The organism is Brevibacterium metallidurans (assembly GCF_037101285.1).
In the GTDB taxonomy this organism is placed as follows: domain Bacteria; phylum Actinomycetota; class Actinomycetes; order Actinomycetales; family Brevibacteriaceae; genus Brevibacterium; species Brevibacterium metallidurans.
This window is the reverse complement of the sequence record NZ_BAAAAF010000004.1, coordinates 1-44,154: the sequence shown is the minus strand read 5'-3', so window position 1 is coordinate 44,154 and position 44,154 is coordinate 1. Positions and strand designations below refer to the sequence as shown.

37 protein-coding genes and 1 tRNA gene are annotated in these 44,154 nt (G+C 68.1%); 22 read left to right on the top strand and 16 right to left on the bottom strand.

What is annotated here, in order from left to right; all coding sequences use genetic code 11:
• Nucleotides 1-216: 216 nt before the first annotated feature.
• Nucleotides 217-1,638: an MFS transporter gene (locus AACX88_RS06705; protein WP_339392269.1), complete on the bottom strand. Its 1,422-nt coding sequence runs from the start codon at nucleotides 1,636-1,638 to the stop codon at nucleotides 217-219.
• Nucleotides 1,639-1,781: 143 nt separating this feature from the next.
• On the opposite strand from AACX88_RS06705, the gene AACX88_RS06700 reads away from it, so the two are divergent.
• Both AACX88_RS06700 and groL read left to right on the top strand, forming a co-directional pair.
• Nucleotides 1,782-2,192, top strand: a complete 411-nt coding sequence (locus tag AACX88_RS06700; RefSeq protein WP_339392268.1) for a winged helix-turn-helix transcriptional regulator — start codon at nucleotides 1,782-1,784, stop codon at nucleotides 2,190-2,192.
• Between the two features lie 281 nt (nucleotides 2,193-2,473).
• Entirely contained in the window at nucleotides 2,474-4,111 is a 1,638-nt protein-coding gene (gene groL, locus AACX88_RS06695; protein WP_339392267.1) for a chaperonin GroEL, read from the top strand.
• A gap of 158 nt (nucleotides 4,112-4,269) precedes the next feature.
• On the opposite strand, the gene AACX88_RS06690 is transcribed toward groL, so the two are convergent.
• A complete protein-coding gene (locus AACX88_RS06690) occupies nucleotides 4,270-5,037 on the bottom strand; it encodes a DUF1707 SHOCT-like domain-containing protein (RefSeq protein ID WP_339392266.1) in 768 nt (255 codons plus the stop codon).
• 137 nt (nucleotides 5,038-5,174) lie between these two features.
• Here AACX88_RS06690 and AACX88_RS06685 point away from each other — a divergent pair, with 137 nt between their 5' ends.
• The 3 genes from AACX88_RS06685 to AACX88_RS06675 all read left to right on the top strand — a co-directional run bounded on the left by AACX88_RS06685 (nucleotide 5,175) and on the right by AACX88_RS06675 (nucleotide 7,117).
• Entirely contained in the window at nucleotides 5,175-5,924 is a 750-nt protein-coding gene (locus AACX88_RS06685) for a TSUP family transporter (protein WP_339392265.1), read from the top strand.
• Nucleotides 5,925-6,059: 135 nt separating this feature from the next.
• Nucleotides 6,060-6,899 (top strand): OadG family protein, encoded by an 840-nt coding sequence (locus AACX88_RS06680; protein WP_339392264.1) that lies wholly within the window; start codon nucleotides 6,060-6,062, stop codon nucleotides 6,897-6,899.
• Nucleotides 6,899-7,117 carry an RNA-binding S4 domain-containing protein gene (locus AACX88_RS06675; protein WP_339392263.1) on the top strand — a complete coding sequence of 73 codons (219 nt, stop codon included), beginning with the start codon at nucleotides 6,899-6,901 and terminating at the stop codon, nucleotides 7,115-7,117. The genes AACX88_RS06680 and AACX88_RS06675 overlap by 1 nt, the downstream gene beginning before the upstream one ends.
• Before the next feature lie 209 nt (nucleotides 7,118-7,326).
• Here the strand turns inward: AACX88_RS06675 and pspAB are convergent, their stop codons facing one another.
• The 9 genes from pspAB to AACX88_RS06630 all read right to left on the bottom strand — a co-directional run bounded on the left by pspAB (nucleotide 7,327) and on the right by AACX88_RS06630 (nucleotide 16,322).
• Nucleotides 7,327-7,923: a PspA-associated protein PspAB gene (pspAB, locus tag AACX88_RS06670; RefSeq protein WP_339392262.1), complete on the bottom strand. Its 597-nt coding sequence runs from the start codon at nucleotides 7,921-7,923 to the stop codon at nucleotides 7,327-7,329.
• A 7-nt stretch (nucleotides 7,924-7,930) separates the two neighbouring features.
• Nucleotides 7,931-8,842 carry a zinc metalloprotease HtpX gene (gene htpX, locus AACX88_RS06665; RefSeq protein ID WP_339392261.1) on the bottom strand — a complete coding sequence of 304 codons (912 nt, stop codon included), beginning with the start codon at nucleotides 8,840-8,842 and terminating at the stop codon, nucleotides 7,931-7,933.
• Nucleotides 8,843-8,975: 133 nt separating this feature from the next.
• Nucleotides 8,976-9,260, bottom strand: a complete 285-nt coding sequence (gene pspAA, locus AACX88_RS06660) for a PspA-associated protein PspAA (RefSeq protein WP_422614414.1) — start codon at nucleotides 9,258-9,260, stop codon at nucleotides 8,976-8,978.
• Nucleotides 9,260-10,003, bottom strand: coding sequence for a PspA/IM30 family protein (locus AACX88_RS06655; RefSeq protein ID WP_339392259.1), 744 nt, complete (start codon nucleotides 10,001-10,003; stop codon nucleotides 9,260-9,262). Before AACX88_RS06655 ends, pspAA begins: the two co-directional genes overlap by 1 nt.
• Before the next feature lie 203 nt (nucleotides 10,004-10,206).
• A complete protein-coding gene (locus tag AACX88_RS06650) occupies nucleotides 10,207-10,494 on the bottom strand; it encodes a WXG100 family type VII secretion target (RefSeq protein WP_339392258.1) in 288 nt (95 codons plus the stop codon).
• Nucleotides 10,495-10,719: 225 nt separating this feature from the next.
• Nucleotides 10,720-12,819, bottom strand: coding sequence for a trypsin-like peptidase domain-containing protein (locus AACX88_RS06645; RefSeq protein WP_339392257.1), 2,100 nt, complete (start codon nucleotides 12,817-12,819; stop codon nucleotides 10,720-10,722).
• Nucleotides 12,816-14,606 carry a sensor histidine kinase gene (locus AACX88_RS06640; RefSeq protein WP_422614413.1) on the bottom strand — a complete coding sequence of 597 codons (1,791 nt, stop codon included), beginning with the start codon at nucleotides 14,604-14,606 and terminating at the stop codon, nucleotides 12,816-12,818. Before AACX88_RS06640 ends, AACX88_RS06645 begins: the two co-directional genes overlap by 4 nt.
• A gap of 30 nt (nucleotides 14,607-14,636) precedes the next feature.
• Nucleotides 14,637-15,392 (bottom strand): response regulator transcription factor, encoded by a 756-nt coding sequence (locus AACX88_RS06635; protein ID WP_339392256.1) that lies wholly within the window; start codon nucleotides 15,390-15,392, stop codon nucleotides 14,637-14,639.
• 309 nt (nucleotides 15,393-15,701) lie between these two features.
• On the bottom strand, nucleotides 15,702-16,322 hold the full coding sequence (locus AACX88_RS06630; RefSeq protein WP_339392255.1) for a CGNR zinc finger domain-containing protein: 621 nt from the start codon (nucleotides 16,320-16,322) through the stop codon (nucleotides 15,702-15,704).
• Between the two features lie 197 nt (nucleotides 16,323-16,519).
• Between AACX88_RS06630 and AACX88_RS06625 the strand changes: the two genes are divergently transcribed.
• The 3 genes from AACX88_RS06625 to AACX88_RS06615 all read left to right on the top strand — a co-directional run bounded on the left by AACX88_RS06625 (nucleotide 16,520) and on the right by AACX88_RS06615 (nucleotide 20,583).
• Nucleotides 16,520-17,479: an EamA family transporter gene (locus AACX88_RS06625; RefSeq protein ID WP_339392254.1), complete on the top strand. Its 960-nt coding sequence runs from the start codon at nucleotides 16,520-16,522 to the stop codon at nucleotides 17,477-17,479.
• A gap of 35 nt (nucleotides 17,480-17,514) precedes the next feature.
• Nucleotides 17,515-19,194, top strand: a complete 1,680-nt coding sequence (locus tag AACX88_RS06620) for an ABC-F family ATP-binding cassette domain-containing protein (protein WP_339392253.1) — start codon at nucleotides 17,515-17,517, stop codon at nucleotides 19,192-19,194.
• 321 nt (nucleotides 19,195-19,515) lie between these two features.
• Nucleotides 19,516-20,583: an IS110 family RNA-guided transposase gene (locus AACX88_RS06615; RefSeq protein ID WP_339392252.1), complete on the top strand. Its 1,068-nt coding sequence runs from the start codon at nucleotides 19,516-19,518 to the stop codon at nucleotides 20,581-20,583.
• An 82-nt stretch (nucleotides 20,584-20,665) separates the two neighbouring features.
• On the opposite strand, the gene AACX88_RS06610 is transcribed toward AACX88_RS06615, so the two are convergent.
• Together AACX88_RS06610 and AACX88_RS06605 are read right to left on the bottom strand one after the other, a co-directional pair.
• The gene (locus tag AACX88_RS06610; RefSeq protein WP_339392251.1) at nucleotides 20,666-22,300 is read right to left on the bottom strand and encodes a DNA repair helicase XPB; all 1,635 of its coding nucleotides are present in this window, start codon (nucleotides 22,298-22,300) and stop codon (nucleotides 20,666-20,668) included.
• 31 nt (nucleotides 22,301-22,331) lie between these two features.
• Nucleotides 22,332-24,437, bottom strand: coding sequence for a helicase-associated domain-containing protein (locus tag AACX88_RS06605; protein ID WP_339392250.1), 2,106 nt, complete (start codon nucleotides 24,435-24,437; stop codon nucleotides 22,332-22,334).
• A gap of 68 nt (nucleotides 24,438-24,505) precedes the next feature.
• On the opposite strand from AACX88_RS06605, the gene AACX88_RS06600 reads away from it, so the two are divergent.
• From AACX88_RS06600 to AACX88_RS06580, 5 genes are all read left to right on the top strand, one after another.
• On the top strand, nucleotides 24,506-24,736 hold the full coding sequence (locus tag AACX88_RS06600; protein WP_339392249.1) for a hypothetical protein: 231 nt from the start codon (nucleotides 24,506-24,508) through the stop codon (nucleotides 24,734-24,736).
• Between the two features lie 313 nt (nucleotides 24,737-25,049).
• On the top strand, nucleotides 25,050-25,430 hold the full coding sequence (locus AACX88_RS06595; protein WP_339392248.1) for a cold-shock protein: 381 nt from the start codon (nucleotides 25,050-25,052) through the stop codon (nucleotides 25,428-25,430).
• Entirely contained in the window at nucleotides 25,430-26,365 is a 936-nt protein-coding gene (locus tag AACX88_RS06590) for a DUF3027 domain-containing protein (RefSeq protein WP_339392247.1), read from the top strand. The genes AACX88_RS06595 and AACX88_RS06590 overlap by 1 nt, the downstream gene beginning before the upstream one ends.
• Before the next feature lie 8 nt (nucleotides 26,366-26,373).
• Nucleotides 26,374-27,633, top strand: a complete 1,260-nt coding sequence (locus tag AACX88_RS06585) for an MFS transporter (RefSeq protein WP_339392246.1) — start codon at nucleotides 26,374-26,376, stop codon at nucleotides 27,631-27,633.
• Nucleotides 27,634-27,822: 189 nt separating this feature from the next.
• Entirely contained in the window at nucleotides 27,823-28,317 is a 495-nt protein-coding gene (locus AACX88_RS06580; RefSeq protein WP_339392245.1) for a DUF456 domain-containing protein, read from the top strand.
• A gap of 368 nt (nucleotides 28,318-28,685) precedes the next feature.
• Here the strand turns inward: AACX88_RS06580 and serC are convergent, their stop codons facing one another.
• Entirely contained in the window at nucleotides 28,686-29,846 is a 1,161-nt protein-coding gene (gene serC / locus AACX88_RS06575; RefSeq protein WP_339392244.1) for a phosphoserine transaminase, read from the bottom strand.
• Nucleotides 29,847-30,020: 174 nt separating this feature from the next.
• Between serC and pdxH the strand changes: the two genes are divergently transcribed.
• From pdxH to AACX88_RS06540, 7 genes are all read left to right on the top strand, one after another.
• The gene (gene pdxH / locus AACX88_RS06570; protein WP_339392243.1) at nucleotides 30,021-30,692 is read left to right on the top strand and encodes a pyridoxamine 5'-phosphate oxidase; all 672 of its coding nucleotides are present in this window, start codon (nucleotides 30,021-30,023) and stop codon (nucleotides 30,690-30,692) included.
• Between the two features lie 250 nt (nucleotides 30,693-30,942).
• Complete coding sequence (locus AACX88_RS06565) at nucleotides 30,943-32,415, top strand: aldehyde dehydrogenase family protein (protein ID WP_339392242.1); 1,473 nt, start codon at nucleotides 30,943-30,945, stop codon at nucleotides 32,413-32,415.
• A 154-nt stretch (nucleotides 32,416-32,569) separates the two neighbouring features.
• A complete protein-coding gene (locus tag AACX88_RS06560; RefSeq protein WP_167559867.1) occupies nucleotides 32,570-33,256 on the top strand; it encodes an iron-dependent transcriptional repressor DtxR in 687 nt (228 codons plus the stop codon).
• Between the two features lie 364 nt (nucleotides 33,257-33,620).
• Complete coding sequence (locus AACX88_RS06555; RefSeq protein ID WP_339392241.1) at nucleotides 33,621-34,433, top strand: C40 family peptidase; 813 nt, start codon at nucleotides 33,621-33,623, stop codon at nucleotides 34,431-34,433.
• A gap of 451 nt (nucleotides 34,434-34,884) precedes the next feature.
• A complete protein-coding gene (locus AACX88_RS06550) occupies nucleotides 34,885-35,385 on the top strand; it encodes an HNH endonuclease (RefSeq protein WP_167559871.1) in 501 nt (166 codons plus the stop codon).
• A gap of 219 nt (nucleotides 35,386-35,604) precedes the next feature.
• Nucleotides 35,605-36,669, top strand: coding sequence for a universal stress protein (locus tag AACX88_RS06545; RefSeq protein ID WP_339392240.1), 1,065 nt, complete (start codon nucleotides 35,605-35,607; stop codon nucleotides 36,667-36,669).
• A gap of 87 nt (nucleotides 36,670-36,756) precedes the next feature.
• Nucleotides 36,757-37,782, top strand: a complete 1,026-nt coding sequence (locus AACX88_RS06540) for a permease (RefSeq protein WP_339392239.1) — start codon at nucleotides 36,757-36,759, stop codon at nucleotides 37,780-37,782.
• Between the two features lie 104 nt (nucleotides 37,783-37,886).
• Here the strand turns inward: AACX88_RS06540 and AACX88_RS06535 are convergent.
• Nucleotides 37,887-37,962 (bottom strand) — tRNA-Arg (locus AACX88_RS06535).
• Nucleotides 37,963-38,069: 107 nt separating this feature from the next.
• Here AACX88_RS06535 and AACX88_RS06530 point away from each other — a divergent pair.
• Both AACX88_RS06530 and AACX88_RS06525 read left to right on the top strand, forming a co-directional pair.
• Nucleotides 38,070-43,118 carry a DUF4011 domain-containing protein gene (locus tag AACX88_RS06530; RefSeq protein ID WP_339392238.1) on the top strand — a complete coding sequence of 1,683 codons (5,049 nt, stop codon included), beginning with the start codon at nucleotides 38,070-38,072 and terminating at the stop codon, nucleotides 43,116-43,118.
• Complete coding sequence (locus AACX88_RS06525) at nucleotides 43,105-43,422, top strand: hypothetical protein (RefSeq protein ID WP_339392237.1); 318 nt, start codon at nucleotides 43,105-43,107, stop codon at nucleotides 43,420-43,422. Before AACX88_RS06530 ends, AACX88_RS06525 begins: the two co-directional genes overlap by 14 nt.
• 142 nt (nucleotides 43,423-43,564) lie before the next feature.
• On the opposite strand, the gene mscL is transcribed toward AACX88_RS06525, so the two are convergent.
• Nucleotides 43,565-44,005 carry a large conductance mechanosensitive channel protein MscL gene (gene mscL / locus AACX88_RS06520; RefSeq protein ID WP_422614417.1) on the bottom strand — a complete coding sequence of 147 codons (441 nt, stop codon included), beginning with the start codon at nucleotides 44,003-44,005 and terminating at the stop codon, nucleotides 43,565-43,567.
• Between the last annotated feature and the right edge of the window lie 149 nt (nucleotides 44,006-44,154).

Here is a 44,154-nt window from a genome sequence, read left to right as displayed (position 1 = left end):
ACATCGCCGGCGTGATGCCGGCACGGCTGTGGCCCTGCGATCTGAGTCGATCGCAGGGCCATTGCTGTGCGCTGCGGATTCCGTCGCGTCGTTCGGCCGTGCCGGTGACTGGCGACGTCGAACGCAAGTCGGCCGGCGCCGGTGATCGGCGGTGGCGCTGGTTGGTGTCCGCGGATGTCTCCCGGCAGATTCGATTGCGGGCAGCGCATTGCGGAATCATCCGGGGCTGCCGCGCCGTGGTCGGGCGTTGCCGCGCCGTCGGACTCTGCTCCGCAGTCCGGCTGTCGTCCCCGTATCAGGTGCCGGCGTGCGTCGGATCGCGAGGAATGCTGAGGCGAGAGTGAGGCTCGCTGCGGCGATGAGCGCGAGGGCGAATCCGTGCGGACCGCCGAGGAGCGCGAGCGTCGCGAACACCGCCACCCCAGCCCCACCGCCGAGGGCGAAGGCGACTTCCTGGATCGCCCCCACCTGACCGGCCGACGACCTCGGTGAGGACTCGAAGAGCGCTGTCGTCGCCACGGTGCCGATGAACCCGAACCCGAGCCCGACGAGGACAAGCGGAACAGGACTCGCCGTCGGAGCAAGGGCGAGGGAAGCGAGACCGAGCGCTTGGAGCCCGAGCGCAATGACGATCGCGGCGGGTCTGCCGAGCCGCAGCGCCACCCACGGCGCCAGCAGGCCACCGGCCACGGTCGCCACCGCCTGCGGCACGAGCGCCATTCCGGCAGTGGCTGGGGAGCGGCCGAAGGTCGACTGCAGATGGATGCTGAGCAGATAGATCGACGCAGCGGCCGTCGCCGCGGACACGAACAGCTGGATCGCCGCCGATGAGAACCGGCGACGCGTGAACAGATCGACGGCGATGAGAGGGGCGTCCAATCGCCGCTGCCGGACGACGAACGCCACGAGAAGGACGAGCCCGGAGGCAGACCACAGGCTCCCGGCCAGAGGATCGACGGCGAAGAGTTTGATTCCGGCGACGACGGCACCGACCCCGGCGCCCGATGCGACGATGCTGAGCGGATCGAAGCGCACCCGCGTCGGTGATCGGGTCTCGAGCAGCCAGGCCGTAGCGCATCCTGCCGCGGCCAGCGCGAGCGGCGTGGAGGATGCGAGAACGGATCGCCACCCCCACAGCTGCGTGAACAGGCCCCCGAGCACTGGCCCCAAGGAGTTCCCGAGGCCGAAGACCGCCATCCACAGTCCGTTCGCGATGACGAGGCTGCGGCCCGTGAACAGCGCTCCGACCGTCGAGACGACGCTGGCGATGACGAAGGCTCCGGCCATGCCCATGAGGACGCGGCTGCCGATGAGGACTGCCGGCCCGGGACTGAGCGCCGCGAGTGAAGCGGCGGCCGCGTAGCCGATCGTGCCGAGGACGAACATCCGGCGTCGCCCGAAGCGATCCCCGCAGCGGGCTGCGACGACGATGGTCACGGCAGTCGCGAGCGGGTACACATCGACGATCCACGCGCGCATCGACTCGGGGACGTCGAGGTCCTGGGCGATGGCCGGCAGCGCGGTGTTGATCATGCTCACCCCCAGCGCTCCGCAGAGGATTCCCATGAGCAGGGGGACCATCGTCGGCCAGAGGCCGGGAGCGGGTGTGGTCGGGGATGACGGAGGTCGAGTGGTCATGACTCCACTGTGAGCTCGCGCTACGATGGGCACAAGTATGCACAATATCGGCCAGTACTGACAGATTTGATACTGAAGCTCCGGCGACGATGTCGGGAACGACGATGCCGGGAGCACGGGAGAGTGCGGCAAGGAGGACGGATATGCCGAGGAGCCGCGTCGATGGCGTCATCGCCTCGTGGTCGCACAACTGCGCGGCGGAGGTGACCGTGGCCGTGCTCGGCGGGGCGTGGAAGCCGGTCGTGCTCAGTCTGCTCGGGCGGCACGAGGTCATGCGCTTCGGCGAGCTCCGGCGAGCAGCGGGAGAGCCGACCCCGCGCGTGCTCACCCGGCAGCTGCGGGAACTCGAAGCCGATGGCCTCATCAACAGGACCGTCTACGCCGAGGTGCCGCCGAAGGTCGAGTACAGCCTGACGGAGTGCGGCAGGAACGTCCAGCCTCTCCTCGACGCCATGGCCGCATGGGGTCGCGACTACGCAGCCGATGTCGAACGCGAAGCGGCAGGCGGCGGCACCGACATGGAGAACGACCCCGGCGACGCTGCCGGTCGCTGAGTCCTCGGCCCGAGCGTTCGCGCTGAGCCGAAAGCGTTCGGGCTGCCCAGGAGCGTGCCTCCGAAACTCCCCGGAATCTCGGGTGCTGCGAGGATTTCGTTTGCACTCTCCCCCTGAGAGTGCTAAATCTAGTGGTGGTGAAAACCTCGGGATCGCATCGGTCGTCTCGAGAGCGTGGTCCCCGTGTGGAATGGAACATGCGGACACACTCTCTGCCGTCGCGGGCGCTGACGACTGCTCTGGGATCCCAGTCCACTCCATCAGGGAGGATCTAGGCCACTATGGCAAAGATGATTGCATTCGACGAAGAAGCTCGTCGGGGACTCGAAGCTGGCCTCAACCAGCTCGCGGACGCGGTCAAGGTGACACTTGGACCCCGCGGTCGCAATGTCGTGCTCGAAAAGCAGTGGGGCGCACCCACCATCACCAATGATGGCGTGTCCATTGCCAAGGAGATCGAACTCGAGGATCCCTACGAGAAGATCGGCGCTGAGCTCGTCAAGGAAGTCGCCAAGAAGACCGACGACGTCGCCGGCGACGGCACCACCACCGCCACCGTTCTCGCTCAGGCACTCGTCCGCGAGGGTCTGCGCAACGTGGCTGCCGGTGCCGATCCGCTCAGCCTCAAGCGCGGCATCGAGAAGGCCGTGGCAGCTGTCACGGATGTCCTGCTCGACAACGCCATCGAGATCGAGACCAAGGAGCAGATCGCTGCCACCGCCGGGATCTCCGCCGGTGACCCTGCGATCGGTGAGCTCATCGCCGAGGCGATCGACAAGGTCGGCAAGGAAGGCGTCGTCACCGTCGAGGAGTCCAACACCTTCGGACTCGAACTCGAACTGACCGAGGGCATGCGCTTCGACAAGGGCTACATCTCCGGTTACTTCGTCACCGACACCGACCGTCAGGAAGCTGTCCTCGAGGATCCCTACATCCTCATCGTCAACTCGAAGATCTCGAACGTCAAGGATCTGCTGCCCGTCCTCGAGAAGGTCCAGCAGACCAACAAGCCGTTGCTCATCATCGCCGAAGACGTCGAGGGCGAAGCCCTCGCCGTGCTCGTGCTCAACAAGATCCGCGGCACCTTCAAGTCCGTGGCCGTCAAGGCCCCGGGCTTCGGCGACCGACGTAAGGCTCAGCTCGCCGACATCGCCATCCTCACCGGTGGCCAGGTCGTGTCCGAGGAAGTCGGGCTCAAGCTCGACAACGTCACCCTCGACCTGCTCGGCACCGCTCGCAAGGTCGTCGTCACCAAGGACGAGACGACCATCATCGAAGGTGCCGGAGACGCCGACGAGATCGCCGGACGCGTGGCTCAGATCCGCGCCGAGATCGAGAACTCGGACTCCGACTACGACCGTGAGAAGCTGCAGGAGCGCCTGGCCAAGCTGGCCGGCGGTGTTGCCGTCATCAAGGCCGGAGCCGCGACCGAGGTCGAGCTCAAGGAGACCAAGCACCGCATCGAAGATGCTGTCCGCAACGCGAAGGCCGCTGTGGAAGAGGGAATCGTCGCCGGTGGCGGCGTCGCCCTCATCCAGGCCGGCAAGACGGCGTTCGAGGACCTCTCGCTCACCGGCGACGAGGCCACGGGTGCCAACATCGTCAAGGTCGGCATCGAGGCTCCGCTCAAGCAGATCGCCACGAACGCCGGTCTCGAAGCCGGTGTCGTCGCCGACAAGGTCGCGAACCTCGAACCGGGCTGGGGGCTCAACGCAGCCACCGGTCAGTACGAGGACCTGCTCGCCGCAGGCATCAACGACCCGGTCAAGGTGACCCGTTCGGCTCTGCAGAACGCAGCGTCGATCGCCGGTCTGTTCCTCACCACCGAGTCGGTCGTCGCCGACAAGCCTGAGAAGGCCGCACCGGGTGCTGACGCAGCCGCTGCCGGGATGGACGGAATGGGCGGCATGGGCTTCTGATCAGCCCCCGCTGAACGAGCCGTGCCGGTGCCTTCGGGCGCCGGCACGGCTCTTCTCATATGTGCATGGTGCTGTGGTGTCGCCGGTCAGCCTCACGAGAGGTGGGCCGGTCCTGCAGGGTCCGGCCGCCTCGGCCGACGGCCGACGCCGGTGAGGTGTCAGTCCCAGGGGTTCTGACGGCGTCGCCGGCGCTCCTCCCGGCGCCTGCGCAGCTCATCGCGCGGAGGCGTGTGCCCGGGAGCGTAGGGCGGCAGCGGAGGGTGCGGCGGCTGGAGGCCCTGGCCGAAGATGTCCTCGGCGTCATCGTCGACCGGCGGCTGGGCTTCGAGCTGCCGTTTCGCCTCCTCGTCGCCGAGGTGGGCCCTGGCCCGCTTCGTCAGCTCCTGCTTACGGCGGCGGATGACGTCCTGCTTGTTCGCGATCTGGGAGACCGCGCCGAAGAGCATCGGGGCGATGACGAAGATCGGCCAGAAGAAGATCAGCGTCCCCGACATGATGCTGCCGAACGCCCAGATGGCGGTCGTGAAGCCGACGGGGCCGGCGATCATGCCGATGAGGGCGCGGCGCACCCGGTCCCGGTAGTACTTCTCCGCGGCCTCCTGGATCTGCACGGGAGTGATGGGGATCCGGTCGTCGTCGAGCTGTGCGAGCGCCCGGGCCCGGCCGGCGTCGTCGAGGGCGCCGGGATCGACCTCGTCGGCACCGGCGACGACGAGGTCCTCGATGAGCGGCGGGATCTCCCCGAGGGTCTTGACGTGTCCGGCGGTCTCCATGCGCTCGTCGAACTCCTCGGCGTCGACCTGCCCCAAGGCGTAGGCCTCCGACAGCACGTCTGTGACCACGGCCCGGTCGGCATCGGAGGCCCTCACCTGGCCGTACGCGCGCGGGTCTGCGCTGAAGCGGGACCAGAGACCACGACTTTCCATGCCTAATACTGTAACCCCGCCGAGGTGGGGCTGAACCAGGATGTTCACCGGGTGAACGCAGAGACCCGACTGGACACGGACGTCCGTCCAGTGGGCTGCCGCCGCCGGCTGGAACCCTGCTGACTAGACTGGCGAGCGTGGAACCCGTCGTCGTGCTCATCCTCACCGCAGTCTTCGTCGGGGCACTCTCACAGCGGATCACGGGAATGGGGTTCGGCCTGGTCAGCGGCCCGTTCCTCGTCCTCCTCCTCGACCCGGTCTCCGGGGTCATCCTCGTCAACATCTGCGGCATCATCGCGGCCGGCACGGTCTTCGCGCGCACGTGGAGGGAGGTCGAGTGGCCGATCTTCGCCAAGCTCGCCTTCGGCACCGTCGTCGGCACTCTGCCCGGCGCCCTGCTCACGACGGCGCTGCCGACCGCACCCCTGCAGGTTCTCATCGGGGTCCTCATCATCGCCTCGCTCGGGGTCTCGCTCATCATCGGCCACCTCGGTGCGAGGATCCCGGAGAACTTCGGCACCCAGTTCACGGCGGGATTGGTCTCGGGCACGATGTCTGCGGCGGCGGGCGCGGGCGGGCCCGCGGTGAGCGCCTACGCGGTGCTCACGAGGTGGGAGCAGAGGTCCTTCGCCGCGACCCTGCAGCCCTTCCTCGTCGTCGGCACGGGATCGGCGATCCTCGCCAAGGCGATCTTCGACGAAGGGGCGTGGCCGAACCTCTACCCGGCCATCTGGGCGGGGATCGGCATCGTGCTCGTGGCGGGCCTCCTCGGAGGGGATCTGCTCGCCCGCAGGGTCGCACCGGAGACGGCACGGGCGGCGATGATCGTCCTCGCCTTCGGCGGGGGAGCGGCGACCCTGGCGAAAGGGCTCGGGCTCTTCGGCTGAGGTCGGGAGCGGACGCTGTCGCCGAACCAGGGAACGGGTGGGGGAAACGGAGCCGGCATGGGGGCGTGGCTCAGTCCCTTGCCAGTTTAGTCGGGCATACTGGACACAGTTTCGTTCAGCTGGGAGGCAGAGATCGTGGGAACAGTTTTCCTGTTCATACTCATCGTCCTCGGGGCCATCTTCTTCATCGGCCACCGCAAGGAGAAGAAACGTCAGAAGGAGCTCCATGCCGCGGAGCTCGCGCAGGTGAAGAAGGCTGCCGAAGAGGACGTCACGGAGTTCGGCGAAGAGGTCGCTGAGCTCGACATCCTCACGTCCGGGGTCGAACTCGACACCGGTGGAGCGCAGGACTACAAGCAGGCGCTCGACTCGTACGACGTCGCGAAGGAGACCCTCGAGAAGGTCGAGGAGCCGACCGACATCCGTCACGTCACCGAGGCGCTCGAAGACGGCCGCTACGCCGCGAAGTGCGTGCGCGCCCGCGTCGAGGGCAAGCCCCTTCCCGTGCGTCGCCCGCCGTGCTTCTTCAACCCCCAGCACGGACCCTCCGTCGAGGACATCGACTGGGCCCCGGCCGGCGGTCAGCTGCGCCCGGTTCCCGTGTGCGCCGCCGACGCCGAGCGCGTCGCCGTCGGTGCCGAACCCGCAGTCCGCAAGGTCGTCACCGCTGACGGTCACACGCGTCGCGCGTACTGGGAGGCGGGTCCCGCCTACGCCGAGTACAACCGCGGCTACTTCAACTCCTACGCCGGCTCCGGCCTGCTGCCCGGCGTCCTCATGGGCGCCATGCTCTTCGGCGGCATGGGCGGCGGCTGGGACGGCTCGTACGCCGACGGCTACCAGGACGGCATGGGCGCTGACGGCGGCGGTGACGCCGGTGGCGGCGATGTCGGCGGCGGTGACATGGGTGGTGACGGCGGTGGTCTCTTCGGCGGCGACGGCGGAGGCTTCGACTTCGGAGGCTTCGACTTCTGATGGACGTCGTGCCCATCCGCGACGAGTCGATCAAGCTCGGTCAGCTGCTCAAACTCCACGGCGTCGCCGAACACGGCGCGATGGCCAAGGACCTCATCGCCGCCGGTGACGTCACCGTCAACGGTGAGGTCGAGACCCGCCGAGGTGCGACGATCCGCCCCGGCGACCGCGTCGAAGTCCTCGGCGAGGCCTTCGAGGTCGAAGCCGAGAACGTCTGACCGCCGTGGTCTGAGCGCAGCGTCCTGAGCGCGGCCGCCTCAACGCAGAGACATCGATCGCCGTGGCTCCCGAGTCCAGGATTCGGGGGCCACGGCGATGTCGCTTGTCTGCCCGATCCACGGGCGGTGGCCCTCAGCGGTGAGTTCGTCGAGGTCTGAGCCGGGGTGGTGTGGCGGGCTCGTCGGGTCTCGAGCGCGCGCGGGACCCGTCAGCTCTCGAGCGCGCGGGGGTTCTCGTCCATGCCGGGAGCATCCCACAGGGGTGACCACCGGGACATGTCGTCCTCGAACGGCAGCTCCCCGGAGAGGATCCCGCGGACCTGGATCTCCAGGGCGTTGTCGCGCTGCTTCGGCCCGGTCGGGGCGAAGGGGTAGAACGTGCCCCGTTTGTACTGGTAGACCAATGCCAGGCGCCTGCCGTCGGGGTGGGCGAAGTACACGGTCGAGCACAGGAGCATCGTGTCGAAGCCCTGATTGACCAGGGCCGCATTGACGGCGTGGAGGTTCGTCACGAGGTTGACGACGTTCGCGTCGGCATCGGAGACGACCTGCCACGTGTAGCCGAAGCCGTCGTTGGTCTGGCGCACGCTCGCCGCCGGATCGGAGCTGATGAGCGCGACGCTCTCCCGTTCCGCGGAGTCGAAGGCCGAGCCCTCGACCTGGCGGAAGACGACCGCCCCGACCCCGGTGGGCACGAAGTCCGCCGCCGCCTGCAGGGTGAGTGCGGCCGGCGGCAGGGCGAAGAGATCGTCGAGGTTGGCCCGCTTCGGCTTGGACCGGCCGAGGATGGCGTCGAAGAAGCCCATGGGTCTCCTATTCCGGCTTCGACAGCTGCGCGGAGATCTTCGCGAGCTGGGCGAGGCGCTTGTCGAGCGAAGGGTGGGTGGAGAAGAGCTCGCAGAACCCGGATCCGCCGTGTGCGGCCGGGATGAGGGCGAGATGGTTCGCCGAGGCGGTCTCGCGCAGGTCCTTCTCCGGGATCTTGTTCATGTCCCCGCTCAGCTTCGTCAGCGCCGAGGCGAGCGTCGAGGGCCGACCGGTGAGCAGTGCTGCCGCACGGTCGGCAGCGAGCTCACGGTACCGGGAGAGGCTGCGGATGAGGAGGAACGAGAGCCCGTAGACGACGGCGCCGACGAGGATGAAGAGCAGCTGGATCGGGATGCCGCCGTTGTTGTCCCGGCGTCCCCCGAGCGTCATGTAGTACCCGGCGCGCATCATCAGGGCGGCGACGACGCCGGTGACTCCGGCGACCGTCATGACGGTGACGTCGCGGTGGGCGACGTGGGAGAGCTCGTGGGCGAGGACGACTTCGACCTCGTCGCGGTCGAGCTTCTCGAGCAGCCCGCGCGTCACACAGACCACGGAGCGCTTGGGGGAGCGGCCGGTGGCGAAGGCGTTGGGGATCGCGGAGTTCGACACCGCGACCCGCGGCTTCGTCGAGTCGGAGAGCTGGGTGAGCCGATCGATCATCGTGTGCAGCTCGGGCGCCTCCTCGGGGGTGACCTCCCTGGCCCCCATCGCCTTCATCGCGATCGAATCGGAGAAGTACCACTGGAAGAAGAAGGCACCGACGCTCACGAGCACGGCGATGATGACACCGGAGGTGCTGCCGCCGAGCATCCACCAGATGGCGAGGATGAGCACGACGTAGATGAGCCCGTTGAGGAAGATCGTCCACCCCATCCGCATGGTGAGTCCGTTGTCCTTGACGAAGCGGTTCGACATCGTGTGTCCTCTCTCGGTTGTGCAGTTCCGGCCCACCGCCTGGTGGTCAGGCGATGGGCCGGAAATCGCGGAGTCGGTCCGGGTGTGGGCTACCGGTGATCGTCTCACCGGTGCGCGTCGACCCGAGTCCGGCTCACGCAGGGTCGGGAATGAACCCTTCGCCGGTGAGCAGCTCGGAGATCTCCTCGAGCGTGGCGTCGACGAAGGGAACGACGACGTCGCTCGTGCCGAGGAAGTCATCGGAGACGGGCGTGCCGTTGGCCACGACGTAGTCGTGGAGTGCGCTCAGCGCCGTGCGCGCCTCGTCGGCGTCACCGGATTCGACGGCGTGCTCGACCTGGTTGTCGTACTTCTGCAGAAGCTCCTGGTCGACGTCGGCGACATCGAACTGTCCCTCGCCCATGATCCGAATGATCATCACTGACCCTCGCCTTCGAGCGACTTCTGGTCCTTCTTCTCTCCGGCCGGCAGCGAATCGCGCATGCGAGCGAGTTCCATCTCGACGTCGTTCTCGCTCGAGAGCGCATCGAGCTGGGCGCTGATGTCGTCCTTCGACGAGCCCGTGACGTCCTCGAGGGCACCCGAGGCGATGAGCTCGTCGACGGCGCCGGCGCGGGCCTGGAGAGCGGCGGTCTTGTCCTCGGCGCGCTGGACGGCGAGGCCGACGTCGCCGAGCTCCTCGGAGATGCCGGAGAAGGCCTCACCGATCTTCGACTGGGCTTCCGCGGCATTGTAGGTGGCCTTGATGGTCTCCTTGCGCGTGCGGAAGGCGTCGACCTTCGCCTGCAGGCGCTGCGAGGCCAGCGTGAGCTTCTGCTCCTCGCCCTGCAGCCCTTCGTGCTGGGTCTGCAGGTCGGTGATCTGCTGGCTCAGCCCGGACTTGCGGGTGAGGGCTTCACGGGCGAGGTCCTCGCGGCCGATCTCCATGGCCTTCTGGGCCTGGCCGGAGAGCTTGGTCTGCTGCTGTTCGAGCTGGTTGATCTGCAGTTCGAGGCGCTTGCGGCTGGTGGCGACGTCCGCGACGCCGCGGCGCACCTTCTGCAGCAGCTCGAGCTGCTTCTGGTACGAGTAGTCGAGGGTTTCATTGGGATTCTCGGCCTTGTCGAGGGCCTTGTTCGCCTTCGCTCCGAAGATCGTCGCGATTCGTTGGAAGATGCTCACCGTAGTCGACTCCTGCTTTGGTCCTGATCCGACGACAGGGGCCGGAAACCTCCGATCCCGGAGTCTCCCGGCCTCGATCGCCGTGAACTATCGCCTTCAGCCTACTCATAAAGGCTGATAGTTTCCCAGATGCAGGTGAGGAAAAAAGGACAGATCGCTTCGCGTGTCGCCCCTGCCGGACGACTCCGGTGAGCGCCCTGCGATCACGGGGCGAACAGACGCGAGTTGGCGGCTTCGACCTCCGAGTATTGGGCGGCCGCGGTGCCGAGTGCGCCGTGGATCGAGTTGAGCGACTCGAACAGCTGCTTCTGCGCTCCCTCCCACTGGTTGATCACCGCCTGGAAGTTCTGGGCGGCGCTGCCCTTCCAGCATTCCTGGAGGGTGAGCAGATTGCGCAGCATCGTGTTCGACTCGCTCACGAGCGCCTGCGAGGAGGCGGCGGTGGCGGTGGCTGCGGACGAGACGCGTTCGGCGTCGACTTCGAAACTCATGGCTTCTCTCCTTACTTCCGCGGGGTCCTCTGCGATGAGGGCGGAGGATCGGTCCCGCGTGATCTGTGGTCGTGGGGTCACTGACCAGGGTCGAACGCCGGGACCACGCACGGCAAGCAGCGCGAAAGAGGGTGTGGACGGCCGGTAGCCGTCCACACCCTCTGGGCGCATGAGTGCCGCTTGACTCCACAGCCGCCGGCACTCGAGTGCGGCTGCGTGTCGGCCTCAGCGGAGGACGAGCGTGACGGAGAGCTTCTGCTCCTGACCGCCGCGGACGATGGTGAACTCGACCGGAGTGTTGACCGGCTGAGCGCGGACGAGTGCTTGGAGCGAGATCGCGCTCGTCACCTTCGTGCTCCCGACCGCGATGACGTCGTCGCCGTCCTTCATTCCCGCCGCCGCAGCAGGCGACCCGGCCTCGACGGACTGGATCTTCGCGCTCGCACGGGTGACGCCGCCGGCGTTGATCTGGCCGTCGGTGAGCCGAACCCCGAGGAAGGGGTGCTTGGCCTTGCCGGTGGCGATGAGCTGGTCGGCGATCATCACGGCCTGCGAGGCCGGGATGGCGAATCCGATGCCGATCGATCCGGACTGCTGGCCCTCCTCACCCTGACCGAGCGAGGCGGCGGCGGAGTTGACGCCGATGAAGTTGCCGTTGCCGTCGACGAGCGGGCCGCCCGAGTTGCCCGGGTTGATCGCCGCATCCGTCTGGATGGCGTTGGTGATCGTCAGCTCCTTCTGCTGGGCAGTCGCGTTCTCACCGATGTTCTCCGTGGTCACGGGGCGGTCGAGAGCGGAGACGATGCCTGTGGTCACCGAGTCGGCGAGGCCGAGCGGGTTGCCGAGCGCCATCACCGGATCGCCGACGCTCAGCGCCTTGGAATCACCGACGGGCAGGGGTTTGACGCCCTGCGGGACCTGGTCGAGCTTGATGATCGCGATGTCCGTCGACGGGTCGCGTCCGACGATCTCGGCGCGCATCGTCGACCCGTTCTTCATCGTCACCGTGAGTTCGCCGCCCGGAGTGTCCGAGGGGGCGACGACGTGGTTGTTCGTGATGACCCGGCCCTGGTCGTCGTAGAGCGAACCCGAGCCGAGGGCGACGACGCGGCCGCCGGCGGCGGCCTGGATCGAGACGACGCCCTCCGAGGCGGTCTTGGCGACCTCGGTCCAGTCGGGGGTCTCGATCGTCTGATCGGCGACCTTGCGCGACTCGGTGTCGTCCTGCATCGCCGTCACCGCGTAGCTGCCGCCGAACGCTGCCCCGCCGCCGATGAGGGCGGCGATGAGGGCGATGGCGATCGTTGCACCCCAGCCGGGTCCGCGCTTCGTCCGCCGAGGCGGCTGTCCGGAACCTGCGCCCGCACCGTTGGGGTCGATGCCGTAGGGGTTCGCGCCGGCCGCGGCGTACTGGCTCTGCCCCGATGCGCCGTACTGCCCGGAACCGTACTGCGCTGCGCCGTATTGACCGGATGCTGACTGTCCGGAACCGTAGGTGCCGGAACCGGACTGGACCGAGCTCTGCTGGCCCGTGCCCGGCTGACCTGAAGCGTACTGGCCTGCACCGGACTGGCCTGCGGTCTGCTGGCCTGCTCCGTAACCGGCTGCCGCACCGAAGCCGGCGGCTGCCGCGCCGCCGTGAGCGCTCGAGGACTGGCCGGGTGACGAATACTGTCCGCCGCTCGCGCTGCCCTGGGCTCCCTGACCGTACGCGCTCGACTGACCGTAGCCGCCGGATGAGCTCGACTGACCGTAGCCGGAGGAGCCGGATTGGGAGTGCGTGCTCGACTGACCGGGACCGGAGGCACCGGACTGGGGGTGGGAGCCGGACTGAGAGTAAGGGTTCGGCTGACCGGAGGCACTGGCCTGGCCGTACTGGCTGGTCTGGCCGTAGCCGCTGCTCTGCCCGCCGGCAGTGCTCTGTCCCGACGAACCTGTGCTCGACGAACTGGTGTTCGATGTGCCTGCGCTCGACGAGTTCACCCCGGACGAGTTCTGCCCCGACGCGCTCGGACCGGCTCCTGGCCGCGAGCTGTCCACAGGGGTTTGAGCATGAGTCGGCTGGATCCGGGTCTGCTCATCGCCGCTCGAGGCACCGAAACCGGTCGTCGCCGGGTAGCTGCGCGTCGGCTGCTCCGAGCCCTGACCGGACTGGCCCGCGGACTGACCTGACTGCCTTGAGTCCCGCCTCGGCGAGGAGGGATTGCCGTTCGCATCGGTCGGGAACGTGCGCGGGACCTCGGAAGAGCCACGAGGGAACGTGCGGTAGTCGTCGTCTCCGTGTCGTCCCCGGTTGCGGGGAGTGTTGCCGTCGTTGCTGCTCATCGCTCGTCCTTTCGCGCGTCTGGAGCACTGTCTTCGTTCTCGGGTATGGGGAGGTCGACGCGGAAGGTCGCGCCGCCGCCCGGCGTTTCATGGACGGAGATGACTCCGTGGTGATTCTCGACGATCGCCTTGACGATCGAGAGACCGAGTCCGGAACCGCCGGTGTCGCGGGTCCGGGAGACGTCGAGCCGGTAGAACCGTTCGAAGATCCGCGGGACCATCTCGGGGTCGATGCCCTCGCCGTGGTCGCGCACCTCGAAGCGGATGCGGCCGTTGGGGAAGCCGCGCAGCGAATCGTCGACCGCCAGGGTTCCCGCCGCCGTGACGTTGGGGACGATGCCCGCCGGCTCCTGCGCGTCGGTGGCGTCGGCACCGCTCGAGTCGCCTCGGCGGAAGATGCGGACCCCGCCGGTGACGAAGCCGCGTTCACGGGACTTCTCCTTCGCGCCCGCCTTGGACGGGTCCTCGCCGCCGCCGTTGCCGGTGGACTCGGCAGTCGACGGTCGTCCGAGGACGCCGACGGCGAACTCGATCGCCGCGCTCTCCGGGGTGTGGCGCACGGCGTTGCCGGCGAGGTTGACGATGACCTGACGGATCTTCGACTCCGAGCCGCGGATGAGCGGCACCGGCTGCGCATCCGAACCGTCGAGGCCGATGAAGCTGATATCGCGGTCCGGCGCCTGTGCGGCGGCGTCGGCCGCGGCGTCCCGGACGACCTTGAACAGGTCGATCGGTCCGATCTCGGTCGGACGCTGCTCGTCGAGGCGGGCGAGGACGACGAGGTCGTCGACGAGCACGCCCATCCGCTTGGCCTCCGACTCCATCCGCTCCATCGCCTGGGCGATGTCGTCGGGCTTGGTGATCGCACCCTGCCGGTAGAGCTCCGCATAGCCGCGGATCGTCACGAGCGGGGTGCGCAGCTCATGCGAGGCGTCGGAGACGAACTGCCGGATCCGCTTCTCCGACCGCGTCTGCCCGTCGAAGGAGTCCTCGATACGTCCGAGCATCGTGTTCAGAGCCGCCGAGAGCCGCCCGAGCTCGGTGTTGCGCGGGAACGTCGGCACACGCTGACTGAGGTCGCCGCCGGCGATCCGCGACGCCGTCTTCTCGATGTCGCGCAGCGGGCGGAACGTGTTGTTGATCGCCCAGTACCCGACGCCTGCGACGAGAGCGAGGGCGAGCAGCCCGATGCCGATCATCGTGTTCCGGGAGCGCTCGTTGATGTTGTCGATCTCGCGGTCGAAGGGCACCGCGATGGTGACGAGCACCTGCGTGTTCTGCACCTTCATCGCCCGCGCCCGCCACTGCGACTTCGTGCCGGAGACCGTGAAGGGCTCACCGGCCTTCTCATAGACGTCGGCTTCGGTGATGCGCGGGAGGATCGGGTGGTTCTTCGGCGACGGGGCGACGGGATCGCTGATCGGGTTGCCCGAGGTGTCGAAGAACTGGACGTAGAACCCGCCCGGCAGCAGGTCCTTGAGCTGCTTCCACGAATCGGAGTCGATCGTCGTGGGACTCGCCGTCCCGTTCTTCGTCGAATCCGTCGACTGCAGCTGGGCCGGCTGGAAGACATCCTGATAGGCCTGTTTGGCCAGGGTCTCCGAGGCGCTGATGAGTCGTTCGTCGGTGCGTTCGATGAGGCTGTAGCGGAGGTTCTCGAGCACCCATGCGCTCGTCCCCGAGAGGACGAGCAGCATGAGCAGCATCATGATCCCCAGGAGCTTCGTGGTCAGAGACCACTCCTCCCAGAAGCCGGGGCGGGAGGGACGCGTGTGTTTTGTTGCCACGTGAGTAATCTAGCGTCCGTGCTTGGACGACTACTTGGATTCCGGTGTGCGCAGCATGTAGCCGACCCCGCGCTTCGTCTGGATCATCGGCGTCCACTCCATTTCAACAGGGTGCCCAGCGGCATCCGTCTCCGGGGTGACGTCGATCTTGCGACGCAGGTAGGAGATGTAGGACTCGACGATCCCCGTGTCGCCGCCGAAGTCGTACTCCCAGACGTGGTCGAGGATCTGCGACTTCGACAGCACGCGGTTGGCATTGAGCATGAGGTAGCGCAGGAGCTTGAACTCGGTGGGGGAGAGGTCGATGAGGATCCCCGAACGGCGCACCTCGTGCGTGTCGTCGTCGAGTTCGAGGTCGCCTGCCACGATGACGGCGTTCTCCTCGTCCTCGAGGCTGCGGGTGCGGCGCAGCACCGCACGGATGCGGGCGACGACCTCTTCGAGGCTGAAGGGCTTCGTGACGTAGTCATCGCCGCCGACGGTCAGCCCCGTGATCTTGTCCGAGGTGTCATCGCGGGCGGTGAGGAAGACGACGGGAGCGTTCATGCCGATCTGCCGGAGCCGGCGGGTGACGGTGAAGCCGTCCATATCGGGCAGCATCACGTCGAGGACGAGGAGGTCGGGGTTGGTCTGCTCCGCCAGGCGCAGGGCCTCGGCTCCGTTGGCGGCGGAGACGACGTCGAAGCCTGCGAAGCGCAGGCTCGTCGAGAGGAGTTCGCGGATGTTGGGCTCATCGTCGACAACGAGGAGGGTGGCTTCGATGTCGGTGTCATTCTGTGCAGTCATGTGACCAGTGTGGAGAGCGAGTCTGAGAGTCGCTTGGATGCTTCCTGAATGCGATTGTGATCGGGGTCACTGAAAAACTCTCAGGAAAGTCCGTTCGGGTCCGATCCGGCTCTCAGGCTCTCAGGAACGGAGGCGTGAATTGCGGGATTCTTCAGCGCCCACGCATGCTGTGGTCAGGGTGGGGGTGGGGGTGGCTGCTGTCGGGGGTTGGGGCCTGAGTCGGCGGGTCCGCCCGAGGGGTCGGGGGTCGGTGCCTGCGGCCGGTGGGTCTGCGGTCGGGGTCAGTCGGAGGGAATTGGCCCGAGGGTGTCAGCCTGCTTCGCTCCGACGGGCGCGGAAGGCGGCGACGTGGGTGCGGTTGGCGCAGTTGCCGGTGTCGCAGAAGCGCTTCGAGCGGTTGCGGCTGAAGTCGGCGAGGTAGGCGCGGCAGTCCGGGGCGGCGCAGCGGCCGAGGCGGTCGAGGTCGCCGGAGCGGATGAGGTCGATGAGGACGAGTGCGACGTCGACGGCGACCCGGTCCGCGAGGCTCGCCTCGGCGCCGGCGGCATGGAGATGCCAGTCCCAGTCGTCGTGGCGGACGAGCTGCGGCAGGGCGTCGGTCTCTCTCAGCGTGAGGTTGACCTCGTCGACGATGCGGCGCTCGAGGGCGTCGCGGGTTGCTGCGTCCTCCGCTTCGGGGTCGGCGCTGCCGTCGGACTCGGCGTCGGGATCCATCGAGAACGCCGCGTCGAAGCGGTCGCGCAGCCGCCTCGTCGCCTCGACGTCGGTCTTCGTTGCCGTGAGCGGTCCGGAGAAGTCGTGCCGGGCGGCGAAGTCGCGCAGGCCCGTGGTCGTGGTCAGCTCGTCGCCTGACTCGGCGATGCCGCCTGCGGTGTTGAGGAGGTCGACGAGCATCGTCAGGTTCGAGCGGATGTCATAGGGGAAAGTCATGATGGCGACCATTGTGTCATATCTCGTAAGGAGCAAAATGCACTTGACTCATTTCATCCCGGTGGGAAATACTGAAGTCGAGGCATCCGCGAACGACCCCGGACACCGCCTCTGACCCGCAGTGACGCCCGTCACAGCGGAACTCTCGGCCGCCTCGGCGAACCCGTCGACGGCCCGCACACTTCAGGAGGTTGGAAATGAGTCGCGCCGTGGTCATGGGGTTCGTCCTCACCCTGGTCTCCGCCTTCTTCTTCGCGGTCTCGGGACCGATCGCGAAGACGATGTACGCGGTCGGGTGGACGCCGGGCTCCGTCGTGCTCATCCGGCTCACCGGTTCGGCCCTGCTCCTGCTCATCCCCACTCTCATCGCCCTGCGCGGGCGCTGGTCGGAGGTGCGCACGCACTGGAAGACCGTCGTCACCTACGGTCTCGTCTCGATGGCCGGAGTGCAGGGGTTCTACTTCATCGCCGTCGAACACCTCACCGTCGCCGTGGCCCTGCTGCTCGAGATGACCGCGCCGATGCTCATCGTCTTCTGGATTTGGGGCCGCACCCGCACCCGGCCGGCGACGGTGACCTTCATCGGTGTCCTCGTGTCGATGTTCGGCCTCATCCTCGTTCTCAACCTCCGTGATGCCTCGATCAGCATCCTCGGCGTCGTCATGGCCCTCGCCGCCGCCGTCTGTCTCGCCTCGTACTTCCTCGTCTCGGCCAAGGACACGATCAACGTGCCCCCGGTGGCGCTGACGGGACTCGGCATGGGCGTGGGCGCGCTCGTCATGGGCGTCATCGTGCTGGCCGGAATCATGCCGTGGGGCGCGACGACCGACGACGTCGACTTCGGCGGCGTGCAGGCGTCGTGGATCCTGCCGATGGCCCTCATCGTCCTCTTCACCGCGGGCGCCTACATCACCGGCATCCTCGGGCTGCGCTACATCGGCGCGACCGTCGGCTCGTTCGTCAACCTCATCGAGGTGCCGTTCTCCGTCATCGTCGCGTGGCTCCTGCTCGCCGAGATGCCCGCCCCGATCCAGCTCGCCGGCGGTGTCTTCATCCTCGGCGGCGTCGGCTTCATCAAGTGGGGCGAGGCGCGTCTGGCCCGGCGGGTCGCGACCCGTGAGGTCGTCGCCCGGTCGGAGGCCTTCGCCGAGGTGTGAGGGCTGGTCCGCGCCGCAGCTGATAGCTTGAGGCCATGGGCCACATCGACATCAGCGACGTCTCGTACACCCTGGCCGACGGCCGACCACTCCTGGCCGGTGTGTCCTTCCGGGTCGGCGATGGTGCCAAGGCCGCGCTCATCGGCGCCAACGGCGCCGGGAAGACGACGCTGCTGCGGATCCTCACCGGTGAGCTCGCCCCGGAGACCGGTTCCGTCTCCCACACGGGCTCGGTCGGTCTCATGCGCCAGTTCATCACCGCCGACACCATCGCCGAGGCGCTCGAAGAGCTCGCCCCCAAACGGATCCGCACCGCCGCGGCCCTCGTCAGGCGTGCCGAGAACCGTCTGCTCGGTCCCGACGGGGAGACCACCGAGGTGCAGATGGCGTACGCGAACGCGCTGAGCGAATGGGCGGATGCGGGAGGCTACGACGCCGAGGTCCTCTGGGACACGTGCACCACCTCGGCGCTGGGAATCCCCTTCGACAGGTGTCGGGGTCGGGCGATCTCCACGCTCTCGGGTGGGGAGCAGAAGAAGCTCGTGCTCGAGGCGCTGCTGCGCGGGACGGATGAGGTCCTCATCCTCGACGAGCCGGACAACTTCCTCGACGTGCCCGGCAAACGGTGGCTCGAGGCACAACTGCGAGAGACGGACAAGAGCGTCCTCTTCGTCTCCCACGACCGGGAGCTGCTCGCGCAGGCGGCGACGGAGATCATCACTCTCGAACTCTCCGCGGCAGGCAACTCCGCGTGGGTGCACTCCGGCGGCTTCGGCACGTACCACGACGCCCGGGCGGCACGTTTCGACCGGCTTGAGGAGCTGCGCAAGCGCTGGGACGAGGAGCATGCGAAGCTGCGTGCCCTCGTCCAGATGTACAAGCAGAAGGCCGCCTACAACTCGGACATGACCTCACGGTATCGGGCGGCCCAGACACGGCTCGAGCGCTTCGAGACCGCCGGCCCGCCGGAGGCGATTCCGCGCGAGCAGAACCTGGGCATCCGCCTCGGCGGGGGACGGACCGGGAAGATCGCGATCGTCGCCGACGACCTCGAACTCTCCGGCCTCATGCTGCCCTTCGACCTCGAGGTCCATTACGGCGATCGGGTCGCGGTGCTCGGATCGAACGGCTCGGGCAAGTCCCATTTCCTCCGTCTGCTCGCCGCCGGCGGCACCGATCCCGAGGCCGAGCATCGGCCGGTCAGCGACATCGACATCCCCGCCGTCGACCATGAGGGACGAGTGCGGTTGGGTGCGAGGGTGCGGCCCGGCTGGTTTGCGCAGACCCACGGGCGACCGGACCTCGGCGGGCGCAGCCTGCTCGAGATCCTCCACCGCGGGGACGAGCACCGCAATGGGCTGCCGCGGGAACCGGCGTCCCGGGCGCTCGCCCGCTACGAGCTGGCCGGGGCAGCCGAGCAGACCTTCGACTCGCTCTCCGGGGGTCAGCAGGCACGGTTCCAGATCCTTCTGCTCGAACTCGCAGGGGCCACTCTGCTCCTCCTCGACGAACCGACCGACAACCTCGATCTCGTCTCCGCCGAGGCCCTCCAGGATGCGCTCGCGGCCTTCGACGGAACGGTGCTCGCCGTCACCCACGACCGCTGGTTCGCCCGCGACTTCGACCGGTTCCTCGTCTTCGGCTCCGATGGCGAGGTCTACGAGTCGAGCGAGCCGGTCTGGGACGAGGGCCGCGTCGTCCGCACCCGCGGGTGAGGCGCCCGCAAACTTCACTGTGAGTATGGGGGTGGCTGGTCTGGGATCAGCTGGCAGTCTAGGTATCGACCGTTCCACTCATCATCATGACTCGTAATTTCACTGTCGCTTCGACGCTGACTTCGTCGGGATCTGTCTGATGGTGAGTGGGCGGCCGGCACCTGGCTCGGCCCACCTCGGTAACTTGATCAGAAGTCTGTCCACCCCGACAGGGGCGTGACTCATCACAGTGGTGTTCCGAAGTGATTCCTCCCCGGACCGGTACCGGCCGCCAGACGGCCGATCACCCATCCGCAACGAAGCAGGGAGTCACTGGCCATCATGTCTATCGTCTCGTATTTGTACGCGTTTGTCGTCGGCGTCGACACGCACGCACGCAACCACGTCTACTCCATCATCACCACCACCGGTCACCGCGTTGACGACCGCGAGTTCCCCACCACGGCCAAGGGTCTCAGTCGTGCCCTGGACTGGGTGGCTCGCCGCACCGGCGGGGACCTGTCCACACTGTGGGTCATCGAGGGCATCGGCACCTACGGGGCACTCCTGGCCGACCAGGTCACTGAGGCCGGCTACCGGGTCGTCGAGGCTGCGCGGATGAGCGCGAAGGACCGCAATGGTGTGGGCAAGAACGACCACATCGATGCCCACCGGATCGCTGCCACCGTCCTGCCCCTGGACGAGACTGAACTGCGCTCACCAAGAGACAGCCATGGAACACGCCGGGCCCTGCAGATCCTGGTCAAGGCCAGGGATTCGATGACGAAGGACCGGACCCGGACGGTCAACGCCCTCACCGCCGTCCTCCGGTCCCATGACCTCGGGATCGATGCCCGCCGGAGCCTGTCACGGGCGAAGGTGGCAGTGATCGCGAAGTGGCGCTCGCGCACGGAGCCTGTCGAGGTCCTCGAGGCTCGTCGGGAAGCGGTCCGCCTGGCCCGGCGGGTCCGTGAGCTCGATGCCGAGATCACGGACTATGCCAAGCGCATCCGCGACCTGGTCGCCCAGAGCCCGGCCCGACGGTTGCTGGCCGAGCCAGGGATCGGCCCGATCACCGCGGCGGTGTTCTTCCTTGCCTGGTCCCATCCCGGGCGGATCCATTCCGAGGCGGGGTTCGCGAAGCTCGCCGGGGCCAATCCGATCCCGGCGTCCTCGGGCAACACGGTGCGGTTCAGGCTCAACCGCGGAGGCGACCGCCGGCTGAACTCGGCCTTGTACATGGTCATCATCACCCGGTTGAGTCACGACGACCACACTCGGAAGTACCTGCGCACACGGATGAGTGAGAACAAGACGAAGAAGGAAGTCATCCGGTCCTTGAAACGATATCTGGCACGCCGCGTCTACCGGATCCTCGAGTCCGGTCACCCTATCGAAAACGCTGCTTGACAAACATAGAAGGATCCCGACGTCCCAAATGGGATGCGGCGCCGCATCCCATTTGGGACGTCGGGTGAAGTTTGCGGGGCGGTCAGCGGACTTCGATGTCGTAGCTGTAGCCCTGCTCGGTGAGGAAGCGGCGGCGCTGGGCCGCGAAGTGCTCGTCGACGGTGTCGGCGGCGACGACGGTGTAGAACGTCGCCGAACCCGCATCCTCCTTCGGCCGCAGGATCCGGCCCAGACGCTGTGCCTCCTCCTGCCGGGATCCGAAAGCGCCGGAGACCTGGATCGCCACCGAGGCGGCGGGCAGGTCGACGGAGAAGTTCGCGACCTTCGACACGACGAGGACGCGGATGGCCCCCGAACGGAAGTCACGGAAGAGCTGCTGCCGCTGCGACTCCGGGGTCTGCCCCGTGAGCACCGGGGCGCCGAGGGCCGCCCCGATCTCCTCGAGCTGGTCGAGGTACTGGCCGATGACGAGGATCTGCGCATCCGGATGTTCGGCGACGAGGTCCTCGACGACGGGCAGCTTCGCATCCGAGGTCGCCGCCAACCGGTACCGGTCCTCGCCGTCGGCGCGGGCATAGACGGTTCGGGTGCCCCCGTCGAGGCGGACCCGGACCTCATGGCAGGCCGCGGTGGCGATGAACCCCAGGCGCTCGAGTTCCTTCCACGGCACCTCGTACTGCTTGGGCCCGATGAGGGAGAACACCTCGTCCTCCCGGCCGTCCTCACGCACCAGCGTCGCGGTCAGGCCCAGCCGCCGCCTGGCCTGCAGGCTCGCTGTGAGCCGGAAGATCGGGGCCGGCAGCAGGTGCACCTCGTCGTAGATGACGAGCCCCCAGTCCTTGGCATCGAGGAGTTCGAGGTGGAGGTACGAGCCCTTCCGCCGCGTCGTGAGCACCTGATAGGTGGCGATCGTGATCGGCCGGATCTCCTTGACCGACCCCGAGTACTCCCCGATCTCGTCCTCGGTCAGCGTCGTGCGCGCAAGGATCTCGTCCTTCCACTGCTTCGCCGAGACCGAGTTCGTCACGAGGATGAGCGTCGTCGTCTGCACCCGCGACATCGTCGCGACCCCGACAACGGTCTTCCCGGCCCCGCACGGCAGGACGACGACCCCGGACTCCCCGGCCAGGGAGTGGTCGATCGCCTCCCGCTGATAGTCGCGCAGATGCCAGCCGCCGCCGTGTGCGTCGTCGCTGAGTTCGATGTCGTGGGCTTCGCCGTCGACGTAGCCGGCATGGTCGGAGACCGGATGCCCGAGCTGGAGGAGGGCGTGCTTGAGCTCCCCGCGCTCCGAGGGATGGACGAGGACCGATTCGGCGTCGAGGCGCCTGCCGAACTTGCCCACGAGGTCCGGCTGGTCGACGAGTCGGTCGAGCAGCTCCGTCTCCGTCGAGGTCAGGGTCAGCCCGTGGATCGGGTGATCGATGAGCGTGAGCACCCCGAAGCGGTCCATGATGTCGACGATGTCGACGAGGAGTTCGTGCGGCACCGGGTACTTCGCGAACTCGAGGAGGACGTCGACGACGGACTCCGCATCATGGCCGCTGGCGCGGGCGTTCCACAGTCCCAGCGGCGTGATCGTATACGTGTGGATGTACTCCGGGGTGCGCGCGAGCTGCGCGAACGGGGCGATCGCCACGGCCGCCTCGACGGCCAGGGGATGGCCCGATTCGAGGAGCACAGTCCGGTCGGACTGGACGATGAGAGGTCCGTTCATATCTTCCTTCGCCGAGGTGACACCGAGGTGGTCAACGCCCGTGCGGTCCCGATTGTTCCCCCGCCGTCGCGACGCTCAAGATGCGCGCGACCGACAGGGACGCCTCGGCGCCCGTCGACGTCACCGTGCCCCGCACGCGACCCCCGTTGACCGTGGTCGGACGCATCTCGACGGTGCGTTCGTGCCCGTGCGAATCCGCGAGCCGGATCGTCACGAGCGACTTCGTCGCCGCGGCCTCCCGCAGCCGGTCGAGGTGCCCGAGCGGTTCGTCGCTCGAGGACTGCTGGGCGACCGCGGCCGCAGGGGAGCGCAGGATCCGGATGTAGTCGCCGAGGCGGTCATCGCTGACCCGGGCCCGTCTCCTCGTCGTCACCTCGGGTTGGGTCTCGGTGATCACCGAACGGCGGCGCACAGGACCGGTCGGGGAGTGGAGGAGGGCATGGTGGTCACCGGTCTCGAGGAGGTGCATCGTCCGTTCGGGGCCGAGCTGGCTGATCGCCACGGTCGGGGCGAGGCGCTCGAGGCCGGCGGGCACCATGAGCGGGTCGGCGAGGATGACGTCGAGGTCCACGGGGTCGTCGACGACGAGGACCGCCCGGGAGCCTGCGACCCGAACCCGACGCAGCTTCGCCGCGGTGTTCGTCACGAGGAACTCAAGGGTCGACGGCAGGTCTTCGGCGCTGATCGCCCGCAGCTGGGAGAGCGCCTCGGCGGCGTCGATGCCCGACTGCATGCTCGCCTCGATCGTGTCCGCGTCGATGCGGTAGACGGTGCCCTGCCCGCGCGCCTCGACGACGGCGAAGCGACGCAGCACATGGTGGACGCTCGGGTCGATCGGGCCGGTCGCGACCGCGGTGAGGTCGGACTGGATGAGCACGGACTCGACTTCGGGGACGAGACCGTGGCGCACCTCGGCGACGACCTCGGCGGGCACGGTGAGCGCGGCAACGCTCAGTCCCAGGGGCGCGATCGCCGGGTCACGGCGCGCCTCGTCGGCCATGGTGCGGGTGAGCCCGGCGGCGAGCATCGACCCGAACCGGCTGGGCCCGAAGTGGTCGGGCTGCTGGAGCGGGGTCGTGGCGAGGCCGAGCATGACGGTGGTGCTGAGCACCTCGGCGGTCATCGCGGTCTCATGCGCGGGCAGCAGCGGATGCCGTCGCAGGACCTCCCGGTGGATCCACGCAGCCGACCGGGACGAGCCGAGGCCGATGTCGTGGAGGACGGTGAGCACCGCGGAGCGCAGCAGCGGCATCGCCGGAACGGATTGGGCGAAGCCTTTGAACAGGGACTTCTTCGGGGTCGCGAGCACCGTGAGGCGTTCGTTCGCGCTCGCCCCGGCGACGAGCTGGGTGACCTCCTGCGACTCCCGCAGCCATGCCCCCACGAGCGCGGCCCAGAGCTCGGCGCGGTCGGCGGCGAGCTGGGCTGCCGCGGTCTCGCTCGCCGTCCACGCCGGGTCGAGCGGATCGTCGAGGACCCCGATGAGCCCGAGCGCCTTCGCCGCGAGCAGCAGGGTGATCGTCTGGCCGGTGCCGAGCTCGAGTGACCGGGCGAGGCGACTGACATCGCGTTTGGAGATCCCGCCGCTGGTCAGACGCGAGACCGGGTCGGTCTCGAGGGAGTCGACGAGGCCGCGCAGGGAGGAGATCACCTCGGCGACGGCCGCCTGTTCGCTGTTGTGGATGAGTGCCTGCGGGATCGTCGTCGCACTCGCATCGACGCCCTCGGCAGCGACATGCCAGGGTCGGGTGCGCGACGACTCGGCTGCCGAGGTGGGCAGCAGGGTGATCGCCTCGGACTGGATGCGCCAGATGCCCGGAGTCGACGTCGGCCACGCGAGACCGAGGTCGCGCAGACGAGTGAGATCCGCCTCGGCGGGGGAGGTCCCCGACGACAGCTTTCCGAGGTCGATGTCGGGGCCGGTGCGGGCGGCGGTGGCGAGGTCGATGAAGAGGTCGAGCTGGTCAGCGGTGAGCGCCTCGATGCCGCGGGAGACGCCGATGCGCGAGGACGCGGCGGCGGCGAGTGCCCCGAGCGTCGGCGACTCGGGTTGGAGCAGGTCGCGGCGCGTCCGCACGAAGGACTCGAAGTCCTCCTCGGAGCTGTGGGTCAGCCAGGCGCTGAAGGTCGTTGACATCGCGGTTCAGTGTATCCCCAGGGGTATGATGGTGGGGTCAGGAGAGCACAATCCGAAAGGGACGAGCATTGTCAGCCAAGCGTGTCGACACGGCCATCGTCGTCGTGGCAGTCACCGCCGCCGTCATCGGAGCGGCCGGTCTGCTCGGCGTTCTGGGTCAGGCGTGGATGGGGTACACCCCCTCGCAGCTGCTGACGTTCCTGCCGATGATCCTCCTCCCGATCGCCTTCGCCTTGGCCACCGCGGCCGTGATCCGCGCGGTCCTGCGACGCAGGCAGACCGAGGTGGGCCCGAGCTGAACCGAATCCGCCGGACCGCGGATCGGGATGCGGCCGCGGACGCCGTGAGTCGGTGCCCGTCACCGACGGTCTGAGAGCACTCCGAGCGGATCGGTAGATCCGGACGCAGACCCCTCCGCAGCCGTCGGCCGTATCGGCGGGACACCTCGGCGAATGTGCCACCCGCCTCGGCGCGGACGGGACGATCCCGACGCACAGACATCGACCACCGCCGGGCCCGCCCGGCACGAGAACAGCCGGCACAGCCCGGCACGAGAACCGGCCTCCGCCTCGGAGGCCCTGAAGACACTGCACCACATCAGGAAAGGACACCATGCCAACCGGACGCGTGAAATGGTTCGACGCCGATAAGGGCTACGGCTTCGTCGTCGCCGAAGACGGCTCCCAGGCCTTCCTCCACTCCTCCTCCCTGCCCGAGGGCACGGAGATCACCAAGGGCACCCGCCTCGACTACGACGTCGTCGACTCCCGCCGCGGCGCGCAGGTGCTCAAGGCCCGCGTGCTCACGGCCCCGGCGAAGGTCGCGAAGGCTCGACGCCGCTCGGCCGAGGACATGGCGGTTATGGTGGAAGACGTCATCAAGGTCCTCGATGACCTCAACAACGGTCTGCAGCACGGGCGCTACCCCGACCGCGACCACGGGAACAAGGTCGCCTCGCTGCTGCGGGCGATCGCCGACGATCTGGAGTCATGATGTCCTCACTGTTCACGACATGGCTCGCCGACCTGCGGGCCCCGGAGCACGCGAAAGCTGAGGCGACGGGCGCGGAGGCGACGGGCGCGGCGGCGACGGGCGCGGCGGCGACGGGCGCGGAGGCGACGGTTGCGGCTGAGGCTGCGGCCCCGGCACAGAAGCCTGCCCGGACGAGCCCCGAGAAGGTCGTCCTCGACGCCCAGCTGGCCGCGGCGATCGACATCGCCCGGTCCGCCATCGCCGAGGTGGCCGGCAGCTCGGTCATCGGCGAGCACCTCGGCGCGGTCGCCGAAGGCACCCGACTCGTCACCCATTACTTCGTGTGCACAGACCCCAGCTACCGCGGCTGGCGCTGGGTGGCCGTGCTCGCCCGGGCCCCGCGGTCGAAGAAGGTCACCGTGTGCGAGACCGCGCTGCTGCCGGGCCCCGACGCCCTCGTCGCCCCGGAATGGGTGCCGTGGGATCAGCGCCTCGAACCCGGCGACCTCACCCCGCGCGACACCCTGCCGAAGGTCGACGAGGATCCGAACCTCCAGCCGGGCTACCAGCAGACCGAGGACAACTCGGCGGACAACATCGACCAGATCGCGAACTTCGAGTTCGGCATCGGCCGCGAACGCGTGCTCTCCGCCGAGGGGATCACGGCTGCGGCGACCCGGTGGGCCGAATCCGAGGCCGGAGCCGACGGCGAATTCGCCGCCCGCGCCTCGGCGCACTGCGTGACCTGCGGTTACTTCATGCCGATCGCCGGATCCCTGCGCGAGAGCTTCGGGGTGTGCGCGAATGCGTGGTCGCCCTTCGACGGGCGCGTCGTCCAACTCGACTCCGGGTGCGGGGCGCATTCGGAGACCGACGTCAGACGTCAGGACACCAGCCCCGCCGAGGCGGTCGTCGACGACTACGCGCGCGGCGAACTCGAGCTCCAGGAGGGCTGAAGCACCAGATGGCGCACACGTTCCGGTCGCTGGCGGAGCCGAACTACCGACATTGGTTCGCCGGCGCGCTCATCTCGAACACCGGAACGTGGATGCAGAGGACAGCGCAGGACTGGCTCGTCCTCACCTACCTGACGAACAACAACGCCTCGGCACTCGGCATCACGATGGCCCTGCAGATGGGTCCCCAGCTCATCATGTTCCCGTTCGCCGGAGCCCTGGCCGACCGGTTCTCCAAACGGCGGCTGCTCATGGTCACCCAGGCCCTCCTCGGCGCTGTCGGCCTGCTGCTCTTCGTCCTCGTCATCACCGACACGATCGAGCTGTGGCAGGTCTACGTCCTGGCCCTCGTCCTCGGCATCCTCGCCACCCTCGACACCCCCGCCCGGCAGGCGTTCGTCTCCGAACTCGTGGGGGAGAAGCTCCTGCCGAACGCGGTGAGCCTCAACTCCGCGTCGTTCAACGGCGCCCGGATGATCGGTCCCGCCGTCGCCGGTGTCATCACCGCCCTCGTCGGCGCCGGGCCCGTCTTCCTCATCAGCGGGCTGGGGTTCGCCGCCACCCTCACCGTGCTCATACGCCTCGACACGGCACGACTGCATCCCTCGAGTCGCCGAGGTGCCGGCGGGGTGCTCGGCGGATTCCGCTACCTGCGCAGACGACCGGACGTCACGGTCGTCCTCCTCGTGCTCTTCATCGTCGCGACCTTCGGGTTCAACTTCAACATCTACACGGCGACGATGGCGAGGATCGAGTTCGGCAAGGACGCGAGCGGGTTCGGACTCCTCAACTCCGTCATGGCGATCGGGTCAGTGGCCGGTGCGCTCGCCTCGGCGAAGCGGGAGAAGCCACGGCTGCGGTTCATCTTCGGGGCAGCCGGCGGCTTCGGTCTGGCCGTCGGACTCGCCTCCCTGATCACGAACTACTATGTCTTCGCCGCCGCTCTCATCCTCGTCGGATTCAGCTCGCTGACGATGATGACCTCGGCGAACGCCTATGTGCAGACGACGACCCCGCCGAACTATCGCGGTCGGGTGATGGCGATCTACGCGGCCGTCGTCATGGGCGGCACCCCGATCGGGGCGCCCCTGGCCGGATGGGTCGCGGACTCCTTCGGACCCCGCATGGCGATGGGAGTGGGCGCGGCCTCGGGTGTGCTGGCGTTCGGCGTCGGACTCGTGTGGATGATCGTCGCGAAGAACCTGCGGCTGAGCTACGATCCGAAGTCGCGGATCCGGCTGCACGTGAGCTACCTCGGACATCCGTAGCGCGGTCGGCGGTGCGGCTGCTCATCTGACTCTGCGTCCTCACAGACAGGTCCGGTTCTGCGTCCTCACAACCGGGTCCCCTAGGATCGGATCTGCGCTGAGCGCACCTGGTCGGCTGCGAGCGGAGCTGAAGAGAGCCCTGATGAGAGCACTCTTGAAGAGACCATCGTCGAAGAGATCGGATATGTCGTGAACGTGGACACTGTGACCTCCCTGCTCGTCGGCATCGCCGTGCTCGTGGGGTGCCTCGGCATCATCGTTCCCGTGCTGCCCGGCTCCATCCTCATCGCCGCCGCGGTGCTCATCTGGGCGATCGTCATCGGCACCCCGGCGGCATGGATCGTCTTCGCGATCGTCGCGGTCCTCGTGGCCGGTGGCATGAGCGCGTCCTTCGTCCTCACCGGGCGCAAGCTCAAGGAGATGGAGGTGCCGAACCGGTCGGTGGCCGTCGCCGGAGTGCTCGCGATCGTCGGCTTCTTCGTCATCCCGGTTCTCGGTCTGCCGCTCGGCTTCGTCCTGGGGCTCTATCTCGCCGAGTACACGCGACTCAAGGACCCGACGACCGCGTGGTCGTCGAGCTGGGGGTCGATCAAGGCGATCGGACTCGGCACGGTCATCGAGCTCTTCCTCGCCCTCCTCGCCGCTGTCGCCTTCTGCGTCGGGCTGCTCATCCACTTCCTCTGAGCCGCACAGCGCACCCTTAGCCGCACGCCACACTCTTAGCGGCTTTTCAGAGGTCTGGCTCCGCACATCGCACCTCCAGCTCGATACACCACCCATGCAAGGGTGGTTTTACGCGCTAAGGGTGAGGTGTGTGATGGGCCCTTCCTCGGAAGGCTGGGTTTGCGGCTCGGCCGCGACTGGCAACGTCTGCGAGGCGCCCGCACGTCGCACCCTTAGCCGCGCGCAACCCCCTTAGCCGCACGCCACACTCTTAGCGGCTTTTCAGAGGTCTGGCTCCGCACATCGCACGTCTAGCTCGACACACCACCCGGGCAAGGGTGGTTTTACGCGCTGAGGGTGAGGGTTGCGATGAGGCGTCGGCGCGCCCGCTACGCGAGGGCGTCGATGACGAAGTCGAGGCAGTTCAGCAGCGCCTTGACGTCTGCCGGGTCGACCGAGACGAACGTCGCGATGCGCAGCTGGTTGCGCCCGAGCTTCCTATACGGTTCGACGTCGACGATGCCGTTGGCCCGCAGCACCGAAGCCACACGCGCGGCATCGACCGAGTCGTCGAAGTCGACGGTGGCGACGACCGAGGACCGGTCGGCGGGATCGACGACATAGGGGTGAGCCACCTCGGCGGCATCGGCCCAGTCGTAGACGTAACCGGAGGTCTCACTGGTGCGCTCGACGGCCCAGTCGAGGCCGCCGTTGCCGTTGATCCACTCGATCTGTTCGGCGAGCAGGAGCAGCGTGGCCACCGCGGGGGTGTTGTACGTCTGGTCCTTGCGTGAGTTCTCGATCGCGGTGACGAGGTCGAGCGACGCCGGGATCCAGCGCCCGGAGTCCTTGATCTCCTCCGCCCGGGCAACGGCCTTGGGGGAGAGGATCGCGACCCACAGACCGCCGTCGGAGCCCATGTTCTTCTGCGGGGCGAAGTAGTAGACGTCGGTCTCGGCGATGTCGACGGGCAGACCGCCGGCGCCGGAGGTCGCATCGATGACGACGAGCGCATCCTCGTCGATGCCCTCGGGTCGGGCGATCGTCGTCGCCACCCCGGTCGAGGTCTCGTTGTGCGGCCACGCGTAGACGTCGGCACTGACATCGCCGTCGCCGAGGCCCGCCGCCTCGAGCGCTGCCGGGGACGGGATCGCCGAGGTGCCCGGCTCGGCGGCGAGGATGAGCGATCGTTCGAGGTGGGGTGCGGTGTCGGTGGCCTTGGCGAACTTCTGTCCGAACTCGCCGAAGGTCGCATGCGCAGCGCGCTGCCTCACGAGACCGAAGGCCGCGACGTCCCAGAACGCCGTCGATCCGCCGTTGCCGAGGACGACCTCGTAGCCCTCGGGCAGGTCGAAGAGCTCGGTCAGTCCGGAGCGGATCCGGGCGACGAGGCTTTTGACCGGCGCCTGTCGGTGGCTCGTGCCGAGCACGGTCGTCGTCGCGGAGTTCAGGGCCTCGATCTGGGCCGCGCGGATGCGGGCGGGACCCGATCCGAAGCGTCCGTCGGCGGGCGGGAGTTCGTCTGGGATCGTCAGGTTCGCAGCAGTCACGCTCGCCATTCTAGGGGTACGCGAGTCCCCGCCCGCGGCCCGTCTCACCATGCGCGAACCGACGGCCTCGGACTCTGCGGGCAACGGTGCGCGCCGCCCCCGGACCGTGCCCCGCCGCAGCGCGGGCTGTGGACCGGCGCTGCCCCCGCGGACCGCGGCCCGTAGAGTGGAGCCATGAGTGAGCCTGTCGACCGACTGGCCCAGACCCGGGCCTCCTACATCTCGTCCTCGTTCGATCGTCCCGAGGTCTCCCCGCTCGAGCTGTTCCGCACGTGGTACGACGAAGCCGCCGGCCAGGTCCGCGAACCCAACGCGATGACCGTCTCGACGCTCGACGACTGGGGCCCCGTCGCCCGCATCGTCCTCCTCAAGGGCGTCGACGCCTCAGGCTTCGTCTTCTTCACCGACTACGACTCGGCCAAGGGCCGTCAGCTGCGCGCGGATCCGCGGATCGCTGCGAACTTCCCCTGGCAGGACATGCACCGGCAGATCCGCATCCGGGGCCTCGCCGAGGAGGTCGCCCCCGCCGAGTCCGACGCCTACTTCTCCGTCCGCCCCCGGGGGTCCCAGATCGCCGCGAGCGTCTCGAAGCAGTCCCAGCCGGTCGGCGGGCGGGAGCAGATGGAGTCCGAGTACGCGACCGCCGAGGCGGAGCTCGCCGGCCGCGACGTGCCCCGTCCCGAACACTGGGGCGGCTTCCGCATCCGGCCGTTCGAGATCGAATTCTGGCAGGGTCAGCAGAACCGCTTCCACGACCGCTGGGTCTTCCGCCGTGCCGATGGCAGTCATGACCCCGGCGACCTCGCCCGGTCGCAGGACTGGGACCTCGTGCGCCTCTACCCGTAAGCACCAGGACTCTGCGCCCTCAGCCATCCCCTCCCAACGCCTCACTCCCTGACCACCCATTCCCCGAAGTCCGCCCACACCACTAGAGTCCGTGTATACAGTCCCTTATATACAGACCCTGTTTCAGACAGACACTGAACCGCAGTCCCCGAACACCGACACAGACACCAGAAGAACCCCCGCGTCCCCCAGCCGCTCGCAGCGAGGTGAGCCGGCCCCAGGGAACGCCGACCCGCGCTAAGGAGCGTCGATGACCCAGACATCAGCAGCCACCAAGACCGGAACCGAGGCCCTGTTCGACAACCTCATCGGCGGACAGCGCCGCGGATCCGAGGACCGCAGCCTCAACCGCAATCCGTCGGACCCGACCGACGTCATCGGCAGCTTCGCCCGCGCCGATGCGCAGACCGTCGAGGACGCCATCGCCGCCGCCAATGCCGCGGCACCGGCCTGGGCGGACTTCCCCGCTCAGCAGCGGTTCGCGATCCTCGACACGGCCGGTACCCTCATCGCCGAGCGCGCCGACGAACTCGCCGACCTCCTCGCCCGGGAAGAGGGCAAGCAGCTCGGCGAATCCCGCGGTGAGGTGCTGCGCGCCTCCCAGATCTTCAAGTTCTTCGCCGGGGAGACCATCCGCAACACCGGGGAGATCATCGACTCCGTCCGCCCCGGACTCACCGCCGAGATGACCCACGAACCCATCGGTGTCGTCGGAGTCATCACCCCGTGGAACTTCCCCATCGCCATCCCGGCCTGGAAGATCGCCCCGGCGCTCGCCTACGGCAACACCGTCGTCTTCAAGCCCGCCGAACTCGTCCCCGGCTCGGCCTCTGCCCTCGTCGACATCCTCGTCGAGGCGGGACTGCCCGACGGCGTCATCAACCTCGTCATGGGACCCGGACGGATCGTCGGGGAGGTCCTCACCACCTCGGCGGGCGTCGATGCGGTGACCTTCACCGGCTCCGTCGCCGTGGGACGCGGCGTCATCGCCGCAGCGAGCGAGCACGGCATCCGCGTCCAGTGCGAGATGGGAGGCAAGAACCCGCTCGTCGTCCTCGGCGACGCCGACCTCGGGGCCGCCGCCGACGCCGCGGTCAACGGGGCCTTCTTCTCCACCGGCCAACGGTGCACGGCCTCGTCCCGACTCATCGTCACCGACGACGTCCATGACGAGTTCGTCGGACTGCTCAAGGAGCGCATGGCGGGCCTGACGGTCGGCGACGCCCGCGCAGAGGGCACCGACATCGGCCCCGTCGTCTCGGAGGACCAGCTGCAGCAGGATCTGCGCTACATCGGCATCGCCCGCGACGAAGGGGGAGAGGTCACCGGCGGCAACCTCGTCGACGCGGCCACCGACGGCTACTTCCTCGCCCCCGCCCTCGTCACCGGGACATCGGCGGGGGACACGATCAACGTCGAAGAGGTCTTCGGTCCCGTCGCCTCGGTGATCCGGGTCGCGGACTACGACGAAGCCCTCGCCGTGGCCAACGACACGGCCTTCGGGCTCTCGGCGGGCATCTTCACCTCGTCGCTGAAATATTCGACGCACTTCAAGCGTTATGCGCAAGCTGGAATGGTCATGGTCAACGCCCCCACCGCCGGTGTCGACTACCACGTCTCCTTCGGGGGTCGGAAGGGATCGAGCTACGGTCCCCGGGAGCAGGCACGGGCGGCGCGCGAGTTCTACACGGTGCACAAGACGGCGTACGTCAACGCGGGCTGATAAGCGGCCCCGACAACCGCCGCGATAGAATCGAGACGGATCGCAGCGGCTGCGAGGCATCGCAGTCGGTGCGGGGTCGCAAGACCTCTGAAGTGTGAGAACGCCTGACATGGTCACATGACCTGAAGACGAAGAGTGGAGTGGCTGGTCTTAAGTGAACGACCTCGTCGATACAACCGAAATGTACCTCAAATCGATCATCGAGCTCGAAGAGCAGTCGATCGTGCCGCTGCGCGCCCGGATCGCGGAGCGACTGGACCACTCCGGTCCGACCGTGTCGCAGACCGTGGCCCGCATGGAGCGCGACGGCCTGCTCCACGTGAGCAATGACCGGCACCTCGAGCTCACCCCCGAAGGACGCCGCATCGCCACCGAGGTGATGCGCAAGCACCGTCTGGCCGAACGCCTGCTCGCCGACGTCGTCGGCCTCGAGTGGGAGCTCGTCCACGACGAGGCCTGCCGATGGGAGCACGTGATGAGCGAGCAGGTCGAGCGCAAGCTCGTCGCGCTCCTGCCCGACACGAGCTCCGGCCCGTACGGCAACCCGATCCCCGGCCTCGACGTCATCGGCGCGGAGGCGAACACCGGCGCCGAGGTGGTCGACCTCGCCACCGCCGTCGCCCGTGACGGTGCGACGCAGCTGAGGATCGCGTGGCTGGCCGAGCCCCTGCAGGTCGACATCCATCTGCTCCAGCAGTTCCAGGTGGCCGGGGTCATGCCCGGCACCGACGTCGAGATCACCCGCAACGGGGAGTACATCACCGTGCAGGTTCCCGGCGCCGAGGATGTCCTCGACCTTCCCGTCGAGACCGCCTCGCACGTCTTCGCCCACAAGAAGTGAGGCGAGCGATGTGACGGCGATCACAGAATGATCGCGGACAGGTCTCGGCCTGTAACGAAAGCTTGACCGCAGCCGGCCCGGAGGGTGGACATCCACCCTCCGGGCCGGCTTCTGTAACGGTCAATGTTACGGAGACATGAATCTCATTTACCTCTCTCACCTGCAGGTTTATGGAAAACCTCGAGGTTTCCCCACCGTGGTTGTGACAGAAACGTGACAATTGATCACTGATTGGTTACAGTTGTTGAGGTCGTCCGCGCAAGCGGCGGCTTCGCACCGGGAACCGCACGCCACGCCTGATGCGATACACACCCAAGGACCGAAGTGGCGGTCGGAGAGATCCGATAGGTGACGAGAGGAAAACGTGGCAACTAAGCACCATGGCCGCCGCGCCGCAGAGACCAAGGTCAAGACTCCGCTGACCGAGCTGACCGAACTCCTGAACGCCAACTCCGCCGTCTTCGGACGTCGCGCGGCCGTCGTCGCCGCCAGCGGTGGACTGCTCACCGCAGCCGTTCTCCCCGCTGCCGGTCAGGCCGGAGACGACAATGTCGCTGTCTCCGCCGACTCGAAGACCCAGGTCGCCGAATTCCAGAACCAGGCCGCCACCGTCGTCGCCGACGGCAGCGCCAAGGACAAGAAGGACGACTCGTCCTTCAGCGTCGACGTCCAGACCGTCACCGCCAAGCCTGCTCCCAAGCCCGAGCCGAAGCCGAAGAGCTCTGCTGCGGCCTCGAGCGATTCCGATTCCTCGAAGTCCTCGTCCAAGTCGAAGAGCGACAAGGGTGCGTCGAAGGACTCCGGTTCCGGCGACGTCAAGATCCCCGACGGCTCGAAGGCCCAGCAGGTCCTCGCCATCGCCAAGCAGTACGTCGGCACCCCCTACGTCTCGGGCGGCACCTCGCCCAGCGGCTGGGACTGCTCCGGCTTCACCTCGTACGTCTACGCCAAGGTCGGCGTCAACCTGCCCCGCACCTCGGGTGCCCAGGGCAGCGCCGGCGCGACCGTCTCGAAGTCCGAAGCCAAGCCGGGCGACCTCATCTGGAAGCCGGGACACATCGGCATCTACGCCGGCAACGGCATGATGTACGACGCCGGCAACCCGCGCGTCGACACCAGCTACCGCAGCATCGACTGGATGATCGCCGGCGGCGCGAAGTTCGTCCGCGTCCTCTGATCACGCTCTGACGGGAACTCCCCGTTGCACTCGACGGTCCTCGAGTGCAGCGGGGAGTTTTCGCATCTGCCTACCCGCCTCGACGCTCTGGCCTCGCGGGACGGTGGCGCCGTGGCCTCGCGGGACGGTCGGGTGCAGGTGAACGCGCGAGGAAGATTCCGTGACCGAGGGGGTATGAATTCGGTCACAGGGGCGATCGGCGTTACTCTTGAGAAGATTGAGTTCCGTAAGCGATGGGAAATCCGATGGGACATAGTCGAATATTCCGGACGACCGCTCCAGGTTCTGGTGCGGAGTACATATCTGTGTCTGTGTCCGATTCCAAGGCGTTGTGCTGGTGCACGACGCCTTTTGCGTTCCCTGGCCCGGCTGCGTCTGCGGCACTGCGCTCAGGGGGCGGGCCGGCGTCCGCCATCGGCTCCCCATCGCCCATGAGAAGAGGGGACGGGATATGAAGACTCTCGTGCTCAATGCCGGATACGAGCCGCTGTCGGTCGTGCCGTTCACCAGAGCCGTCGTTCTGGTGCTCACAGGCAAGGCGACGGTGTTGGCCGCCGATGACGCTCCGGTGAGATCGCAGCACGTGAGTCTCGACCAGCCCTCGGTCATCCTCCTCACCCGCTACGTCAGACCCCCGCGCGATCGCAGGGTCTCACTGTCGCGCCGGGGAGTCCTGCGACGGGACAACCATCGCTGCGCGTACTGCACGCGACCGGCGAGCACTGTCGACCACGTCGTCCCCCGGTCGCGCGGAGGCGGCAACACGTGGGAGAACCTCGTCGCGTGCTGCCGTGACTGCAACAACCGCAAAGGCGACCGCACGCTGTCCGAGATCGGCTGGAAGCTCGGCTTCTGCCCGAAGGAGCCGCGCGTGGGACAGTTCTGGATGCGCGGGATCGACAAGCCCGTCGAACAGTGGCGGCCCTTCCTCGAGATGAATCACGCGGCCTGAGTCCGCGTCGCCTCAGGCCTGGTGCTCCGAGCGGTGGAGTCGATGCCGCAGGCAGTCGGCTCCGACGCCGGCGAACCCTACCGGCAGGCGTCTGACCGGTGAGGATGCCGTCCGCAGTGTGACCAGAAACGGATAACGATGTGACATCGTCAGCCGTGCTGACATCTTTGTGATCTAGGGTGGACTCAGAGAAATTCGCTGCGACTTGAGGAGCGTGCGATGTCAGAGCAGGACCGCAGTCACGATGCCACGTCGTCGCCTGCCGGTGAGCCCGAAGCGGTGGTCGTCGGCATCGACGGCTCGCCCCCGTCGAGGAACGCGCTCAACTGGGCGATCCAGGAGGCCCGTTCCCTGGGCAAGCCGATCCGGCTCGTCGGCGCCTACACCATTCCCAGCGTCGCCGCAGCGGCCATCGACGTCTCCTACGTCCCCATCGACGACTCCGCGATCCGCGCGTCGGTGACGAACACCCTCAAGGAGGCCGCCGCCGAGGTCAAGGCCGCCGGCGTGCCCGTCGAAGCCGTCATCGAAGTCGGGGATGCCGCCGGGGTCCTCATCGACGAATCGAAGTCCGCGTGCCTGACCGTCGTCGGCTCCCGTGGTCGGGGCGGGTTCGCCGGTCGCCTCCTCGGCACCGTCTCGAGTGCGCTGCCGGCCCACTCCGCGTGCCCGACCGTCGTCGTGCCCGCATCATGGCAGGCCGACACCGAGAAGCCTGCCCACCCGACGTCCTCGCGTCCGATCCGTCAGGACGGCTTCGAGGTCGAGGAGTCCGACCCCGACGCCGAGGCGGTCGAGGGTCTGCGCTTCGACGGCAAGGTCGTCGTCGGCGTCGACTCCCTCGGCGCCGAGTCGCCCGCCCTGTGGAAGGCAGCTCGCCTGGCCGTGCGCCGCGGTTCGCCCCTGCACATCGTCGCCGTCATCACGACGACCGTGATCGGTCCCGAATGGCTGCCGAGCACCGCTGACCTCGAGCGCCTCATCAACGAAGGCGCTGACAAGCTCGTCGTCGCCAAGCAGCGCGTTCAGGCGGAGTTCCCCGACCTCGACGTCACGTGGACCCTCTTCGACGGTCAGCCCGCCGAGGTGCTCGTCCGGGCCTCCGACACCGCCGAGGTGCTCGTCATCGGTTCACGCGGACGCGGCGGGTTCGCCGGCCTCCTGCTCGGGTCGACCTCGCAGTCGGTGCTGCCGTACTCGCAGTGCCCGACGATGGTCGTCCGGGTCTCGCGCGATGCCAACAAACGCCGTGAGGACGGAGAGATCCCCGAACCGGGCCTCTGATCGGTGGAATCGACGACGAACGAGTCCGCGGACGCGACTGCCCGGACAGCGGCTGTACCGGCGGCCCCGGCGGCTGAGCGTCGCCGGTTGCGCGCCGCGGACTGGGCGGGACTGACGATCCTCGTCGTCCTCCTCGGCGTGGGCCTGACCTGGTCGAAATGGCTGCCGTACTGGGACAAGGCCCAGACGATGTCTGAGACCTCGATCTGGGAGGGTGCCCCGCTCTTCGACGTCGCCGGTCAGGCGATGTCCGTGTCCGGGGCGTGGGACTTCACGCTCGCGTATTTCCTGGCCGTGTGGAAGGCGCTCGTCGTCGCCCTCCTCGTCGCCGCGGCCATCGATGCGCTCGTGCCCCGTGATTGGCTGCTGCGGGTGATGAACCGGCGGCATGCCGCGACCCAGTCGCTGGTCGGGGCGACCCTGTCGCTGCCGTCGATGATGTGCACGTGCTGTGCGGCCCCGGTGGCTGCCGGCCTGCGCCGGACCGGGGTGACGCGCAGCGCCGCGCTGGCCTACTGGGTGGGCAATCCGCTGCTCAACCCCGCGGTCCTCGTCTTCCTCGCCCTTGTCCTGCCGTGGCAGTACCTGGGCGTGCGCCTCGTCGTCGGGCTGCTCATCGCCGTTGGGGCCAGTGCGCTCATCGGCACCTGGATTGCGGGACGCGGCAGGGAGGTCGCCGTCCCGCAGCCGGACGAGCCTGCGGAACTCTCGTCCATGCCTCGGCGATACCTGCGGTCGCTGTCGCGGTTCACCCTCATCCTCGTCCCTGAGCATCTCGTCCTCGTCTTCGTCATCGGCCTCATCGCTCCGTGGCTGACCGGACTCTACGGTGTGGAGGCGCAGCTCGGGGCGGTCGCGATCATCGTCGCCGCCGTGGTCGGAACGCTGCTCGTCATCCCGACCGGGGGAGAGATCCCCATCATCCTCACGCTGCTCGCCGCCGGTGCCGGCGCGGGAACGACGGGTGCGCTGCTCATCGCGCTGCCGGCGCTGAGTCTGCCCTCGATGGTCATGGTCGGCAGGACGATGGGCTGGAAGGCGACAGCGGCCATGGGAATCGCTGTGATGATCGGTTCGGTGCTCGCGGGTCTGCTCGTGCTCGCACTGACGTGAGGTGGTGTGGCGGGAAGAGTTGCGGCGGGAACTGCGCCGATGCCGAGGTGGAGACTGCTCCGATGAGGTGACTGGTGCCGCATTCGCTGCGATGATGATGTGCGTGGCGCCCCCGGCGCGATTCGAACGCGCGACACCCGCTTTAGGAGAGCGGTGCTCTATCCCCTGAGCTACGGGGGCGATGTGGCTGTCGTCAACCACGATCACCCAGTGTAGCGTAGAAGAAACCTCGATGTTCCACGGTGTGCCAGCACCTGTTATGCGTAGTTTCTCGTTAGGGTCGAACTGTGCCAGATACCGTTGTTGACGATCAGTACCCAGAGCTCGGGGGCGCGTTCGCCGAGTGGAAAGAGCAGGCCGCCCACCTCGGCGGTCGCGACACCATGCTCCATTTCCGGGACTCTCGCGACGGCAGCATCGACCTCTCCGGAGCGCACCCGTCGGGCCTCGCCCAGCTGCTCGCCGGCCGCCCCACCCGGCTCTCGAGCCTGATCCGCGACCACGAGATCCTCGCCGACGCCCGCCGACGTGCCCGGTCGATCCGATCGAAGGCCGAACAGCTCGACAACGAACGCGGCATCCGCGCCGCGCATCTGGCCATCGGCTTCGCGTCGTGGACGGAGAAGGACTCCAAGTTCAAGTTCAACGCCCCCGTCGTGCTGCGCCACATCACGCTGGTGCCGCGCGGGTCGCGCGTCGAGGACTACGAGATCGTCCTCGGCAACGAGATCACCATCAACCCGGCCCTCGTCCGCCACCTCGCCGAGGTGTACGACCTCGATGTGCCCGTCGACGAATGGGTCGACGCCACCGGGGGTCCCCACGGCTTCGACCCCGGTCCCGCCCTCGATCGGCTCCGCGACCTCGCCCAGGCCGTGCCGGGCCTGCGCATCAACCACCGGTTCATCGTCTCGACGTTCGCGAACATCGCGAGCGCCTTCACCGGCGACTACCTGCCCACGCAGCATCCCATCCTCCGGGCACTGGCCGGCGACGACGAGGTCCGCGGCCAGTTCGGCGGCGGTTCGACCGTGCCCTGCCGCACCCCGCGCTCATCGGGAGACGCGGCGAAGAAGACTTCGGAAAGGGCCTCCGGACCCGCGGGGTCGGCAGAGTCGGTTGAGTCGGCGGAGTCGGCGAAGACATCCGGTGACTCGTCGACGTCCGACGATCGGACCGCCGAGTCGTCCGGTGTGAAACCGACGGAGAAGTCCGGTGAGACTGCGTCGGCAGCGACATCGGCATCGACAGGGGTCTCTTCGAGGTCGACTGATTCTTCGGCCGCCGGCGACGGTTCGACGGCAGGCGGCGACTCGACCGCTGGTAGCGACTCGACCGTTGGCGACGACCCGAAGTCGGGTGACGACTCGACCACGGCCAGCGACGCGAAGTCGGGCAGTGCCCAAGCGCCTGCCGAGACAGAGGCCGGTAAGAGCGATGCTGCTGCGGACGCAGGGACCTCGGACGGTGACCCCAAAGCGCCTGCCGGTGCGAAGGACTCCGGCGGTGGCGCATCCAAAGCCGAGACCGACACCGGCACCAAGACTGACACCGACGCCAAGACGGACGCCGGCGCCACAGCCGAGGCCAAGCCGAAGGCTGTCACCGAAGCCGGCACCGCCGACCCGAAAGCCGACATCAAGGCTGATGCCGGCACCAAAATCACGGCCGACGCCGGCACCGAAGACGATGTCGACGCGAAGACTGGCACCGGTGGGAAGCCGTCCTCCGGTCCCGCGTCGAGGACTGCCGCTGCACCGGCAACCGATGACGAGGACGAACCCGGCGAACCGACGGTGCCGATCACCTCGGCGAGCGACGACATGGATGCGACGGCGAAGCAGGAATCCTCGGCTGTGCGCACCGAGGACCCCTCGGTCACCGAGGCTCGGCAGGCTGCGGCCGATGAGGACTTCGTGCCCGCCGCCCTCAAGGAACCCGTCACCCCGCTGCCCGACCGGAAGCCGCAGGAGGAGTTCCTCGTCATCGACGTCGACGGCGACCAGCAGGCCGTCGTCGATGCAGCGGTCTCGGGCCGCTCCGTCGTCGTCGATACCCCTCCGGGGACCGGCGCCACCCAGGTCGCCGTCGCCGTCGCGACGACGCTTGCGCACACGGGCAAGAGCGTGCTCTTCCTCGCTCAGACCGCCGATGCCCTCGACGACTTCTCGGCCCGCCTCGGCGAGGTCGGGCTGGGCGACTTCGCCGTCGACACCCGCGAAGGCGCCGAGCACATCAAACGTCAGCTCATCGACCTCATCGGCTCCGCGGAACGAGCCGAACGCCCCGACCTCGGGGGCCTGCTCGGCGAACTCAACGAGCAGCGGGCGACCCTGACCGACCACGTCACCTCCCTGCACCGGCGGCGCCAGCCGTGGGACGTCTCCGTCTACGAGACCATGCAGCATCTCGCCGAACTCACCTCCGGCGACGACTCGCCGCAGACCGGTGTGCGCTTCGGCGAGGACATCCTCGAAGCCAGCGACGACCGCCGACACGCACTGCGCGGCAAGCTCGGGGAGCTCGCCGGACTCGGCGCCTTCACCCTCGACGTCGAGGACACCGTCTGGTTCGGGGCCGACCTCAAATCCGTCGAAGAGGCCGAAGCCGCCCGCACCGTGGCCGAACGCCTCGGTCGCACTCTGCCCGACCTCGTCACCGCCGTCGAACCCGTGCTCGCCAAGGCGAAGCTCAACCCCCGCCGCAACCTCGACGACTGGTCGCGGGCGATCAAGGTCCTCCTCCGGGTGCGCACGACCCTCGACAGCTTCGCCCCCGACGTCTACGACCACCGACTCGACGACCTCATCGCCGCGACCGGGACCGCCGACTACCGGGCCGAACTCGGCGTCGAGATGGGCATGCTCCAGCGCAAGCGCCTGAAGAAGTCCGCGCAGGAGTTCCTCCGCCCCGGCGCCGACGTCGCCGACCTCCACTCGGCGCTCATCGACGTCCGCGCCCAACGGGTCATCCTCCGCGACCTCGCCGGTCACGACGGTCGGCCGCAGATCCCGCGTGGCGTGCTCGAAGCCGACGAGATCCTCCAGGGCGTCGAAGCCGACGTCGCCAAACTCGCCCCCGTGCTCGAGACGACCCCCGACGGCGGCGACCTCGGCGCGATGCTCATCGAAGAGCTCACCGCGCGCGCCGAAGCGATGGGCGGGGACTCGGAGAACCTCGCGGACCTGCCCGAACGCTCACGCCTGCAGCGGGAGCTCACCGATGAGGGTCTGTCCGAACTCATGACCGACCTGCGCCGGCGCAAGGTCGACAACCACCTCGTCGGACCCGAATTCGACCTCGCCTACTGGGCCTCGGTCCTCCAGTCGATGGCCGGCGAGGATCCGAAGATCGGCCGCCACGACGGGGCAGCCCTGCACGAGGTCGCCGAAGGATTCCGGGAGAACGACCGGGCCTTCGTCGCCGCCGGCGCCGGGCGCCTGCGCTACAACCATTCGCAGGCGTGGAAGCGCGGCATCGACGCCGACCCGATCGCCGCCGGGGTCATCAAGCAGGAGCTGCTCTCCCCGCACACCTCAGTCCAGCGGATGTCGACGAAGGCACCCGAACTGCTGACCACGCTCGCGCCGGTATGGATGGCCAGCCCGTACACGGTGCCCGAGCTGTTCGCGGCACTCCCGCTCTTCGACGCCGTCGTCATCGCCGACGGCGGCCGGCTTTCGATCGCCGACGTCGTCCCCGGCATCACGCGTGCCCGCCAGGTCGTCTCCCTCGGCGACTCGCGCCTGCTGGGACCGCGCCCGTTCTCGATCGCCGTCGACCGGTGGGGACCCGACGAAGCCGAGCACCCGGACTCGGTGCAGGACCGCCTCGGCGAATTCCTGCCGCGGATGCGGCTGTCGAACTCCTACCGCCTCTCACCGGTGGGTCTCATCGATCTTGCGAACCGGCACTTCTACGATTCGACGATCTCGACGCTGCCGACCGCGCACACCGGCGAGGGAACCGGACTCGAGTTCTCCTACGTCGCCGACGGACGTGGACCCACCGACATCGGCACGGGCCGGGTCGAAAGCCCCGATGCCGAGGTCAAACGCGTCGTCGAACTCGTGCTCAAACATGCGCGGACCCGGTCGCGGGAATCCCTGGCCGTCGTCGCCCTCACCCCTCACCACGCGCAGCGGATCGCCACAGCGATCTCACGGGCGATGAAGGATCTGCCGTACGTGGCAGCCTTCTTCAACGACCCCGCGAAGGAGCCGTTCGTCGTCACCGACGCCGAACGCGTCCAGGGGATGTCACGAGATGCCGTGATCTTCTCGCTCGGCTACGGGCGCACCGTCCACGGCCGAGTCATCAATGACTTCGGCCCGCTCTCGGGACCCGACGGCGACCGCATCCTCGCCGCCGTCGTCACCCGCGCACGCAAACGCCTCACCGTGGTCTCGAGCATCGAGGCCGAGGACTTCGACGCCGCGAAGCTCAGCGGAGGAGCACAGCTGCTGCCGCGCCTGTTCGAGGAGATCGCCGGCGGCGGCGTCCGGCAGCCCGGCCCCCACGGGGAGATCTACGACCCGCTGTTCAACGACATTGCCGACCGTCTCCTCCAGCTCGGCGTCGTCGCCCACGAGCACTACAACGGCATCGACCTGGCCGTGGCGAACTCCGCCGAGGACGAGCACGGGATGATCATCGCCGTCTCCGGAGACGGACCCGACTACGCCTCGATCCGCAGTCTGCGGCAGCGCGACCGGGTTGTTCCCGAACAGCTCGAACGCCGCGGCTGGAGATTCATGCGTGTGTGGTCGACCGACGCGTTCGTCGACCCGCAGGCCGAGACCGAGAAGATCTTCGACGCCTGGAAGTCCACCGTCGAGACGATGAGCCCGCAGGCGATCCTCAACGCCGCCCGCGCTGCCTCCGTCGTCGTCGGGCGCACCGGCAGCCGCCCGAAGCTCGTCCCCGGCCTGCCGATGCACAAATACTCCGACCAGGGTCTCGACGAGATGATCGACTGGATCCAGTCCGATGCCGTGGTCCGCGGCGACGGAGAGATCAAGGAACTCCTGCGTACGGCGCTCGCACAGAAGAGCAACACACCCCGTGGGGAGACTCAGCTGCAGGCAGCCGTCGACCGCTACCGTCAGCGCCATGCGCAGGCGAAGAAGGTCACCGGCGCCGAGGTGTACATCCCCTCCGCCGATGCGCGCGGTCCTGTCGAGGGAGAGGTCATCCCCACCTTCGACACCGACCAGATCCGTGCCGAATCGCTGCGCGACGCGGGGCTCATCGAGGCCGACGACGCCGATGCCGAGTCGGATTCGGGATCAGCGGACGGCCGGGACTCCTCCGCGAGCACCGATGACCGACCCTGAGTCTGGGGCGACGTCTGAGTCCGGAGCCGGGGCAGGGTCCGAATCCGACTCGGCATCGGAGGCCGGGTCGCAGCACGAGGCGGAGCGCGCGGCAGCCGACCGGACGAATGCCCGTGCTGACACGCCTGACGGCGAGAACGCCATCTCGGGCTCGTCCGACGAGGGCGACGATGAGCGTGAGAAGAAGGCGCGCCTCGAGCGTGCGCTGCGCGCGTATCGAGCGACGCTGCGCAACGAAGCCGAATCGGGCACGACAGGATTCAGTGCCGAACACTACCGGTCGCAGAAACCCCCGCACTGGTGACGCGGTACGGCTGATGCCGGCTCGGCCGGCCGACATACCGGGGTGACGAGGACCCCGGACAGCGACGAGGGCCCGCTTCCCAGTGTGGGAAGCGGGCCCTCGTGCATGTGCAGCCTCAGGGGCTGCACCGATCACGGTCGGATCAGTGGCGCGGCGGTTCGTTCGGGTCGGTGTATCCACCCTGACCCGGGGTGCCGCCTGCAGGACCGGCGTTGGCGGCGGCCTGGTTGCGGAGGAGATCGCGGATGTCGCCGAGGAGGTCCTCAGCGGTCGGGGGCACCTCGGACTCGGGCACGCCGCGCTTGCGCATCTCGTTGAGCTTGTTCATCGGAACGATGATGATGAAGTAGACGATGGCGGCGACGATGAGGAAGTTGATCGCGGCGGTGATGACCGCACCGATGTCGATCGTCGTCTCAGGCACGCCGGGCTTGAGCGTGAAGCTCAATGCGGGGCCTTCTGCGCCGCCGACGGCAGCGATGAGGGGGTTGATGATCTTGTCGGAGAACGCCGTGACGATGGCGGTGAACGCGCTGCCGATGATGACAGCGGTCGCCAGTTCGACGACATTCCCCTGGAGAATGAAGTCCCTGAAACCCTTAAGCGGCTCTTCGCAGCTGAGAGTGTAGTCGGGTTGGGCGCGTCGGTGCCTGGATAGGGGTCGAGGCCCTCCGAGGATGGAAGTTCTGACACTGCCCATCCTGAGGACCTCGACATGGATCACGCTACCTT

What these genes read in the sequence shown, in the direction of transcription:
- AACX88_RS06645 (WP_339392257.1), bottom strand. Translation starts at nt 12,819, where the DNA reads ATGAGCAGCAACGACGGCAACACTCCCCGCAACCGGGGACGACACGGA.
- AACX88_RS06635 (WP_339392256.1), bottom strand. Translation starts at nt 15,392, where the DNA reads ATGACTGCACAGAATGACACCGACATCGAAGCCACCCTCCTCGTTGTC.
- htpX (WP_339392261.1), bottom strand. Translation starts at nt 8,842, where the DNA reads ATGTCGAACCGCTTCGTCAAGGACAACGGACTCACCATGCGGATGGGG.
- AACX88_RS06625 (WP_339392254.1), top strand. Translation starts at nt 16,520, where the DNA reads ATGAGTCGCGCCGTGGTCATGGGGTTCGTCCTCACCCTGGTCTCCGCC.
- pspAB (WP_339392262.1), bottom strand. Translation starts at nt 7,923, where the DNA reads ATGGGCTTCTTCGACGCCATCCTCGGCCGGTCCAAGCCGAAGCGGGCC.
- AACX88_RS06525 (WP_339392237.1), top strand. Translation starts at nt 43,105, where the DNA reads ATGACCGACCCTGAGTCTGGGGCGACGTCTGAGTCCGGAGCCGGGGCA.
- AACX88_RS06610 (WP_339392251.1), bottom strand. Translation starts at nt 22,300, where the DNA reads ATGAACGGACCTCTCATCGTCCAGTCCGACCGGACTGTGCTCCTCGAA.
- AACX88_RS06590 (WP_339392247.1), top strand. Translation starts at nt 25,430, where the DNA reads ATGTCCTCACTGTTCACGACATGGCTCGCCGACCTGCGGGCCCCGGAG.
- pspAA (WP_422614414.1), bottom strand. Translation starts at nt 9,260, where the DNA reads ATGATCATTCGGATCATGGGCGAGGGACAGTTCGATGTCGCCGACGTC.
- AACX88_RS06605 (WP_339392250.1), bottom strand. Translation starts at nt 24,437, where the DNA reads ATGTCAACGACCTTCAGCGCCTGGCTGACCCACAGCTCCGAGGAGGAC.
- AACX88_RS06705 (WP_339392269.1), bottom strand. Translation starts at nt 1,638, where the DNA reads ATGACCACTCGACCTCCGTCATCCCCGACCACACCCGCTCCCGGCCTC.
- AACX88_RS06620 (WP_339392253.1), top strand. Translation starts at nt 17,515, where the DNA reads ATGGGCCACATCGACATCAGCGACGTCTCGTACACCCTGGCCGACGGC.
- AACX88_RS06650 (WP_339392258.1), bottom strand. Translation starts at nt 10,494, where the DNA reads ATGAGTTTCGAAGTCGACGCCGAACGCGTCTCGTCCGCAGCCACCGCC.
- AACX88_RS06595 (WP_339392248.1), top strand. Translation starts at nt 25,050, where the DNA reads ATGCCAACCGGACGCGTGAAATGGTTCGACGCCGATAAGGGCTACGGC.
- AACX88_RS06545 (WP_339392240.1), top strand. Translation starts at nt 35,605, where the DNA reads ATGTCAGAGCAGGACCGCAGTCACGATGCCACGTCGTCGCCTGCCGGT.
- AACX88_RS06700 (WP_339392268.1), top strand. Translation starts at nt 1,782, where the DNA reads ATGCCGAGGAGCCGCGTCGATGGCGTCATCGCCTCGTGGTCGCACAAC.
- AACX88_RS06675 (WP_339392263.1), top strand. Translation starts at nt 6,899, where the DNA reads ATGGACGTCGTGCCCATCCGCGACGAGTCGATCAAGCTCGGTCAGCTG.
- pdxH (WP_339392243.1), top strand. Translation starts at nt 30,021, where the DNA reads ATGAGTGAGCCTGTCGACCGACTGGCCCAGACCCGGGCCTCCTACATC.
- AACX88_RS06565 (WP_339392242.1), top strand. Translation starts at nt 30,943, where the DNA reads ATGACCCAGACATCAGCAGCCACCAAGACCGGAACCGAGGCCCTGTTC.
- AACX88_RS06630 (WP_339392255.1), bottom strand. Translation starts at nt 16,322, where the DNA reads ATGACTTTCCCCTATGACATCCGCTCGAACCTGACGATGCTCGTCGAC.
- AACX88_RS06615 (WP_339392252.1), top strand. Translation starts at nt 19,516, where the DNA reads ATGTCTATCGTCTCGTATTTGTACGCGTTTGTCGTCGGCGTCGACACG.
- AACX88_RS06550 (WP_167559871.1), top strand. Translation starts at nt 34,885, where the DNA reads ATGAAGACTCTCGTGCTCAATGCCGGATACGAGCCGCTGTCGGTCGTG.
- groL (WP_339392267.1), top strand. Translation starts at nt 2,474, where the DNA reads ATGGCAAAGATGATTGCATTCGACGAAGAAGCTCGTCGGGGACTCGAA.
- AACX88_RS06585 (WP_339392246.1), top strand. Translation starts at nt 26,374, where the DNA reads ATGGCGCACACGTTCCGGTCGCTGGCGGAGCCGAACTACCGACATTGG.
- AACX88_RS06690 (WP_339392266.1), bottom strand. Translation starts at nt 5,037, where the DNA reads ATGGAAAGTCGTGGTCTCTGGTCCCGCTTCAGCGCAGACCCGCGCGCG.